This is a genomic window from Sporichthya brevicatena (genome assembly GCF_039525035.1).
In the GTDB taxonomy this organism is placed as follows: Bacteria; Actinomycetota; Actinomycetes; order Sporichthyales; family Sporichthyaceae; genus Sporichthya; species Sporichthya brevicatena.
In genome coordinates, this window is the sequence record NZ_BAAAHE010000021.1 from 56,910 (window position 1) to 114,580 (window position 57,671).

Here is a 57,671-nt window from a genome sequence, read left to right on the forward strand (position 1 = left end):
GTCGGTGCGGGCGGGGNNNNGCCCCCCCCGACGACGGGAGAGGGGGAAATGATCTTGGTCCCCGCATTGCCTTTCCCAGCGGCAGGACGACCACTACGCCGTTGGGGTGTGGCCTCCGTCACGTCGCCCGGCCAGGATCTGCGTGACCGATCAACTACATCGCGTCATACGCCCAGCGTCTGCGCCTCGCACGAAACCTGACGGTGTGCCCGGGCTGTCCGGTACCGAAACCTCCGCGGGTCAATGCGTAGTTGACACCGTTTTGAGGCTCGGCTTAGGTGACGGCTCAGGTAAGGCTTTCCTTACCTGGTCGGGGACGCCCCCTCGACACGACTGTCGGAACGGCCCGGAGACACCCCTGTCTCTTCGGCCGGTGTCGTGTGAAGGGTTCGGATGCTCCCCGCTTCGCTGCGCCCTGCCCGCGTGCAGGTCGGCGCCCCGGTACGAGCCGCGGTGGCGGCCTCGGTCGCGGTCACGTGCCTCGGACTGGCCGCGTGCGGCGCGACCGAGCACCCCTCGACCGCGCTGACCGGCGCGCAGGTCGACCAGTCCGCCGGGGCGTCGGACGGCGGCGCGCGGGCGGGGGACCCGGAGACCACGGGGACGACGAGCGGGACGAGTGAGCGCCGCTGCGTCGGGCCGGCGACAGCGGTCGCGAACGGCACGGTCGCCCCGGTCGCGACGGGCACCACGCCGAATCTGCCCGTCACCTACACCGACAGCCGCGGCAAACAGCTCACGATCACCAGGGCCGAGCGGGTGCTCGCCCTCGACGTGGCCGGCACGATCGCCTCGACCGTCCACGCACTCGGGCTCGGCGACCGTCTCGTCGGCCGCGACGTCTCGACCGGCATCCCGGAACTCGCGGACCGACCGGTCGTCACGCACAACGGCCACGAGCTCAACGCCGAGGCGATCCTCGACCTGGCCCCCGACCTCGTCGTGACCGACTACAGCATCGGCCCGCTCGAGGTGCAGATGCAGATCGAGGAGTCGGGCGTCCCGGTCGTCATCCTGTCGAGCCTGCGCAACCGGTCGACGATCGCGCCGCAGATCCGCGAGGTCGCCGGCGTCTTCGGCCTCCCCGATCTCGGCGATCAGCTCGCGAACCGCGTCGAGGCCGACATCGCCGCCGCCGAGGCGCGCATCGCGGCGCTGGCGCCGGCCGACCCGGCCCAGCGACTGCGGATGGCGTTCCTCTACCTGCGCGGCACCGCCGGCGTGTACAGCTGGCTCGGCAAGGGCTCGGGCGCCGACGACCTGATCACGTCGCTGCGCGGCATCGACGTCGCGAGCGAGCTCGGCATCCCCGGCTCCCGGCCGATCAACGCCGAGGGTCTCGTGAAGTCCGACCCCGACCTGTTCCTGATGATGAGCCACGGTCTGGAGTCGGTCGGTGGAGTGACGGGGCTTCAGAAAGTCCCGGGCATCGCCGACACCGACGCGGGCCGCGCCGGCTGCGTGGTCGACATGGTCGACTACCAGATCCTGAGCTTCGGCCCGCAGTTCCCCGCCACGCTCGACGCCCTCGCCACCGCCGTGTACGAGCAGGCGGCGCCGCGATGACGACCCAGCACCACGTCGGCGCGCACCCCGTGCCCCCGCCGGTAGCCTGGCCGCCACGGCCGGCGACGGTCGAGTCGCACGACTGCCCGGACTGCCGGGCGCGCGCCGCGGTCGCTGCGCCGGCTCCCGCGGTCGCGCCCGAGCCGGCCGTCGCGCCGCGCGCCAAGTCCATCGACCGGGGACGCCCGGCCACCCCGCCGAAGGTCCCCGATCTGCCGCCGACGCACGGCCGTCGCGCCGTCGTCGTGCTCGCCGGCCTCGCCGTCGCGTTGTTCCTCGCCGGCCTGGTCTCGGCCGGGACCGGTCAGCTGCACGTCGCGCCGGACGAGGTCTTCGGCTCGCTCATGCACAAGATGAACATCTCCCTGGGTCCGATGCCCTCGCACCCCAACGGCGACGCGGTGCTGTGGAACATCCGCTTCCCGCGCCTGGTGATGTGCCTGCTCGTGGGGGCGGCGCTGGGGGCCAGCGGCGCGGTCATGCAGGGCGTGTTCAGCAACCCGCTCGCCGAGCCCGCAGTCATCGGCGTCTCGTCGGGCGCGGCCGTCGGCGCCTGCGCCGTCATCGTGTTCGGCTGGACCTTCGCGGGGTCCCTGACGATCGCGGCCGCGGCCTTCCTCACCGCGCTGTTCACGACGCTGCTCGTGTACACGCTCTCGCGCCGCGAGGGCCGCACCGAGGCGGTCACCCTCGTCCTCATGGGCATCGCCGTGCAGGCGGTGTGCAGCGGCCTGATCGCCTACCTGGTCTTCCTCGGCGACACCGCGTCCCGCGAGCAGATCGTGTTCTGGCAGCTCGGCAGCTTCAACGGCAGCCGCTGGCAGCACGTCTACATCGCTGCTCCCTGCATCGCAGTCGGCATCCTCGGCGTGCTGTTCCTGTCGAAGCAGCTCGACCTGCTCGCCCTCGGCGAGCGGCCGGCGCGCCACCTCGGCGTCAACGTCGAGCGGCTGCGCCTCACCTCGATCGTGCTCGTGACGCTCTGCGTCGCGGCGGCGGTCGCCTTCTCCGGAATCATCGCGTTCATCGGCCTCGTCGTCCCGCACCTCGTGCGGATGGCGGTCGGGCCCGGGCACACCGTGCTGGTACCGGCGTCGGCCCTCGGCGGCGCGCTGGTGCTGACGATCGCCGACCTGGTCGCGCGCACGGCGGTCGACTACGCCGACCTGCCCATCGGGATGCTGACGGCGCTCGTCGGCGGCCCGTTCTTCTTCTGGCTCCTCATGCGGGCCCGCGCGAAGGCGGGTGGCTGGGCGTGAAGACCACCACCCTCACCCAGCGCGAGCTCCGGCTCCCCGCCCCGAAGGCCCCCGGCGACATCGTCGCCGAGGCGCGCGACGTGTGCGTCACGCTCGGCGGCGCGGCGATCCTGCGCAACGTCGACCTGCAGATCCGCGCGGGCCGGGTCCTCGCCCTCGTCGGACCCAACGGCGCGGGCAAGTCGACGCTGCTCGGCGCGATCTCCGGCGACCTCGAGCCGACGTCCGGCACGGTCAGCATCGACGGCGCCTCCCCCTCGGCCTGGACGTGGCGCGAGCTGGCGATCCGCCGTGGGGTGCTCATGCAGCGCGTCGACGTCACGTTCCCGTTCGCCGTGACCGAGGTCGTGCGGATGGGCCGCTCCCCCTGGGCCGGCACGCCGGCCGAGGACTGGGACGACGAGGTCGTCGCCGACGCGATGGCCGAGGCCGACGTCACCAAGTTCACCGACCGCGTCTTCAACTCCCTCTCCGGTGGTGAGCGCGCCCGCGCGGCCATGGCCCGGGTGCTCGCCCAGGAGGCCGGCCTGCTGCTGCTCGACGAGCCGACGGCCGCGATGGACATCAAGCACCAGGAGCTCGTGCTCCACCTCGCCCGCGGTCGCGCCCGGCGCGGCGACGCGGTCGTGGTCGTCATGCACGACCTCGCGCTCGCGGCCGCCTACGCCGACGAGATCGCGGTCATGTCGCGCGGGCAGATCGCCGCCGTCGGCCACCCGGTCACCGTGCTCACCCCCGAGCTGCTGACCCGCGTCTACGAACACCCGATCGAGGTCCTGCGCCACCCCCGTACCGGCGCGGTCGTCGTCCTGCCCCGACGGGACTTCTCGGTCGTCCCCACTGCCCCATCGCAAAGGAGTTACTGATGCGCCGTCAGATTGCTGCCGCGCTGCTCGCCTGCGGTCTGGCCGGTGTGGCGCTCCCCGCCGCCGCCGTCCCGACCGGTCAGGGCACGGGCAACCCCACCCTCTCCGCGTCGCCGTCGACCGGGCTCGCCGCCTCGGGCAAGACGACGATCCAGGTCCGCGGCATCGACTACCTCGTCCCGCCGTCGGCCGAAGGTGTTCCCGTCGAGGGCGGTATCTACGTCTTCTTCGGCTGGGTCGACACCGCGAAGAAGTGGGGACCGAGCGGCCGCAACATCAACAACACCGACGGCAACTTCGGGACGACCTACCTCTACCCCGGTGCCGGCGGCAGTGCGGACAGCCGCGACAACGGCAACGGCACGGTCTTCGTCTCGTTCAGCGCCTCGGGCGAGTCCGGCGACGCCACCGGCTTCCACATGGACCGCAACGGCAACTGGTCGGTCCCGATCGAGGTGCCGGGTGCCGTCTTCACCACCGAACTGCCGGGCGGTGCCGGGACCAAGACCACCGACTGCCGGCAGGTCACCTGCGGCGTCTTCACCTTCGGCGCGCACGGCAAGGCCAGCGCCACCAACGAGAAGTTCACCCCGCTGAGCTTCGCGGGCGGCTCCACCGGCGGCTCGACCGGCGGCGTCACCGCGACGCCGAAGCCCAGCAGCACCCCGAACATCACCACCACCGTGGCCCCGACGCCGCCGAGCGCGACGCCGAAGGCCACCACCTCCGGGTACGACGCGAACGGCGCCCCGACGCGGCTTCCCCAAACCGGAATCGCCGAGGACTCCCCCGTCACGGTCGCCCCCGCCCCGCTCGACGGCAGCACCGTTGCCGTCGGCGTGAGCGCCGCGAGCGACTCGGGCGGCGGGGGCCTCGCCATGTTCGGCGTGGCCGCCCTGGTCGCGCTGGTCGTCGCACTCACGGCATCCCTGTTCTGGCGCTACGGCGTCCGGGACTAGCCCGTCGGTCGACGGCAGTACCACTTGTAACACGCAGCACCACAACCAAAGGAGGAGCTGACCACATGACGGTCACTCAGCTGAAAGAACGCGGGCGACCACGCCTGCGCGCGCTGGCGGCCGCCGCCGCGGGGGCCCTGGCCCTCACGGGCATCGGCGTCGTCAACGCGTCGACCGCGAACGCCGAGGTGCTCAACGCCACCGGTGGTTCCCTGCAGTGGGGTATCAAGACCAGCCTCCTGAGCTACCACTTCGCCCTGCACTCCGGCACCACGCAGGGCGTCGTCGCGGGCGACGGAGCGACCGCGAGCACGGAGACGCGCGGGTCGGGTGCGGAGACGTACCCGCTGTACTGGAACTTCCCGTTCGTCAGCGGCAGCTACGACTCGACCACCCAGAAGTACACCGCGCAGTACGGCGGGTCCGTGACGCTGACCGAGAGCAACCCGGCGGCGAGCACCGGCCCGGGGAGCGCCAGCCCCTTCAAGAACTTCAAGGTGGCCAACCCGAAGGTCGTCATCGACCTGGCGAACAACACCAAGTCGCTGGTCCTCGACGTGGACGGCGGTGACGACGGTGACCCGGCGACCCCGGTCGACCCGCTGCTGACCGGCGTCGACTTCGGCACGTTCCCGAACCTCACCACCGCGGTCGCCCCGACCGGTGGCGCCATCTCGTACACGAACGTGGCGGCGGCCCTGACCGCGGCCGGCTCCGACGCCTTCGGCGGGTTCTACGGTGCGGGCACCGAGATCGACCCGGTGTCGTTCTCGCTCACCGGCCTCGCCGGCGGTGGCGGCGAAACCCCCGAGCCGACCCCGACCCCGACCCCGGAGGCCCCGGGTGACGGCGAGCAGCGGATCACGTTCTCGGTGCCGGAGGCGGCCGAGGAGTGCGCCGGTGAGATCGCGTGGGCGATCAGCTCGGGCGAGGACGGCCTGGTCACCATGTCCGAGGCGGCCCTCAACGGCGACCACCTGGTCTCGACGGGCGCGATCGACCCGATCACGATCTCGGACAGCCGGACCGGCGACGGCCAGGAGTGCTACCCCTCCTTCGGAGTCTCGGGCCAGGTGACCGACTTCGCCGGTCCCAACGGGGCCTCGATCCCTGGTGCGAACCTGGGGTGGGCGCCGAACAGCTCCGCCGGCTTCATCGTCGCGGGCAGTTCGGTGGCCTCCGGCTACAACGGCGCGGGCCCCGGCCTGTCCCAGCCGTCGACCCTGGCGACCGTCGAGGGCGGCCAGCCCGGCACCGGTGACGCGGGTGCCGACCTGGAGCTCAAGGCACCGGTCGAGGCCGAGCCCGGCGAGTACGAGGCGACTCTGACCCTCACCGGCCTCACCTGATCGACCGATCCGACCGACTGGTCTGACGATCAGTCAGTTGCACCTCACATCGTGGGGCGGTGGGTCCGAATGGAGCGCGGACCCACTGCCCCCCGATCCCCCACCGACCGACCGGGCCGGCCTTTTGCGGCCCAGAAGGCAGCGTCAGACATGAAAACCCATCAGAAGCGTGAGGCCAGACACGGCCTGCGCCGGGTCACCGCGGTGACCGGCGCCGCCGCCCTGGCCGCCGCCACGCTCGTCGTCGGGGCCACCCAGGCCACGGCGGCGGAGCAGACGATCACCGGCGCCTCGTTCACCTGGGGCCTGACCGACTACATCCAGTACACCGGCACCGGTGCGCCCGGCACCTGCCACTACCTGTCCGCCGGTTCGCTCGACGGGACCAGCGGCGCCAACACCCAGAGCTCTTACAAGGCCGTCGACGGCAACGTCACGATCAAGCTGGGTGACGGCGACCCGACCTGGGCCACCAAGTGCAGCGGCTTCGGGAACTTCACCGGCGGCCAGACGGCCACCGGCAGCCCGGCCAACCAGCGGGTCGTCTGGAGCGGCGGCACCGGGACCCGGGACTCGTCCACGGGCGAGGCCACCATCACCTTCCCCGGCACGCTGTCGGTGAAGTTCAGCGGCGCGCCGTTCCGCATCGTCGACCCGGTCCTGACCATCGACAGCGCGGGCACCGGCACCCTGAAGGCAACCATCAAGGCCGGGGCCGACCCGCTGGCCACGGTCGACACGCCGGGCGTCACCGTCGCCGAGCTGACCGGGCTCAACACCGGGAGCACGGCGGAGTTCACCACGACGCCGACCTTCGCCGGCCGCACGATCACCGTGGGCGCCAACACGGTCCCGACCGAGGCGGTCCAGACCGCCTACGACGCACTCGGTGCCGACCGGTGGGGCGCCTGGCCGGAGTCGTTCGTCAACGCGGCGAACACCGGCAGCGTCAACGCGGGCGGCCGGTTCTACAACTCCGGCACGACGACGACCGGTGACGGCTTCAAGTACCCGCTGCCGATCACCGTCAACTACGGCACCGTGACCGGCGGCGAGACGCCGGGGGACGGCCAGACCATCACGGTCACGGTGCCGGAGGCTCCGGAGGAGTGCGCGGGTGAGGTCGTCTGGGCGCTGAAGAACGGCACCGACGGTGACGTCGCGCTGACCCCGGGCACCGCGGGTGCGGACCACCTGCCGTTCACGGGCGCGCTCGACCCGATCACCTTCACCGACGGTCGGACCGGCGACGGGGCGGCCTGCTACCCGTCCTTCGGGGTCTCCGGCCAGGTGAGCGACTTCACCGGGCCCGAGGGCGCCACGATCTCCGGCGCGAACCTCGGCTGGACGCCGAACGTCACCGGCGCGGGCCTGACGGCCGGCGCTCCGGTCGCGTCCGGAATCGGCGGCGGTTCCGGTCTCTCGCAGCCCGCGACGCTCGCGACCACGACGGCCGGCAGCACCGGTTCCGGTGACGCCGGGGCGGACCTGGAGCTCAAGGCTCCGCTCGATGCCGACGCCGGTGATTACGAGGGCACCTTGACCCTCACCGCTCTGACCTGACGTCAGGCACCGCCAGTCGCTGCCGCCAATTCCGACAGGGCGGCAGATGCAAAGAGGGCGGGGTCCGGATGGAGCCCGGACCCCGCCCCAGAGCACCACCGAGACCCCTTACGAGTTCCAGCAGCCCCACCAATGTAACCGGCCACCACGGCCAGATCCGGCCGTCTCGCAGTTGCGGCCGGTCGAGAGGAGCAACGTCGATGAGTCGCCAGGCCACTGTCAGTACCGCGGGCACAGCCGCTCGCCCCACCGGCCGACGCCGCCCATCCGGGCTTCTCGCCGCCGCGGTCGTCGCCACGCTCGGCGGCGCGCTGGCCCTCGGGCCGAGCGCCGTCGCCGCCGACAACCCCACGCCCGGCACGATCGGCGGGGCCCCGTCGGCCGAGTCCCAGGAGGAGAACACCCTCACCTGGTCGGTCCGCCCGACCCCGCGGGAGGAGGGCGACAACCGCCCGAACTACCTGCTGGACGTGAAGGCGGGCGACGTGGTGAAGGACGCCATCCGCGTCCGCAACTTCGGCAAGACCGAACTCCCGCTCACGATCTACGCCAGCGACGCCATCACCACGTCGACCGGCGCCATCGACCTGCTCCCGGCCGGCGAGACGCCGCGCGACGTCGGGGCCTGGATCGAGCTCGAGCGCTCCGAGCTCCGCATCGCCCCCGGCGAGCACGTGGACGTGCCGTTCACCATGACCGTGCCGAGCAACGCCGAGTCCGGGGACCACACCGGCGGCATCGTCACCTCCTACATCGCACCCGGTCAGGACGACGACGGGCAGCCGGTCAAGCTCGACCGCCGGCTCGGCAGCCGCGTCCAGGTCCGCGTCGACGGCGAGCTCCGGCCCGGCCTGAGCATCACCGACTTCCGGACCTCCTACGACGGCACCGCGAACCCGGCCGGCAAGGGCGACATGACCGTCACGTACACGGTCACCAACACCGGCAACGTGCGCATGTCCGCGCTGCAGACGTTCAAGGTCGCCGGCCCGTTCGGCCTGTCCGGCAAGACCGCGGACCTCAACCCGATGCCCGAGCTGCTCCCGGGCAACTCGCTGACGATGTCCAGCACGCTCTCGGGCGTCTGGCCGATCCTGCGCAACAGCGCCGACCTCGAGGTCCGGCCCGTGCCGACCCGCCCCGGTGACAACTTCCCGGCGCTGAAGTCGGCCAAGGCCTCGTCGGGTCAGTGGACCGTTCCGTGGACGCTCGTGTTCCTCCTCCTGCTCGGCGCCGCCGGCACCAGCGGCACGATCCTCGCCCGGCGTGAGCTCAAGCGCCGCGAGGCCGCCCGCGTCGACGAGGCCGTCCAGGCCACCCTGGCCGCGCACGGTGTGACGGAGGGTCAGTCGTGACCCCGAGATCGAGGGTCGCGCTCGCCATCGCGGTCGCGACCGGGACCCTGGGCAGCACCCTGATCACCGCGGGCGCGTTCGCGTACTCCACGACGCCCGCTCTCCCGGCCGCGGCCCAGTGCCCGGCGGGGACGGTGCTCTTCCGCACCGCTCCCCCGGCTCCGGCGCCCACCCCCAGCCCGAGCCCCACCCCGGTGCAGGTGCCGCAGTACCAGGCGCCGCAGTACCAGCCCACGCCGCAGTACCCGCAGTACCAACCGCAGCCGCAGTACCAGGTCCCCCAGTACCAGGCCCCGCAGTACCAGGGTCCGCAGTACCAGGCGCCGCAGCCGCAGTACTACTCGGCCCCGCAGCCGCAGGCCCCGCAGTCGTACGTCCCGCCGGCGAGCACGACGGGGGCGAGCGCGGCGTACATCGCGCAGTCGACGCTCTCGAACGTCGAGGGGTCGACGATGGCGGAGACGCCGGTGGACCCGGCGACCGCGGCGGCGACGACCGACGTCACCGACCCGTACGCGAGTGCCTCGATCGACCCGGACGCGTTCATCTGCGTCGTCCCGGGATACGGATCCGCACCCGCACCGACGGCGCCCAGCACCCCGACGACACCGGTGGACCCGGCCATGCCGGCGGACCCGGCGGCCGCGCCCACCGCGGAACCGACCCCGGCCGCGGAACCGACGCCCACCCCGACGCCGGCCGTGGTCGACCCGGGCATCACCGGGCCGGCGCCCGGCATGATCCCGACCAGCCCGGCCCAGCCCGAGACCCCGGTGGTCCCGGCCGACTCCGACCAGGAGCCGCCGGCCGCGGAGGAGCCCGCCGAGGACAAGCCCTCGACGGGCCAGGGTCCGAACGACGGCGGTGAGCGTCCGAGCACCCCGCAGAAGGGTGACAACGACTCCGGCAAGGGCAAGCGGATCACGCGCGACGAGGTGATCGGACGGGCCGTCAGCTGGGTGCTGCAGCAGGTGCCCTACAGCCAGACCTCGTGGTGGACCGACTCCAACGGCACCTACCGCCAGGACTGCTCGGGTTACGTCTCCATGGCGTGGAACCTGAACCAGCGCATCAACTACTGGACCGGCAACCTCGCCTCGGTCTCGCACCGGATCGCGACGAAGTCGCTCAAGCCCGGCGACATCCTGCTGCTGCCGCGCTCGCACGTCGTGATCTTCGCGGGCTGGGCGAACTCGGCGAAGACGAAGTTCCACCTCTACGAGGAGTACTCGCGCGGCAAGCCGGCGCGTTACCTCACCGGCGCCGACCTCAGCTACTACCTGAACCGGGGCTACGGCGCCTACCGCTACGACAAGATCGCCGACGTCCAGCGCGGCAAGCCCGGTCCGCAGTCGACGGTCTACAACAACGCGATGCACACGACGGGCACCGTCGTCGACCCGGTTCTCGACGCGGCGCTCGACCCCGCGCTCGACCCGACGGCCGACCTGAACGACGGCATGGTCGACATCGCGGCCCAGGTGCCCGGCCAGGAGTGGACGCCCGCGGCGGCCGCCGAGGCCGAGTCCGAGGCGGAGCGCACCGCTCCCCCGGCGCACGACGAACAGATCACGCCGGACCCGGTGCCGAACCTGCCGGTGACGACGCTGATCGACGTGCAGCTCGCGACCGACATGCGGGCGCTGGCGCCGGACGAGCTGCCGTCGGTGAAGAGCGCCTCCGGGATGGTGCTGCTCGCGGCGGGCGTGGCGCTGTTCTTCCTCGGCTTCCCGCTCGCGGCGGCCGCGAGAGCCGGCGTCTTCCTGCCCGGCGTGCCGATGCGGCGGGAGGACCTGGCATGAGTGAGCAACCGCTGCGCACCCGGCGGTCGCGGCTCGGCCGGGTGACGGCCGGCATCACGCTGGCGATCGCGGTCGTCACCGCCGGCGTCGTCGGGTTCTCGGCCAACCGCGCCGACGCCGACCCCAACGGTGAACTGAAGTACCCCGCCGGGGCAACCGCGACGCGGTTCACCGGGCAGGCGTTCGACACGTGCGCCGCGCCGTCGGTGTCGACGATGCGGGCCTGGCTCGACTCGCCGTACCGCGCGATCGGCATCTACATCAGCGGGAAGCTGCGCGCGTGCCGGCAACCCAACCTGACGGCCTCGTGGGTCCGCGAGGTCTCGGCGATGGGGTGGAAGCTCATCCCCATCGACGTCGGTCGGCAGGCGCCGTGCACGAAGTTCTCACTGCGCATCAGTTCGAACAGCAGCGAGGCCCGGCAGCAGGGCATCGCCGCCGGCCGCTCCGCCGTCAGTGCGGCGCGCGCGCTCGGGATCCTCCCCGGCAGCGCGCTGTACTCGGACATCGAGAACTACGACAGTCGCGACAAGATCTGCTCCGGCGACGTCCACGCCTACCTCAACGGGTGGACGCGCGCGCTGCACTCGGCCGGGTACCTGTCCGGCGTCTACGGGAACCTGCAGCCGCTGGTCGACGACCTCGTCGACGCCCAGCGGACGGCGAACTCCGGCAAGGGACGCGAGGGCACGATCCGACCGGACATGCTCTGGAACGCGGAATGGGACCGCACGCCCAAGCTGACCGGCTGGAGCGGCGTCGAGTCCCACCTGTGGGCGGCGCAGCAGCGGATAAAGCAGTACCGCGGCGACCACCGCGCCACCTACGGCGGCGTTCCGCTGACGATCGACAGCAACGTCGTCGACGCCGCCGTGGCCACGGTGGCCTACTCGGTGGCGACCCCCACAGGCGTCGACCTGGTTAGCAAGGTGGCGCCGTCGGAGGCCGCAGCGGGTCGCAGTCCCGGCGCGCGCCTCGACCTCGTCTGCGTCACGCACTCCGCGATCTCCAGCCTGGGGGCGTGGTACCAGACCGCCGACGCGACCTGGATCCCCAAGGCGGCGCTGGACGGCAATTCGACGGTGGCGCGCTTCGCGGACCGGATCCCGACCTGCGCGACGCCGTACCAGGTGGGGCCGGGCCTGAAGCCGCTGCGCAGCGCGCCGACGGAGACCGCCGACTCGCCGGGCACCCTGGCCGGCGGGACGGTCGCGTGGATCGTCTGCGAGCAGCCCGGCTCCGTCGGCGGCGCGCCCGGGTTCTGGCAGCGGCTGGAGACCGGGCAGTGGGTCAGCGGTGTCGACCTGCTCCGGTCCTCGGACCGGGCCGACTCCCCGGCGATCCCGGCGTGCCCCTTTTCGGCAGGCCTCACGTGAGCAGCCGGTACCGGCAGCAGCCCGGCCGGACGGCCGCGCTGCTTCTGCTCGCGGTGACGTTCTGCGTCACCGCGCTGTTCGCCGGCGGCGCGTTCGACTCCGAGGTCGATCTCTCCGAGGGCAGCACGGCGATCCTCAGCCCCGAGGAGGCGGCCGCCCAGGCCGCCGCCGACGACGACGGGGGTAACACCGCGCTGCTCGCGTTGCTCGGGTTGCTCCTGCTCGTCGGCGGCGTTCTCCTGCTCCAGTTCGCGCTGCCGAGCCGACGCGAACGCCGGCGCCTCGCCCGCGAGACCCGCACGGGAGCTCCGGAGCCACCTCCGGTGGTGGCCGGCCCGGAACCCGTCGGCGTCCGCCGCCGGATGCCGTACGCCGACTCCGACCCGACGCTCGTCCTCACCCCGATCGCACCTCCACCGGCGCCGGCACCGCCGCTGTGCCGGTGCGGCGCTCCCATCCACGAGCCCCTGGTGCTGATCGACCCGGCGTGTCCCCCGGCGCCCCCACCCGCCCCCACCCCGACTCCGGAGCCGGTGCCGGCTCCGGTGGCAGTTCCCGTTCCCGTCTCAGTTCCCGTTGCAGTTCCCGTCTCAGAGAACCCGGTCCCCGTTCCGACAACCCCACCAACACCCGCACCCGCCCTGCGGCGAGTCGGGGCGCGGATCGGGCACACGGCATCCGTCCGGATGAGTGCCGTTGCCCCAGTTTCGACCCCTCGTTAGCGTCACTGCCCAGTGCACGAATCGGGCCGCACCCGCGAGCCCAGGAAGGAACGTTCGATGGCAGAGCGATTCGGCGGCCACCAGGTCCCCAAGGACGCCAAGGACCAGACCGCAGCGACGCTGCGCGCCACCACCGGGATCCTCGGCATGCCGAGCGACGCGGAGCGCTCGCGGACGCTGATGATGATCGGCAGCGGTGGCTCCCTGGCCACGATGAGCACCGAGTGCCCCGGCTTCCCGTTCGGTTCGCTGGTCACCTACTCGGTCGACGAGCGCGGCAACCCGATCATGTGTCTGTCGAGCCTGGCCGAGCACAGCCACAACCTGGCCGCGGACCCGCGCGCCTCGCTGATGGTCACCGCGCCCGAGGACGGCGTGAACGACCGTCTCGCGCTCTCGCGGGTCACGCTCGTCGGCGAGATGAAGATCCTCTCCGGTGAGGACAAGGAGGCGATGATCGAGCTGTTCCTGGCCGGTCACCCCAACGCGTTCTACGTCCGCTTCGACGACTTCGCCACCTACCGGCTCGAGGTCTCCGCGATCCGCTACGTCGGCGGTTTCGGGCGCATGAGCTGGGTCACCGCCGAGGAGTACGCCACGGCGGAGCCCGACCCGCTGCTCGGCGGCTCCGCGAAGCGGATCATCGAGCACATGAACGACGACCACGGCGACGCGCTGATTGCGTACTGCCAGGTGTTCGCCCGGTTCGACGGCATCGAGTCGGCGCGCATGGTCGGCGTCGACCGTTACGGCATGGACGTGTTGGCGACGATCGAGGGCGGCGAGCAGCGCGCCGCTCGCATCTCCTTCACCGCGCCGGTCACCACGACCGACGAGGTCCGTCAGCAGACGATCGAACTGCTCAAGGAAGCGCGCAGCCAGCTGTCCGCCTCCTGACACCGACGGCCGCCGGGACCCCGGGCGGAGGGCAACCTCCGCCCGGGGTCCTTGCCGTTCGTGGCGCGGGCCGAGGGTGCGTCAGACCTGCTGCAGGCGACGACTGACGGCGGCGTGCCGGGCGAGGATCGCCTCGAGGCCGGGCTGGGTCGGACGTGCGTCCTCGACGAGCACCCGGCCGGCCACGACGGTCTCGCGGGCCGCGGACGGGCCGCAGCGCAGCCACGCCTCGACCGGGTCGGAGACGGCTCCCGCGAACGCCGGACCGGTCTGGTCCCAGATCACGACGTCTCCGGCGGCTCCGGGCGTCAACTGTCCGATCTCGCCCGTCCGGCCCAGGCAGGCCGCACCGCCACGGGTGGCGATCTCCAGGACCTGACGGGCCGTCATTCCCGTCGGGCCCGAGCGCTGGCGCGCGAGCAGCAGTGCGGTGCGCGCCTCCAGCCAGAGTGAGGCGATGTCGTTCGACGCCGAGCCGTCGCAGCCGAGCCCGACGGGGGCACCCGCGGCGCGGAGGTCACGGACGCGGCAGATCCCGCCACCGCCGAGGATCATGTTCGAGCTCGGGCAGTGCGCGACGCCGACGCCGGCGAGACCGAGGCGCTCGACCTCGGTGTCGGAGAAGTGGATCCCGTGCGCGACCCAGGCGCGCGGGCCGAGCCACCCGACCTCGGCGAACTGGTCGACCGGCCGGCGGCCGAACCGGGCGAGGCAGTACTCCTCGTCCTGCGGGTCCTCGGCGAGATGCGTGTGCAGCCGGACGTCGAGCCGTTCGGCAAGTTCAGCGGTCTCGCGCATCAGGCGCTCGGAGACGTTGAACGGCGCGCACGGTGCGAGGCCGACGCGCACCATCGACAGCGGCGCCGGGTCGTGGTGGCGCGCGACCAGCCGCTCGCAGTCGGCGAGGACGTCGTCGGTGTCCTCGACGAGGTTGTCCGGCGGCAGGCCGCCGTCCTTCTCCGACACCGTCATCGAACCGCGCGTCGGGGCGAAGCGCAGCCCGACCTCCGCCGCCGCGGTGATCTCGGCCGACCACAGGTCACCGCCGCCGCGTGGGCCGATGTAGAGGTGGTCGCTGCTCGTCGTGCAACCGCCGAGCGCGAGCTCGGTCAGCCCGACCCAGGCCGCGAGGTAGGAGGCCTCCTCGTCGACAGTGGTCCAGCGCGGGTAGAGACCGGTCAGCCAGGAGAACAGGTTCTCGTTCACGACCGGGGCCCAGGCCCGGGTGAGGTTCTGGAACAGGTGGTGATGAGTGTTCACCAGCCCGGGGGTGACGAGGCAGTCGGTCGCGTCGATCGTGCGCGTCGCCGCCGGCCGGGCGTCGGTCGAGGTGCCCACCGCGGCGATCGCCCCGCCCGCGATCGCGACCCAGCCGCCGGGCAGTTCGCGCCGTTCGTCGTCGCACGTCGCGACCAGCCGCGCGTTGGCGATCAGCAGGTCGACGGGACCGTTCGAGGCGTGCATCGCGACGAGCGTACGCGGATGGAGTGCGGCTCTTGATCACGTAGGCGCGGGATGCCTAGGTTTCGGCGACCGACACGAAAGGGGGGCCGGCCATGTCCGCACGCTCACTGGCGCTCGGCCTCACGAGCGCGATGTGCGTCTCGCTGGCCATGACACTCGCCGCACCGACTGCGCAGGCCGCGACTCCGGTGACACTCCACGTCAGCGCGACCGGCAACGACGCCGGGAACTGTACGACCGCTCCGGGGTGCCGCACGATCCAGCGCGCGGTCAACGTCGCCGCGTCGTTCCTGCCGACGCCGATCGACGCGACGATCCTCGTCGGGCCGGGCACGTTCGCCGAGAGCAGCGCCGACACCAGCGCGGGGCTGACGATCACGTCGTCCGCGTTCAGCGCGCTGAAGATCGCCGGCGCCGGAGCCAACCTCACGACGATCAGCCCGGCGCAGGCGCGGCGCGTGATCCGCATCGCCGGGGCGTACCCCGTGACGATCTCCGGGGTCACGATCACCGGCGGCAAGGCCCCGGCGGCCACCGCGCAGGCCCCCGTCAACGACGGTGGCGGCATCCTGCGGACGGGCGGCGGCAACCTCACCCTCGACGGCGTCGTCCTGACCAGGAACGGGGCCGGCCCGGGACTCGCCGGGACGGCCGGCGCCGACCGCGGCACCGGTTCGCCCGACGGCGCCGACGGCGGTACGTCCACCGCCGGCGGGCCGGGCGGCAGCGGCGGCGGCGTCGCGATGGCCGGCGGGGTGCTCACGGTCGTCAACAGCACGGTCGAGCGCAACGCCGCGGGAGCGGGCGGCGCCGGTGGCAAGGGCGGCAACGGTGGCGACGGGCGCAGCGGCGGCCTGCTCTCCTCCGCGGGCGCCGGCGGCGACGGGGCCGCGGGCAGCGCAGGCGGGATCGGCGGGTCCGGCGGGGGGATCGCCTTCGCCGGCAGCGTTCTGACGATCGCGAACTCGACGATCGTGTCGAACGCGTCCGGGCGGGGCGGCGCCGGCGGCGCGGGCGGTTCGGGCGGCGCAGGTCACGGATCGAAGGCCGGCGGCAACGCGGCGCGCGGTGGATCCGGCGGCGCGGGCGGCCAGGGCGGCGGCATCGCCCTGCTCTCCGGCGTCACTGGCGCGACGCTGACGCACGTCACCCTCGCGGCCAACGCGACCGACGCCGGTGGCGCGGCCGGGGCCAACGGCACTGTCGGCAAGGGCAAGACCAACGGCTCCCTGGTCGGCGCGGCCCCGACCAACGGTGGTCAGTTCCTCTCCGGTGGTCTCGCCGCGGCGGCGGGCACCGTCACCCTCGAGGCGTCCCTGCTCGCCAACGCACAGGCGAACTGCGTCCCCGCGGCGACGACCGCGGTCGCATCGGTCGCGAGCGACGCATCCTGCTTCACCGACGGCTCCGGCCCGGCCGAGGCGCCGAACAAGGTCAGCACGTCCGCGAGCGCACTCTCGGCGCTCGCCGCCAACGGCGCGCGGACTCCGACGGCCGCCGTCGCGAACACCAACGCCGCCTTCGGCGCGGTCCCCGTGTCGTCCGGCCTCTGCGGCGGCGACACGAACGGCCAGGACCAACGCGGCGAGGCCCGGCCCGGGATCTCCGGCCCGAATGCCTGCACCGCCGGTGCGTACGAGCCGCAGGTGCCGCCGGTCGCACCGACGATCACCGGCAAGATCGCCAGCGCCGCCGGCAAGACCAAGTACGGCTGGTACCGCGACACCGTCACGGTGACCTTCACGTGCACGCCGGGCAGTTCGCCGCTGACCGCCCCGTGCCCGAAGCCGATGGTGCTCTCGAGCTCGGGGGCCAACCGCGGCGGCACCGTCACGATCACCAACCAGCAGGGCCTGAGCGCCTCGATCAAGATCGCGCTGAACATCGACAAGAACAAGCCGACGATCGCGATCAAGGGCGTCCAGAAGGGCAAGACCTACACCGCGCCCCGCCAGGTCCGCTGCGTCGCCGGTGACAGCCTCTCCGGCCCGTACATGTGCCAGGTCACCGCGACCGCGAAGCTGGTCAGGAAGAACCGCGCCGTCCGCGTCGACTACACCGCCACCGCCCTCGACCGCGCCGGCAACGTCCGGACGAAGAAGGGCTACTACGTCTACACCCGATGACGGCCGACGACGGTCGATGACGGTCGATGACGGTCGCCGACTGCCGATGACGGTCGATGACGGCCGCGCCGTCGTCCGAATCCGTGGTGAAGAAAGGGTGACACCCCTTACTGCGCAGTAAGGGGTGTCACCCCTTCTTGACAATGGGCGACGTCAAAAGGGGTGTCACCCTTTCCTGACGAGCGACGACGTCAAGAAAGGGTGTCACCCTTTCTTGACAGCCAGGCGGTGCCAATCCCCCGTTCAACAAGGGGTGTCACCCCTTATTCGGTGAGGGTGCGGGCCATGCCGCGTTCGACGGCGGAGATCAGGTAGGGCCGGAGCTCCGCGGCGGAGATGATCGTGTGGACGGAGCCGACCTTCTGGGCGCGGCGGATGTCGTGGATCGACTCGAACTCCGCGGCGACCTCGCCCTGCTTCTCGATCTTGACGAGGTTGCGCAGGTCGGCGAGCTCGACGCGCAGTTGCGCCGCCTCGGCCCCGGACGCCGCGGCGAGGCGGGCCTCCAGGCTCTGGATCCGCTCGTCGTTGTTCGTCCGCGACCGGACCTCGGCGGTGAAGACGACGGCGGCCGCGGGGGCGCCGCCGAGCACCGAGGCGAACGAGCCCTCGACCGCGACGACCTCCATGTTGTCGTTGAGCGTCCCGGAGAACACGACGAAGGCACCGCCGTGGTACCGCGAGATCAGGCAGAACACGATCGGGCCGTCGAAGTTCACCATCGCGCGGCCGATCTCGGCCCCGTACTCGAGCTGCAGGTTCCGCAGCGACTCCGGTGAGCCGTCGAAGCCCGACAGGTTCGCGAGCACGACGAGCGGCCGCACACCGGACGCGGCGTTGATCGCCCGCGCGGTCTTCTTCGACGACTGCGGGAACAGCGTCCCGCCGGTCCAGACGTCGGGGCCGTCGCTCGGCAGGTACCCGCGGCGCGGCACCGGCCGCGACTCGATGCCGATGACGGTGACGGGCTGGCCGCCGAGGTGGGCGTCGAACACGACGGAGGTGTCGGCGTCGGCCATCCCGGCCCACCGCTCGAGCACCGCGTGGTCGGAGTCGACGATCGCGCGCATGACCGTCCGGATGTCGAACGGCTTCTTGCGCTCGGGGTTCTTCTCCGCGGAGAAGATGTCGCCGACGGTCTGGAAGTCCGGGCACCCGGGATGCACGTGCGGGTGCAGGCGCACGTCGCGGTCGAACGGGTCGGTGGTCTCGACCCGGCGCGGGAACCGCTCGCCGGCCGCGCGGTACGCGTGGTCGTAATGCGCGAACAGGATCTCCGACGCGGCCGCGAGGTTCGGGGCCCAGTACTGCGCCTGTCCGTTCGGGCCCATGACGCGGTCGTAACCACCGATGCCGAAGTTGTCCTCGGCCGAGACGCCGCCGGAGTAGTCGAGCGACTGCTTGCCCGTCAGGACCATGGCGGAGTCCGGCGTCATGATCAGCACGCCCTTGGTGTGCATGAGCATCGTCGCCTCGGCGTTCCAGTACGGCTGCGCTCCGACGTTGATGCCCGCGACGACGACGTTGATCTCGCCGCCGGCCTGGGTGAACTCGACGATCCGACGCAGCGCCCGGGCGATCCAGTCCATGTTCTCGACACCGGAGTCCATGGAGATCCGCGCACCGGCCGAGAGCGCGAACCACTCGACGGGGTAGCCCTCAGCCTCGGCGAGGTCGAGCGCCGCGATGATGCGGGCGCACTCCGGCTCCGCCAGCGAACCCAGGGACTTGGTCGGGTCCCCCATCAGCACGACGCGCGACAGACCCTCGGGGTAGCGCGGCGTCGACGACGTGACGAGGCCGACGATGATCCCGGCGCTGTTCTGCCCCGGCTCACGGTCGACCGGCACGAGCTCGCCGCTCTCGTCGAGGTCGAGCTCGAAGAACGTGCCGGCGGTGCCGATGAGCAGACCGACGAGCTCGTACGGGTAGACCGCACCGCGGGCACGCGACGCGCGGACCTTCTGCTCGTAGTCGTCCAGCGGCGGGATCGGCTCGGTCGGCCGGTTCGTGATCGAGATCTGTGCACCCACGCCATGGGTGTACGAGATCATCACGGCCGCCTCGCGCTCCTCGCCGTCGGGCCCGTCCTGGAAGCGCCCGACGACGAGCACCTCCTCGAGGCCGGCGCCGGCGGTCATCGGGACCAGGCCGCGGGTCACGGTGTCGAGCTCGTCCAGCGGTACGACCGCGGTCGGCGATACCGCGAGGACGATCCGGTTGCGGTCGAGACGTCGGCCCGCCGGGCGGCGCGCCTGCACGCTGCGGATGCCCTGCACGCAACTGGTGAGCACGCGCTCCACGGTCGGCACCGCGAGCACGCGACCGGAGGCGTCGCGCAGCGGGTGCACGTCCCGGATCTCGGCGAGAGCGATGACCCGCTCGTCGTCGGCGTTGGTCTTGCCGGTGGCGCGGTAGAGGTAGACGCCATCGTCGGCGGGCAGCCGGGTCAGGTCGAAGTTCACGAGCCGGCTGAAGCCGAGCCGCTGCGCGACCAGCGGGTGCAGACCGCGGATCAGGCGGTCCTCCTCGAGCTCGGCGGACGAACCCGGTGCCGACGGACGGAACGTCAGATAGAAGGTCCGCGCGGTGGTTCCGCCGGCGATGCCGATCGTGATCCGGCGCAGCGACGCCGGCCAGGACAGGCCGTCGAGCTCCGCACGCAGCGCCGAGGACACCTCGTCGTAGTCGCCGGGCAGGTCGTCCCACGACAGGAAGAAGTCGAGCACCAGCGTGCGTGGGTCGTCCGACGCGTGCTCGGCCGCCAACTCCCCGACCGCGGCCGCGAGCGCCGGTAGTTCGGTGAAGTCGCCGACGGTCGCGATCAGGTGCAGACGCTGGTCGCCGAGGTCGAACTCACTCGTCATCACCTGGCGGTTGTCGTGCACGAACAGCTGCGTGTTCTCCAGGTCGCGACTGCGGTAGTACCGCCGGGTCTGGACCTCCAGCAGCGGGCCGAGCGCGGCCACGCCGGTCCCGAGGTACTCGTTGAGCAGCCCGATGATCGTCTCCGGGCTGGTGACGAGCGCCTCGATGCGCTCGGCCCGGTCAGGTGCGTCGGGGTTCTCGACGAGGTGGTCGATCTGCGCGCGGATCGAGGCGAGCGCACGCTCCCGGGCCGCGCGGATCAGTGGCTGGTCGAAGTGACGGAACCTCACACTGCGAGCGAGGTCGCCGATCAGCGGGTACCGGATCCGGGTGGCGTTGACGAGCCGCTCCAGCACCTCGGCCAGCTCGTCGTTCACTTTCTGGTCGGCGAGGGCGAGGTCCTCGGCGTCCAGCCACCGCTCGAGCAGCGCGGTCACGACCGGCGTCTGGGCGTCACCACGGGCGAGTGCGAGGAACACGCGGTAGACCGCGTCCTTGAGGTGCTCCGTCGGCTCGAGGTCGGCCACCCCGTAGTGGACGAGGGCACGGGAGAGCTTGCTGCGGAAGGACTCCGGCAGGCCTTCGCGCTCGACGTCGAGCGAACGCAGGTAGGTGTGCAGGTACTCGCGCGGACTGTGCACGCGCGTCTCGGACTTCTCCTCCTCGGCCGACGGCCGGTTACGGGAGAGCTCGCAGATGTCGGCGAACATGCGCAGCACCGCGAGTTCGGCGGCCACCAGGCGCCCGTCCTGCGCGGGCAGCAGGCGCCGCACCGCGCCGTACTCGGCGACGAGCGCACGGCCCTCGGCCGCGCTGACGTCGTAACCGGTGACCAGGGCACGCAGCGCCTCGAGCAGGTCGAGGGCGCGCTGGGCGGGGTCGGTCGTGAGGTCGTTCGCACCGTCGACGGAGGGGGCGAACGTCACCTCGGGCAGGTCGCTGACGGTGGTTTCACCGCCCTCGGGGTCGAGCCGCAGCAGCGCCGCGCCCGCGGGCACCTGCGAGTTCGCGGTGGCCAGGATCTCGCGGACGCGGCCGGTGAACGGCGCCGCGACCGGGGTCTCCATCTTCATCGCCTCGAGCACGGCGACGGTCTGCCCGGCCTCGACGACGTCGCCGGGACCGACCGGCAGCGCGACGATGACGGCCGGCGCCGGGGCGCGCACGACACCGCCGGAGTCCCGGCCGACGCGGTGGCTCACGCCGTCGACCTCGACCAGGTGGTCGTTCGGTCCGGCCGCGAGCACGACGCGGTGCACCCCGCCCGACGGACCGCCGTGGACGGTGAGCCGCCACTCGTACTCCGAGAGCCGCTGGACGTCGACGTCGGCGCTCACCCCGCGCACGGTGACGCGGTAGCGGTCGGCGGCGAGCGCGGCGACGTCCATCGTGTAGGCGTGGCCGCCGTAGCGGGCCTCGATGGTCCGGCCGATGGCGTGGTCGGCCTGCGGCCGGCCGCCGCGGGCGAGGGCGAGGAACGCCTCGCGCTCGACGAACTCCTCACGCTCGTAGCTGTCGACCGCGACCGCGTACAACGCGACGTCGGCGTGCGGGGCGAGCCCGCGGTCGTCGAGCGAGCCGCGGTCCAGCCACGCGGTGTCCGCGCTGCCGTCCCGCACCTCGGGCCGCGAGAGCAGCTCGAGCACGAACGACTTGTTCGTCGTCCCACCCTCGATGACGACGGTGGTGTCGCGCAGCGCGCGGGTCAGGCGCGCCATCGCCTCATTGCGGTCCCGGCCGATCGCGATGATCTTCGCGACCATCGAGTCGAACTCCGGCGGGATCGTGTCGCCGGACGCGATGCCCGAGTCGACGCGGATGCCCGGCCCCTGCGGGAACTCCAGCAGCGCGACGCGGCCCGGCGCCGGGGCGAACCCGTTGTCGGGGTCCTCGGCGTTGAGGCGGATCTCGATCGCGTGGCCGATCTCCGGCGGGCACTCGCCCGGCAGCGGCTCCCCCGCCGCGACGAGGATCTGCAGCTTGACCAGGTCGAGACCGGTCGCCGCCTCGGTGATCGGGTGCTCGACCTGCAGTCGGGTGTTGACCTCGAGGAACGCGAACGCCTTGCGCACCGGGTCGTAGAGGTACTCCACGGTGCCGGCCCCGCGGTAGCCGACGGCCTTGACCAGGTCCATCGAGACGCGGCGCAGCTCGAGCGACTGCTCCGGGGTGAGGACCGGCGAGGCCGACTCCTCGATGATCTTCTGGTTGCGGCGCTGGATCGAGCAGTCGCGCACGCCGGGCGCCCAGACGTTGCCGTGGGCGTCGGCGATGATCTGCACCTCGACGTGGCGGGCGCCGGTCACGAGCGCCTCGAGGAAGACCCCGTCGTCCCCGAAGTAGCGCGCCGCGTCGGCGCGGGTGCCCTCGAAGGCCGCTTCGAGCTCCTCCTCGGCGAGGACCTTGCGGATGCCGCGGCCACCGCCGCCGGCCTTGGCCTTGATGATCAGCGGGTAGCCGATGCGGCTCGCGTGCCGCCGGGCGTCCTGGTACGAGCTGACCCCGCCGGCGCCGCTCCACGCGGCGACGGGAACGCCGACGCGCTCGGCGACGAGCTTGGCCTCGATCTTGTCGCCGAGCAGGCGCATGGCCTCCGCGGGCGGGCCGATGAACGTGATGCCGAGTCGGTCACACAGCTCGACGAAGGCGGGGTGCTCGGAGACGAAGCCCCAGCCGACCCACACGGCGTCGGCGCCGGAGGCGACCAGCGCACGCTCCAGCTCGGCGTAGTCCAGGTACGGGACCGACGCCGTGGTGGACGGCCGCAGCGCCACGGCCTCGTCCGCCTGGCGCACGAACATGGCCGCCGCCTCGCCCTGCGTGTGCAGGGCGACCGTGCGGATGGAGGTGCCGCGCTCGGCGTTGAGCTCGCGCACGGCGCGGATCAGACGGACCGCTGCCTCGCCCCGGTTGACCACCGCGATCCGTCGGAACACCGATGTCCTCTCGTCCGCCGCACCCTGCGCGGGGGTCTCCCGCTGTTCGGGGAAACCCTATGGCCAGGCCCGCCGACGTCCGCGGTGTCCTCCGCGACAACAATCGGCGGACGGTTTTGGATCCCCGCAGCAGGTTCCCGAGAAAAGGCTTCCCGTGCGTGACGACGGTGTGAACGTGTACGTGATCGGCATCGGTTCCGGCGACCCGGAACAGCTGACGCTGCAGGCGGTGCGGGTCCTGTCGGGCCTGGACGTGGTCCTGGTCCTGGACAAGGGCGAGGCGAAGTCCGAGCTCGTCGACCTGCGGCACGAGATCTGCTCCCGGCACATCGCCCGGCCCTACCGTGTGCTCACCGTCACGGACCCCGAGCGCGACCGCGCCGCCGCGGACTATCCCGGCGCGGTCCGGGACTGGTACGACGCCCGCGCGGACCTCATCGAGGCCGCGCTGCGGGACGAGGTCTCACCCGGCGAGAACGTCGGGATCCTCGTCTGGGGCGACCCGGCGCTCTACGACAGCACGCTGCGCGTACTGGACCGCGTCCAGCAGCGAGGGACCGTCGAACTCACTCACGAGGTGATTCCGGGGATCACGTCGCTGCAGACGCTGGCCGCGCGACACCGGGTGACGTTCACCGGCGTCGGCGCGCCGGTGCACGTCACGACCGGGCGCCGGCTCGCCGCCGAGGGCATGCCGGCCGAACTGGACGACGTTCTCGTCATGCTCGACGGCTCCGCGGCGTTCGCCGGTCTCGACGACCCGGACCTGGACATCTACTGGGGCGCCTACCTGGGCATGCCCGGTGAGGTCCTGGTGGCCGGAGACCTACAGGAACGCAAGGCGGAGATCGTCGCCCTCCGGGCGGAGCACCGGGAGCGGCACGGCTGGATCATGGACAGCTACCTGCTCCATCGCCGCCGCGCCTAGCGGGTCGGTGGGCCAGCTCGGCCCCGTGCGGTTGCTCATGCCGTGCGTGCGCTCTCGTCCGTCGCGGTGACCAGGCGGTGGGCGTCGAGGGGCCCGAGGCCGCCGGCCAGGACGCCGCAGACGCGGTGCAGCCCGAGGAGGCCGAGCTGGTTGCGCGCCTCGACCTCGGTGCCGGGGTCGCAGATCAGCGCGATCTCGGCGTTCCCGCAGAACGCGAGCGTGGCCTGCAGCGCGAACGGCCCGTCCAGCGCGATGTTGACCGACCCCGGCCAGTGCCCGGCGGCGAAGCGCTCGGCGTCCCGGGTGTCGAGGACCACCACGCCCCGCGCCTGCGCCTCCAGCAGCGCCGCCCGGCTCAGCGAGAGCACGGGCGCCTCGGGGTCGAAGCCGAGACAGGGGCGGGCGGCGGAGACGGTCATCGGGTCCTCCTGGTGCTCGTGCGGGCTCAATCAGAGTAACTCGACTTAGTTACTTTGCAATGGCGAGTTCGGGGCGTGTCGTAGGTTTCGACCCGTGGAGCGAGCTCGAGTACGGAAGGCCTCTCACGTGCTGGCCATCGACGACCGCGACCTCGTCGCGTTCTGGCAGGAGCGGCACCTGTGCACGCTCACGACCCTGCGCGCCGACGGCCGCCCGCACGTGGTGCCCGTGGGCGCGACGCTGGACCCCGAGGCCGGGCTCGCGCGGATCATCGCCGGCCGGACGTCGCTGAAGGTCCGCCACGTCGCCGCGGCCGGTCCGGCGGGCGCACCGGTCGCCGTCTGCCAGGTGGACGGCCGCCGCTGGTCGACCATCGAGGGCACGGCCACGATCGGCGAGTCCGCCGCCGAGGTGGACGAGGCGTGCCGCCGGTACGCCGAGCGCTACCGCGAGCCCCGGCCCAACCCCGAGCGCATCGTGATGCTGATCCGCGTCGACCGGATCGTCGGGAACGTATGAGCACCCGGCCGGTCACGGTCGTCGGCATCGGCGCCGACGGCTGGGACGGCCTGGCCGCGACCTCGCAGGCGGCCGTCCGCGCCGCGGAGGTCGTCGTCGGCGGCCGGCGCCACCTGACCTACCTGCCGCCGGACGTCACGGCCGAGCGCGTCCCGCTCCCCACTCCCCTACTCCCGGCGCTGTCGGGCCTGCTGGCCGCGCACGCCGGGCGGTCGCTGTGCCTGCTCGCCAGCGGCGACCCGATGTTCTACGGGATCGGGGCGACGCTGGTCCGCGAGGCACCCGACGTCCGCCTACGCGTGCTGCCCCACCCGTCCTCGGCGGCGCTGGCGTGCGCGAAGCTCGGCTGGCCGGCCGACGACGTCGAGGTCGTCAGCGCCGTCGGGCGCAACCTGGCCGCCGTCCGCGCCGTGCTGGCGCCGGGTCGGCGCCTGCTGGTGCTCTCCTCCGGCTCGCAGACCCCGGACGCGCTCGCGGCGCTGCTGGTCGACGCGGGCTATGGCGCGAGCCGCCTCGCCGTCCTGTCGCGCCTGGGCTCTCCGGACGGCACGGTCGTGACCGGGACTGCGGCAGGCTGGGACCCGCCGGCGGGCCGGATCGACGCACTGAACCTGGTCGCCGTCGCCTGCGGGGCCGACGCCGGCACCGCGCCGCTCGGCCGCGTCCCCGGCCTGCCCGACGACGCCTACGAGCACGACGGCCAGCTGACCAAGCGCGAGATCCGCGCGGTGACGCTGGCGCGCCTGGTCCCACTCCCCGGGCAGTTGCTCTGGGACGTCGGCGGCGGCGCGGGCAGCATCGGCATCGAGTGGCTGCGGGCCGAGCGGACCGCGGAGGCCGTCGCGATCGAGGAGCGCGCCGACCGGGCCGAGCGGATCGTCGCCAACGCCGCGGCCCTGGGCGTCCCGGACCTGCAGGTGGTCACCGGGGCCGCCCCGGACGCGCTCAAGGACCTCCCCGCCCCCGACGCCGTGTTCGTCGGCGGCGGCGCGAACGACCCCGGCGTCCTCGAGACGTGCTGGGAGGCGCTGCGGCCCGGCGGCCGGCTGGTCGTCAACGCGGTCACCCTGCAGACCGAGGCGCTCGTCGTCGCCCGGCAGGCCGAGCTCGGCGGGGACCTGGTCAAGCTCGCGATCTCGCGCACCGCGCCGGTCGGCGGGTTCACCGTCTGGCGGCCCGCGGCCCCCGTGACGCAGTGGACGGTCGTGAAGTGACCGTGCACTTCATCGGCGCCGGCCCCGGCGCCGCGGACCTGATGACGCTGCGGGGCCGTGATCTGATCGCCGCCTCCCCGGTGTGCCTGTACGCCGGGAGCCTGGTGCCGCCGGAGGTCCTGACCTGGTGCCCGGCCGAGGCGCGGCTGGTGGACACCGCGAACCTCGACCTCGACGCCATCACCGCGGAGCTCGTGGCCGCGCACGTCGCGGGCCAGGACGTGGCGCGCCTGCACTCCGGCGACCCGTCGCTGTACTCGGCGATGGCCGAGCAGATGCGCCGCCTCGACGAGGCCGGTGTGCCCTACGACGTGACGCCCGGCGTGCCCGCCTACGCCGCGGCCGCCGCGGCGCTGGCCCGGGAGCTGACCGTCCCGGGCGTCGGGCAGTCGGTGCTGCTCAGCCGGATCTCGGCCGCGTCGACGCCGATGCCGCCGGGCGAGGACCTCCCCTCGCTGGCCCGGACGCGGACGACGCTGGTGCTGCACCTCGCCGTGCAGCGCATCGAGCAGGTCGTGGCCGAGTTGGTGCCCGAGTACGGCCCGGACGCGCCGGTCGCCGTCGTGGCCCGGGCGAGCCGGCCGGACGAGCTCATCCTGCGCGGGACGCTGGCCGACATCGCGGAGACCGTCCGCGCCGCGGGCGTCGTGCGCACCGCGGTGATCATCGTGGGCAACGTCCTGACGGCGAATCAGTTCAGCGACAGCCACCTGTACTCGACCACGCGGTGCCGCTCCTGATGCGGACCGTCCTCATTTTGGGCGGCACGTCCGAGGCGCGGGCCCTGGCGGCGGGGCTGGCCGACGACGGCCGCTGGCGGGTCGTCAGTTCGCTGGCGGGGCGGGTCAGTTCGCCCGCGCTGCCGGTCGGGGAGGTCCGGGTCGGCGGGTTCGGCGGCCCGGAGAAGCTCGCCGCGTGGCTCACCGAGCACGACGTCGCCGCGGTCGTCGACGCCACGCACCCGTTCGCCGCGCGGATCTCGGCGTCCGCGGCGCAGGCGGCCCCGGCCGCGGGGGTCCCCTTGCTGTTGCTCCGCCGCCCGGGCTGGACCGCGGGCCCGGACGATGCGTGGACCCGCGTTCCGGACATGCCCGCCGCGGCCGCCGCCGTCGCAGCCGGCGAGGGGCCGGTTCTGCTGACGACGGGGCGCGGCGGTCTCGCCGTCTTCGCCGACCTGCCGCACCGGTTCGTGATCCGGACCGTCGACCCGCCGGAACCCCCGCTCCCCGCCGACGCGGTCGTCCTGCTCGCCCGCGGGCCGTACACGGTCGACGGCGAGCGTGCGCTGATGCGCGAGCACGGCGTCCGCACCCTCGTCACCAAGGACAGCGGCGGGGCCATGACCGCCGCCAAGCTCGCCGCGGCCCGCGAACTCGGCGTCGCGGTCGTGATGGTCGACCGGCCCCCGGCGCCCGCGGGGGTGCCCACGGTCGCCGACCCGGCCGACGTCCTCGCCTGGCTGGACGGGCTCAGCTAGGGGTCTTGTCGCCGGACTCGCTGGCCTCGGCCGAGGCGTCGTCGGCGGTCGCGGCGTCCTGGCCCCGGCGCCGCTTCTCCTTCGGCGGCTTGGGCTCCTTGGCCTTCTTCGCCTTCTCCTCCTTGGCCGCCGCCTTCGCGGCCGCCTTGGCCTCGGCCTTGTCCTCGGCCGGCTTGCCCTGAGCGGCCATCAGTTCGGTCATGAACTCGGCGAAGGTCTGATGCCCGACGAGGCGGTCCGGCGCGAGGTGCCAGCCCTCGCGGTAGCCGGCGTAGAGCTTGCCCCGCTTGCGGACGGGAATCAGCTTCCGCTTCTTGCCGACGACGTTCAGCCAGTAGGCGGTGAGGTCCTCGGCGTCGATGATCTCCGGCCCGCCGACGTCCGGGAGCTGGTGCGCCTGCATCGGGGTGCACAGGTCGACGAGCCGGTTCGCGACGTCCTCGGCCGCGATCGGCTGGTAGCTGGTGTCCGCCGGGACGAACATCCACGGCTTGCGGCTCGCACGGCGCAGCGCGGCGTCGATGTGCTCGTGCAGGTGCCCGACGCGGACGACCGTCCACGGCAGCTCACTGTCGGCGAGCAGGCGCTCGATCGCGCGGCGGTCGCGGTACGCGGCGTCCTCGATGCGGTCGGCGCCGATCATCGAGGGGTAGACGATGTGAGGCTTCTCCGCCCGGGTCGCCGCGATGAGCAGCTGTGCCGTCGCCTCGACGTCGTGACCCGGGACGCTCGCGCAGTGGACGACGATGCCCACACCCTCGAGCGCCTTGGCCAGGCCGTGGCCGGTGCGCAGGTCGCCGACGAACCAGTCCGGCCAGTCGGGAAGCTTCGGGGTGCCGGGCTCGACACCGGGCCGGTCCTTGCGGCTGAGCACCCGGACGTCCCGGCCCGCGGCGACCAGCTTCCGGACGAGCTTGCGTCCCACTGTCCCGGTCCCGCCGGTCACCAGGATCGCCGCGCTCATCGTCCGCCTTTCCGAGCCTTTGCCCGGGCCGCTGCGCACCGGGTCCACTGCGTAGTCTGCCTCCATGATCGTCGCTGGTGTCGCACGCCGCCCCTCGACCCTCGTAGCTGTCGGTCTCCTGGGAGGATTCGCAGCTGCCCAGCTCACCGGGATCCGGCCGCTGGGTGGGCTGATCTTCGCGGCCGCCGGCGCCGCCGCCGTGCCGGGATTCCTCCGCTCCGTCGGGCGGGCACGCACCGCCGCGCTGGGCGGGACCTACGTCGCCGCCCTCGTCGGGTCGCACCCGCTCGCCCACCTGATCGGCACCTGGCCCGCCGTCCTGACCGTCACCGCGGCGATGGCCGGGGTCTCCGAGGCCGCGCTCCGCTCCCGCAGCACGCCGGACGTCAGCGAGACCGAGCGTCATAGCGCTCGATCCCGCTGACGTTGCGGGTCGATCCGGGGGTCAGTTCCCGGGGTACCAGCGCGGGGTGAAGACGGCGGGACGGCCGTCGCCCCGGCGGGTGGCGGTGGTCGTGGAGCTGCCGACGATCAGCAGGCACCGCATGTCGACCGTCTCGGGGTCGAGCTCGCCGAGCGTGGTGACGACGACGTGCTCGGCGGCGCCGCCGACGTCCCGGCCGACGACGACGGGGGTCTCGGGGGCGCGGTGCTCCAGGAGGATCTCCTTCGCCCGGCCGAGCTGGTGCGGACGGGCCTTGGACCGGGGGTTGTAGACCGCGAGGACGAGATCGGCGGCTGCGATCGCGGCGAGGCGGGTCTCGATGACCTCCCACGGCTTGAGCCGGTCCGAGAGCGAGAGCACGCAGAAGTCGTGGCCGAGCGGGGCGCCGACGCGGCTCGCAACGGCCTGAGCCGCCGTCAGACCGGGCAGGACACGGACGGGGACGTCCTTGTAGCGGTCCTCCCCCGCGACCTCGAGCACCGCGGCGGCCATCGCGAAGACGCCGGGATCGCCCGAGGAGACGACCGCGACACGGCGGCCGCGACGGGCGAGGTCGAGGGCGAACTCGGCACGCTCGGACTCGACCTGGTTGTCGCTGGCGTGCCGGACCTGGCGCGGGTTGGCCGGGACGCGGTCGAGATAGGGCCCGTAGCCGACGAGGTCCTCGGCCGCGGTGAGCGCCGCCTGCGCCTGCGGGGTGAGCCACTCCCGGCCGGCGGGACCGAGGCCGACCACGACGACCTCGCCGCGGCTCTGGGGCTGGTCCTGCACCCGTTCCGGGGCGGCGAGCTCGGCGCGGGTCGCTTCGTGCACGCGGCTCGGCAGCAGCGCGACCGAGAAGTACGGCACGGTCGCCGGGTCGACCTCGGCGAGCGGGGCGATCCGCTGGCGGTCGGTGGTGGCGCGCTCGACGTACCAGGCCTCCTCCAGACGGCCGGCGATCGCCAGCGCGTCCCGGACCCCGGCGAACGTGCGACCGAGCTTCATCACGACCGCGGAGTCCGCCGCGGCGAGCTTGGTGGCGAGGACGTCGGGCGAGAGCGTTCCGGGCAGAACCGTCAGCGTCTCCTCACGCTCGACGAGCGGACGACCGAGCTCGGCCGCGGCACCGGCGACGCTGGTGACGCCGGGGACCACGACCGCGGGGTAGCGACCGGCCAGGCGCTTGTGCATGTGCATGTACGAGCCGTAGAAGAACGGGTCGCCCTCGCAGAGGACGACGACGTCGCGGCCCGCGTCGAGGTGGGCGGCGAGGCGCTCGGCGGCGCCGTCGTAGAACTCCTCGAGCGCACCGCGGTAGCCGCCGGGGTGGTCGGTGGTCTCGACGGTGACCGGGTAGAGCAGTGGCTCCTCGATCTGATCGCCCGTCATGTAACCCCGGGCGATGGACAGCGCGACGCTGTTGCCGTGCCGGGCGGCGTGATAGGCGATGACGTCCCCGGCGGCGATCAGGCGCGCGGCCTTGACCGTCACCAGTTCCGGGTCGCCCGGCCCGAGGCCGACGCCGTAGAGGGTTCCGGTCATTCCTGCTCACTCGCGATCGCGTTGACGGCGGCGACGGCCATCGCGGACCCGCCGCGCCGGCCGTGCACGACGAGGTACTCCAGGCCGAGCGTGTTCTCCGCGAGCGCGACCTTCGACTCGGCGGCGCCGATGAATCCGACGGGCAGGCCGAGGATCGCGGCCGGACGGGGCCCGCCGTCGGCGATCAGCTCCAGCAGCCGGAACAGCGCGGTCGGGGCGTTGCCGATCGCGACGACCGCGCCCTCGACGCGGTCCCAGAGGTCGAGCGCCGCGGCGGAGCGGGTGTTGCCGATCCGCTGCGCGAGCTCGGAAACACCCGGCGCGTTGAGCGTGCAGCGGATCTCGTTGCCGGCGGGCAGCCGCTTGCGAGTGATGCCGGAGGCGACCATCTCGGCGTCGCAGTAGATCGGGGCACCGGCGAGCAGCGCCTCGCGGGCCGCCTTGACCGCGTTCGGCGAGAACGCCAGGTCCTCGACCAGGTCGGTCATCCCGCAGGAGTGGATCATCCGCACCGCGACGCGGGCGACGTCCGTCGGCAGGTGCTCCAGCCGCGTCTCGGCCCGGATCGTCGCGAACGAGCGCCGGTAGATCTCGGCCCCGTCGCGGATGTAGTCGAGTTCGGTCATGCCTGCCTCTCGGTGTGCAGCCCGAAGGCCGCGAGTGCGGCGGTCACGGTACCCACCGCCTCCGGCGGCAGGTCCGGCAGCACCACACCCCGCCAGGGCGTGACACGGAGCCCGGCCGGCCCGTCGCGGTGCTGCTGGGCCTGGTGCTGCTGGGCCTGGTGCTGCTGGGCCTGGTCGGCGAGGGCCCGGAACGCAGCCGCGGTCAGCCGGCCGTCCCCGGCGTCGAGGACGAGGGCCGTCCGCCCGTCGGCCTGGCGGTACTCCCCCGGCTCCAGCGCCCGCGCCCCGCTCATGCATGAGCAGGGCGTCGATTTTCCGGCGTCCGGTGTCCGAATTTCGACCACCCGCTCATGCATGAGCGACGGGTCGAGGCGGGCGGCGACGCGGGCCGGGCCCTCGGCGAGCTCGGCGAGGCGCCAGGCGGGTGAGTGCTGGGCAGCCCGCTCGGCGAGGAAGGCCCGGGCGGCCGCGAGGGCGAGCGCGGCCGGGGCCGTCGTCAGGCCGATCTTGGCCCCACCGAGGCGCACGACGAACCCGTCGGGGACGGCGTGCAGCGTCACGTCGGCGTCGAGTCCGGAGACGTCGAGGCTGCCGTCGTCGATCGCGAACAGGAACCGGCCCGGCAGAGCGGCCAGGTGCGGGTCGTCGCAGAGCCCCTCGTCGAGGTCGGTGACGATCGGCCCGACGTCCGGGTGCTCGCGCAGGCCGCTCAGCGGCGAGGCGACGATGTTGCGGACCCGGTCGTGGGTGTCGCTCGGGAGCAAGCCGGCGGCCCGCAGCCGCGGCGCGAGGGCGTGCTCACCCGCCGGCTGCAACCCTCTGATCTGCACGTTCGCGCGCGAGGTCAGCTCCAGGACGCCACTGCCGAGCTCCTCCGCCGCGGTGGCGAGCACCCGCGCCTGCTCGACCGAGAGCCGGCCCCCGGGAATCCGGACCCGCGCCAGCCCCCCGTCGGCCGCCGACCACACCGACCGGACCCCGGGGCAGGCGTCGGGACCCTCCCGGCGGACGGACGACTTCGGTGACGGCACCCGGCGATCGTACGAGCGCACCGCAGCGGAGGACGGACGGCCGGTGGCCGTGTGCGAGAGTGGGCGGCAATCGCGACGACCAGCGGAGGAAGCCGGTGCAAGCCCGGCGCCGTCCCGCGACTGTGACCGGGAACGCTTCCGCGGAAGCGTTCCGGGGAGCCAGACACTCCCGTCGTCGCCGACGCCGGCCCGGGGCGCGGACCCCGAGGGAGGAAGTACGACCGTGGCGACCCACCTGCTGCTGTCCACCTCGGACACCGACCTGCTCTCGGCCCGGTCCTCCGGTGCGGAGTACCGGCTCGCGAACCCCTCCCGGATCGAGGTCGCCGACCTGCCCGGGCTGCTCGACGGCGTCGACCTCGTCGTCGTCCGTATCCTCGGCGGCTACCGCGACTGGCAGGACGGCATCGACGCCCTGCGCGCCGACGGGCGGCCGTTGGTCGTCCTCGGCGGCGAGTCGCTGCCGGACGCCGACCTGATGGCGCTCTCGACGGTCCCGGCCGGCGTCGCGGCCCAGGCCCACGCCTACCTCGCCCACGGCGGCCCGGTGAACCTCGCCGAGCTCCACGCCTTCCTCTCCGACACCGTCCTGCTGACCGGCGAGGGCTTCGCTCCCCCGGCCGAGCTCCCGGACTGGGGTCACCTCGAGCGCGAGGCCGCGACCAACGACGGGCCGCGAATCGGGATCCTCTACTACCGCGCGCACCACGTCGCCGGGAACACCGCGTTTGTCGACGCGCTCTCGAAGGCCGTCGAGGCCCACGGGGCGACGGCGATGCCGATGTACTGCTCGTCCCTGCGGGTGCCCGACCCCGGCCTGTTGGAGCAGCTCGCGGCCGCGGACGCGCTCGTCGTCACGGTCCTCGCCGCGGGCGGGCGCCGCCCGGCGGACGCGAGCGCCGGCGGCGACGACGAGGCGTGGGACGTGCAGGCCCTCGCCGCGCTCGACATCCCGATCCTGCAGGGGCTGTGCCTGACGTCCTCGCGCGAGACCTGGGCCGCCTCCGACGACGGCCTGTCCCCGCTCGACACCGCGACCCAGGTCGCCGTCCCCGAGTTCGACGGCCGCCTGATCACCGTCCCGTTCTCCTTCAAGGAGATCGACGCGGACGGGCTGCCCGTCTACGTCCCGGACCCCGAGCGGTGCGCCCGCGTCGCCGGCATCGCCGTCCGGCACGCGCGGTTGCGGCTCATTCCCGCCGCGGAGAAGAAGCTCGCGCTGATGCTCAGCGCCTACCCGACCAAGCACGCCCGCATCGGCAACGCCGTCGGTCTCGACACCCCGGCCAGCGTCCTCGAGCTGCTGCACGCCCTGCGCGGGGCCGGCTACCAGGTCGGCGACCTGCCCGGCCTGGAGGCGCGCGACGGCGATGCCCTCATGCATGCCCTGATCGCCGCCGGCGGGCAGGACCCCGACTGGCTGACGGACGCTCAGCTCGCGGCCAACCCCGTTCGCATCCCCGGTGCGGTGTACGCGGAGTGGTTCGCGACCCTGCCGGCCGAGCTCCGCGAGGCGGTCGAGGAGCACTGGGGTCCGGCACCGGGCTCGCTGTTCGTCGACGGCGGCGACATCGTCCTCGCGGCGATGGTCGCGGGCAACGTCGCGCTGATGGTCCAGCCCCCGCGCGGGTTCGGCGAGAACCCCGTCGCGATCTACCACGACCCGGACCTGCCGCCCAGCCACCACTACCTCGCGGCCTACCACTGGCTCGGCGGCAAGCACGGGGCCTGCTTCGGCGCGGACGCGATGGTCCACGTCGGCAAGCACGGCAACCTCGAGTGGCTGCCGGGCAAGACCGCCGCCATGTCGGCGGCCTGCGCGACCGACGCGGCGATCGGCGACCTGCCGCTGATCTACCCGTTCCTCGTCAACGACCCGGGCGAGGGCACGCAGGCCAAGCGCCGCGCCCACGCGACACTGGTCGACCACCTCGTCCCGCCGATGGCGCGCGCCGAGACCTACGGCGACATCACGCGCCTGGAGCAGCTGCTCGACGAGCACTCCAACATCGCGGCGATGGACCCGGCCAAGCTGCCCGCGATCCGCGCCCAGATCTGGACGCTGATCCAGGCCGCCAAGCTCGACCACGACCTCGGGCTCTCCGACCGGCCCCACGACGCCGAGTTCGACGACTTCCTGCTCCACGTCGACGGCTGGCTCTGCGAGATCAAGGACGTTCAGATCCGCGACGGCCTGCACGTCCTCGGCCAGGTCCCCAGCGGCGAGGCCCGCATCGACCTGATCCTGGCCATGCTGAGGGCACGTCAGATGTGGGGTGGCCAGGTCGCCGCCCTCCCCGGCCTCCGCGAGGCCCTCGGCCTCCCCGAGGACGGCTCGGCGACCCGCGAACAGACGGACGCGATCGAGGGCACCGCCCGCGCCCTCGTCGCCGCCATGGACGCCGCCGGCTGGGACCCGGCCGCCGCCGCGACCGTCACCGACGACAGCCGAGTGGCGGAGATCCTTCGGTTCGCGGCGACGGAGATCGTGCCCCGGCTGGACAGGACGACCGACGAGATCGCCCACGTCCTGCACGCGCTCGAGGGCGGGTACGTGCCGGCCGGGCCGAGCGGGTCGCCGCTGCGCGGGCTGATCAACGTCCTCCCGACCGGGCGGAACTTCTACTCGGTCGACCCCAAGGCCGTGCCGTCCCGCCTCGCGTACGCGACCGGCGCCTCGATGGCCGACTCCCTCCTCGAGCGGTACCGCCGCGAGAACGGCGAGTGGCCGCGCTCGGTCGGGCTCTCGGTCTGGGGCACGTCGGCGATGCGGACCTCCGGCGACGACATCGGCGAGGTCCTCGCGCTCCTCGGCGTCCGGCCGGTCTGGGACGAGGCCTCGAGGCGGGTCACCGGCCTGGAGGCGATCCCGCTCGACGAACTGACGCTGAACGGCGAGCGGCGGCCCCGCGTCGACGTGACGGTCCGTATCTCGGGGTTCTTCCGCGACGCCTTCCCCCACGTGGTCGCGATGTTGGACGACGCCGTCGCCCTCGTCGCCGGTCTCGACGAGAGTCCCGAGCACAACTTCGTCCGCGCCCATGTCGACGACGACCTCGCGACCCACGGCGACCGCCGGCGCGCGACGCTGCGCGTCTTCGGCTCGAAGCCCGGTGCCTACGGCGCGGGCCTGCTCCCCCTCATCGACTCCCGCAACTGGCGCGACGACGCGGACCTCGCGGAGGTCTACGCGGTGTGGGGCGGTTACGCCTACGGCCGCGACCTGGACGGCCTGCCCGCACGCCCGGACATGGAGACGGCCTACAAGCGCATCGCGGTCGCGGCGAAGAACGTCGACACCCGCGAGCACGACATCGCCGACTCCGACGACTACTTCCAGTACCACGGCGGGATGGTCGCGACCGTCCGTGCGCTGACGGGCAAGGCGCCCGCGGCGTACATCGGCGACTCCACCAACCCGGACGCGGTGCGCACCCGGACCCTCTCCGAGGAGACGGCCCGCATCTTCCGGGCCCGCGTGGTGAATCCGCGCTGGATCGCGGCCATGCGCCGGCACGGCTACAAGGGCGCGTTCGAGCTCGCGGCGACCGTCGACTACCTCTTCGGGTACGACGCCACCGCCGGCGTGGTCGAGGACTGGATGTACGAGAAGCTGACGGAGTCTTACGTTCTCGACCCCGAGCAGCGGAAGTTCTTCGCCGAGTCGAACCCGTGGGCCCTGCACGGCATCACCGAGCGCCTGCTCGAGGCGGCCGACCGGGGGCTCTGGGAGAACCCCGACCCCGAGACGATGGCGGGCCTGCGGCAGGCCTACCTCGAGACCGAGGGCGACCTCGAAGCGGGAACCTGAACGCCCGCTGAAAGTTTTCGTCCTCCCGGCCAAACGGTCGCTACATTGAGCCGATGGCTGAGCGCCCCACGGCGAGCGACCACCCCACCCGCTCGCGACGGAAGTTCGCGGGTCTGACGCAGTGTGCGTTGGTCGCCGCGTGCGCCGCGCTGTACTTCCTCACCCGGAACTTCACCGAGGGCTCGCAGGAGCGCGCGACCGAGAACGCCTACTCGATCCTCAGCTTCGAGGACCGGCTCGACATCGCGTGGGAGAACAGCATCCACTCGGCCGTCGTGGCCCATCAGAGCATGATCACGTTCTTCAACTGGGTCTACATCTGGGGCCACTGGCCCGTCATCATCACCACGCTGGTGCTGCTCCACCGCTACGCCCGGCCGGCGTACACCCAGCTCCGGAACGCGATGATCGTCTCCGGCGGCATCGGCCTGCTGATCTTCGCCCGGTACCCGGTCAGCCCGCCACGGCTGCTGCCCGAGGCGGAGTTCGTCGACACCGTGACGGTCTGGTCGCACTCCTACCGGGTCCTGCAGCCGCCGGCGTTCGTCAACCAGTACGCCGCGATGCCGAGCCTGCACGTCGGCTGGAACCTGCTCGTCGGGATCGTGGTCTGGCGGGCCGCGCGGCACTGGGTGCTGCGTGCCCTGGCCGTGGCGTCCCCTGTCCTGATGGCGACGGCGGTCGTGGCCACCGCCAACCACTACGTCCTCGACGTGGTCTGCGGGTCGGTCGTGGCGCTCACCGGGTACAGCGCCGTCCTCGCCTACGAGCGCTTCCGCGGCCGCTCACCGAAGTCTCCCGGTCAACGTCGTCAGCCGAACCTGCACTGGCGTCCCGGAGCAGTCCCCCATCGTGCCTGACGGCACGTCAGATCCCGCTCAGGCCGGGACGAGGGTGGCGGCCTGAAGGATCGCGGACGGGTCGGCGCCGAGCGAGAGGGCGTCCGGCGCGGCACCGGAGACGACGAGCATGTGACCGACCGAGGCGATCATCGGGCCGTTGTCGGTGCAGTACTTCAGCGCCGGGATCCGCAGGCGCACCCCGGCGGCCGCGGCGCGCTCGGCGGCGACCTCCCGCAGGCGGCTGTTGGCCGCGACTCCGCCGACGATGAGCAGGTCGCCGCACTGCCGCTCCCCGCAGGCGGCGAGCGACTTGTCGACGAGCACGTCGACCACGGCGTCCTGGAACGAGGCCGCGACGTCCGCGACCGGGATCGGCTCGCCGGCGCGCTCGCGGGCCTCCACCCAGCGGGCGACGGCGGTCTTGAGGCCGGAGAACGAGAACTCGAACGGCGGGTCCTGCGGACGCGAGAGCCCACGCGGGAACGCGATCGCGGTCGGGTTCCCCTCCTTGGCGATCCGGTCGATGGCCGGGCCGCCGGGGAACGGCAGCCCGAGCACCCGGCCGACCTTGTCGAACGCCTCACCGGCGGCGTCGTCGAGCGTGTCGCCGAGGTGCTCGATGGGGTCGTTCACGAGGTCGCGGCAGTACAGCAGCGACGTGTGCCCGCCGGAGACGATCAGGACGACGCAGGGGTTCGGCAGCGCGCCGTGCGCCAGCGCGTCGGCGGCGACGTGCCCGGCGAGGTGGTGGACGCCGTAGAGCGGGACGCCCCACGCGATCGAGTACGCCTTGGCGGCGGCGAGGCCGACCTGCAACGCGGTCGCGAGGCCCGGTCCGGCGGTGACGGCGATCGCGTCGACGTCGGCCGAGGTGATGCCCGCCCGCTCCAGCGCCAGCTCCATGGCCGGCACCAGCGCCTCCAGGTGGGCCCGCGCCGCGACCTCGGGGACGACGCCGCCGAAGCGGGCGTGCTCGTCCATGCTCGACGCCAGCGCCTCGCCGATCAGCTCACCGTCACGAACGACGCCGACACCGGTCTCGTCGCACGAGGTCTCGATCCCCACCACCACAGGCATGGGGCCCATTGTGACTCAGGGGTGCGCGCGGGCGAACTCGGCGAGGCGCTCGGCGGCCCGGGCGCAGTCGAAGGCGGCCTGGCGGAAGGCCACGGCGGCGGCCAGCAGCTCGGGCTTCCCCACGTTCTCCCCGACCGGGTGGTGGTCCTGCGTCTGCAGATAGCGCCGGGCGGCGGCCTCGGTGTCCGCGTCCAGCTCGGACCACCCCGCCGGGGCGGTCGCGGGGTCGGTGAAGCGGGCGCGCAGCTCGCGCTGGGCGGAGTCCATGCGCGCGAACGCCTCGGCGGCCGCCTCCTGCGCCGCCCGGGCCTCCCACGCCCGGCGCTTCTTCCCGCGCAACCGGCGCGGGGGCTCGGCCCCGAGACCCGTGGTACTCACGACGCGCTCACCTCCGTGCGGCGCGAGGCCGGTCCGCCCATCCGCTTGTTGTGCGCGACCGAGCTGGCGATGCCGCCCAGGACGAAGAGCAGACCGATGCCGCCGGTGATGAGTTCGTCGACGTGGATCGAGATCGTCAGCAGCAGGATCACCGCGAGCGCCCCGATCGCCCACATCGCGCCGTGCTCCAGATAGATGTAGTCGCCGAGAGTCCCGCGCCGCACGAGGAAGACCGTGAACGAGCGGATGTAGAGCGCTCCGATGCCGAGGCCGAGCGCGATGATGATCGGGTCCTGGGTGATGGCGAACGCGCCGAGCACGCCGTCGAACGAGAACGACGCGTCGAGGATGTTCACGTAGAGGAACAGGAAGAACCCGGCCTTGCCCGTGGCCGCCGCGGTCGCCGACGGACCGCTACGTGTCACCGGGACGGTCGGCAGCGCGTCGTCGGAGTCCTCGGACAGGACGTCCTCCCCCACACCCTGGCTCTCGAACAACCGGCCGAGGCCGTCGACCAGCAGGTACGTGATCAGGCCGAGGACGCCGGAGATGAGGACCTCGCCCGGGTCGTCGGCGAGGTACTCCGCGGCCAGCGCCAGCGAGGTCAGGGCCAGGATGATCGAGGCCGTCGGCAGGACGCCGGCCCGGGCCAGCGGTCGTTCGATGAGGGTCAGCCAGTGGTGCGGGCGCTCGGTGTCGAACAGGAAGTCCAGGAAGAGCATCAGCAGGAACATGCCGCCGAAGGACGCGACCAGCGGGTGTGCCTCGTCGAGCAGGTACGCGTAGGACCCCGGTTCGTGGATGTCGCCCTTCTCCAGGGCGAGGTCGATCGCCTCGATCGGCCCGAGGTGGGCGGTCACACCGACGATGAGCAGCGGGAACACCAGGCGCATGCCGAAGACCGCGATGAGCACGCCGACGGTGAGGAACATCCGCTGCCAGAAGTGGCTCATCCGTTCGAGGATCTTCGCGTTGACGACCGCGTTGTCGAACGAGAGCGAGATCTCCAGGATCGACAGGATCGCGACCAGCAGGAGGCCCTCGATCCCGCCGTACAGCAGGCCGGCGGCCAGGCCGAGAGCAGTGATCCCGAAGGACCACCCGAAGGTCTTGAGGATCAACGAACCGCCTTGCCGTCGCGTCCGATCTCGGGACGCGGCGAGCCTAGTCGGACACCGAGCGCCACTTTGCGCGGGCGCACATCGCGGCGAACCGGACGAATCGCTCCGCGCGGACCCGGACGTGTTCTCACCCACAGTGATTGTTCGTGTACAGATCTGGTAACGAACAGGTCTCGCGCCTACCCTTCCAGAGTGCTGTTCACGTCCCGCCCTGCGATCGCCGGCGCTCTCGCGCTCGGTGCGGTCGCCGCGCTCGCGGTCCCCGCGGCCGCGGCGCCGACGGTCCGCGAGGCCGACGACCGGAGCGGGGTCCTGGTCTCGATCAGCGCCCCGGCGACCGTCGACCGCGGCCAAGACGCGACGCTCGGCGTCACCGTCCGGGACGTCGGCTCCGGGCAGCCGATGGCCGAAACGCTGGTCGTCGTCCTCCGCCGGGCCGCCGGTGAGGGCGGCTGGGCCGAGGCCGAGCGGACCGTCACCGACGCCCGCGGGCGCGCGGTCGTCTCGGCGGCCGTCAAACCGCCGTCGACGGACTTCAAGGCCAAGGTTCCGCGCAGCGACACCCACCGGTGGGGCCGCAGCGCCAAGGTGACCGTCACCGTCAACTGACTCCCGTCCCCGGCCGAGGACAGGGGTCGGCGGACTCAGACCGCCGTGATCGGCAACTGCCGGCCGAGGCGGCGGGACGCGGCGATCCGGTCCGGGTCCACGACGCCGTAGGTGGTCGTGCGTTGCCGGGTGGGGCGGCCGATGCCGGTGGCGATGGCTTCGAGCTCGAGCGGGGTCTTCTGCGACCCGTGCTCGGAGCCGGCCATCCGGGAGATCGTCTCCTCCATCAACGTGCCGCCGAGGTCGTTGACCCCGGCGCGGAGCATCGCGCGGGTGCCCTCGACCCCGAGCTTGACCCAGGAGGTCTGGATGTTGTCGATCCGGCCGTGCAGCAGCAGACGGGCCATCGCGTGGACGGCGAGGTTGTCCCGCTGCGTCGGGCCCGGACGGGCGACGCCGGCGAGGTAGAGCGGCGCGCTCTGGTGCACGAACGGGAGCGGGACGAACTCGGTGAACCCGCCGGTCTCGCCCTGCAGGCGCGCGAGCAGTTTGAGGTGCGCGACCCAGTGGGCCGGGGTGTCGACGTGGCCGTACATCATCGTCGAGCTCGACCGGATCCCGACGGCGTGCGCGGTCGTGACGACCTCGATCCACGCCGCGGTCGGAAGCTTGCCCTTGGTCAGGATCCAGCGGACCTCGTCGTCGAGGATCTCCGCCGCCGTGCCCGGGATGGTGTCGAGCCCGGCCTCACGGGCGGCGCTCAGCCACTCGCGGATCGACAGGCCGGCGCGGGTCGCGCCGTTGACGACCTCCATCGGGCTGAAGGCGTGCACGTGCATGCCCGGGACCCGGCGCTTGACCTCACGGACGAGATCGAAGTACGCCGTGCCGGGCAGGTCGGGGTCGATCCCGCCCTGCATGCAGACCTCGGTCGCGCCGACCTCCCACGCCTCGGCGGCGCGGTCGCCGACCTGTTCGACCGACAGGGAGTACGCGTCGGCGTCGGTGCGCCGTTGGGCGAACGCGCAGAACCGGCATCCGGTGTAGCAGACGTTGGTGAAGTTGATGTTCCGGTTGACGACGTAGGTGACCTCGTCGCCGACGACGTCCCGGCGGACCGCGTCGGCGAGGTCCAGCAGCGCCGTCAGCGCCGGCCCGTCGGCGGTCATCAGCGCGAGGGCCTGATCGTGCGTCAGATCGGCCGGGGACCGCTCCGCCGCCCGCAGCGCCGCAGCGACGTCGGCATCCAGCCGCTCGGGCGCAACAGCGATCCGACGGGCGTCCTCGCGGACCGCGTCCCAGTCCCCGTAGGCGGCGTCGATGTCCGACCGGGTCTCGGTGCGCCGGCCCTCGGTGTCGATCGCGGTGTGCAGGTCCACCCGGCCCGCTCCACCGGCGCCCCACTCCGGGTCCGGCTCCTGCCACGGCAGCCCCGTCGGGATCACGCCCGGCTTCGCGAGACCGGTCTCGGCGTCCGCGAGAGCCTCGACGTGCGGGCGCACCCGCGGATCGATCCACGGCTCGGGGTTGCGCACGTACTCGGGATGCACCGTCAGCCGCGGCATCAGCGTGAACCCGGCCGCCTCGGTCGCCGCGCCGAGCACGTCCAGCGCCGGCCACGGCCGCTCCGGGTTGACGTGATCCGGCGTCAGGGGCGAGACCCCACCCCAGTCGTCCACGCCCGCGGCCAGCAGGTCAGCCAATTCCGCGGTGTCGGACAGGTTCGGCGGCGCCTGCACCCGCACCTTCGCCCCGAGCACCACCCGCGCGGTCGCGACCGCGGCGAGGTACTCCTCGCGGTCGGCGTCCGGGACCGACCGCATCGCGGTGTCGGGCTTGGCGCGGAAGTTCTGGATGATCACTTCCTGCACGCCGCCGTAGGCCCGAGCGACCCGGCGCAGCGCGAACAGCGACTCCGCCCGCTCCGCGACGGTCTCCCCGATGCCGATCAGCAGCCCGGTCGTGAACGGCACGTTCAACCGGCCCGCGTCCTCCAGCACGCGCAGCCGCACCGCGGGGTCCTTGTCCGGCGAGCCGTAGTGCGCGCCCCCGGGTTCGGTGAACAACCGAGTCGCGGTCGTCTCCAGCATCATCCCCATCGACGGCGCGACCGGCTTGCACCGCGCGATCTCCTGCCACGACATCACGCCCGGATTCAGGTGCGGCAGCAGGCCGGTCTCCTCCAGGACCCGCACCGCGAGCGAGCGGACGTAGTCCAGCGTCGAGTCGTACCCCTTCGAGTCCAGCCACTCCCGCGCCACCGGCCAGCGGTCCTCGGGCCGGTCCCCCAGCGTGAACAACGCCTCCAGGCACCCGAGCTCGGCGCCCTCCTTGCACAACGCCACCACCTCGTCCGGGGACAGGTAGGGCTCGCGCTCCTCACGCCGCAGTGCGCCCGGCGTCGTCACGAACGTGCAGTAGTGACACCGGTCCCGACACAACCGGGTCACCGGGACGAACACCTTCGGCGAGAACGTCACGACGCCCGGACGGCCCGCGGCCACCAGCCCGGCATCCCGCACCCGGCCCGCGGTGGCCATCAGATCGGCCAGGTCCTCACCCCGGCACGCCAGCAGGACGGCCACCTCGTCGAGGTTGAGCGTCGACCCGTCGCGGGCTCGGCGCAGGGCACGTCGCACTTCGGCCGCGGTCGGTGTCACACGACCATCCTCGGTACCGGGCCCGCGGGACCGGAAACCGGGGGTGCACGTCAGGCGGCGAACCGCTCCACCAGCATCGCGCAGAACGCCTTCAGGTCGTCGGGTTTGCGGGAGCTGATCAGCACGCCCGGGCCGGACTCGTCGACCACGACCTCCTCGTCGACCCAGGTCGCCCCGGCGTTGCGCAGATCGGTCGCGAGGCTCGGCCAGCTCGTCAGGGTGCGGCCGCGGACGACGTCCGCCTCGACGAGCGTCCAGGGCCCGTGACAGATCACCGCGACCGGCTTACCGGAGTTCACCATCGCCGCGATGAAGCCGACCGCCGCCGCCTCGGACCGCAGCTGATCCGGGTTCGCGACGCCGCCGGGCAGGACGAGCGCGTCGAACTGTTCCGCGGACACCTCGGCGACGACCTCGTCGACGGGGAAGGTGTCGGCCTTGTCCAGGTGGTCGAAGGCCTGCACGGTGCCCTCGTTCGGCGCGAGCAGGCGCGGGGTGCCGCCGGCGGCCTTCACGGCCTCCCACGGCTCGGTGAGCTCCACCTGTTCGGCGCCCTCGTTGGCGACCAGGAACGCGACCGTCCGGCCGCGCAGTCCGTCCGTCAGTTGTTCCGTCATCGTCAGCCCCTCTCGTCCGGGTCTCCTGAAGGCGGCTACCCGGACCGGGGCGGGACATGTCGGAGGCTCAGGCCCCCGCGAGCTTCGTCCGGAGGAACTTCGCGACGCCGTCGATCGCGTCGAGCGCCTCGGGGATCTGCGCCATCGAGCGGGCGAACCCGTGCATCTGGCCGTCGAAGCTGACCCGCTCCACGGGCACGCCGGCCTTCTCGATGGCGTCGGCGAGCGCGAGACCCTCGTCGCGCAGTGGGTCGAAACCGGCCGTGAGGACCTGCGTCGGCGGGAGCTTCGACAGGTCGAGCTCGAGCAGGTCGGCGGGCAGCGCGGTCCGCGGCTCCGGGTTGAGGTACTGCTCCCAGTACCAGCGCATCGACTCGCGCGTCAGGCCGTAGCCGCTACCCAGCGTCTCCCAGGACGGGGTGTCGAGCTTCGGCGAGACGACGGGGTAGATCAGGCCGAGGCCGGAGATCGGGATGCCCGCCGTGCCGGCGACGCTCGCGACCAGCGTGACCAGGTGCGCGCCGGCGCTGTCGCCGCAGAGGGCGATCGGGTTGCCCTCGGTCATGGACGCCTGGACGACCTTCATCACCTGGCCGGCCGCGACGGGGTGCTGCGCCTCGGGCGCCAGCGTGTACCCGACGGAGACGACCGTGACGCCGGACCGGTTCGCCAGCGCCCGGCAGACGGTGTCGTAGGTGTCGAGCGTCCCGGTGACCCAGCCGCCGCCGTGGGCGTAGACGATCCCGGCCGGGGCGGCGTCCACCGGGCGGTACACCCGGACGAGGACCTCGTCGATCTGCCCGTCGACGACCGTCTCCACCGGCTCGCCCGGACCGGACAGGAACTCGGCGCGCGCGGCGTGCGCGGCCTGCGCCTCTTCCGGGGTCCCGGCCTCGACCGGGGTACCCGGCAGGGCCTGGAGTGCTTCGAGCAGGGCGGCAGCGGAGGCGTCGAGCGAGGTCATGGGCTCACGTTAGCCGGATCACGCCGACGCGCTGCGGCGCCGTCCGCTCCGGAGATCACCGCGTCGGCACGTGCAGCCCGCGCGTTCCGACCGGCCCCACGAGGTGGAAGTGCTCGAGCGCGGGCTGGTCGGGGAATTCCAGCCGGCCCCGGGCCACGGCGACCGCGCAGACCCCCGCCATGACGATCCCGCACCCGCCGAGGATCGCCGCGGCGAGGAGCACGACGGTCGTCACCAGCCAGCCCGGCACGTCGGCGACGGCGAGGATCGGGACGCAGAGGAGGAACACGGCCGGCGAGTAGAACGAGACCCACGCGTCGACCTGCATGACGCGGCGCAGCATGCGGTCCTCGGGCCGGGCCGTCGCGTTCGGAGTCATGCTCCCAGCCTGGCCGCCGCCGTGCGGAGAGTCGATTACCTGTCAGGTAGTCAGGTCAGGACCGCCGGCGGTGCACCGAGACGGCGTACCCGCCCTCCGGCGTCCAGTCCTCGCCGTCCCAGGTGCCGCGGCGGTCGACGGAGCTCAGACCGGCGGCCGCGCACCAGGCGTCGTAGTCCTCGATCGGGACGATCGCGGCGGGCTCGGGCAGGTGAGCGCGGTCCAGGCCGAACCCGGAGACCAGCAGCCCGTCCGGGCGCAGGTGTGCGGCCAGTCGCTGCAGGACCCGTTCCCCGGTGCCGGGCGCGAGGAACGGGAACACGTTGCCGGCGGCCACCACGAGATCGAACGGGGCCGCGTCGGGGGTGGTGCTCAGGTCGAGCTCGGCGAGGTCGGCCAGGTACCAGCGCACGCCGGGGATGCGCCGGGCGACCGCGAGCATCGAGACGTCGACGTCGGCGCCCGCGACGTCGAACCCGAGCTCGGCCAACCGGGCACCGACGCGTCCGGTCCCGCACCCGGCATCGAGGATCCGCGCGCCGGGCTCCACCAGCGCCGCGACGAAATTCGCCTCGCCGTGCATGTCCTTGCCGGTCGCGGCGAGGGCCGCGATCCGGGCGGCGTAGGCCTCCCCGTCGAACGGGGTGCTCACGGGGTGCCCGCCGCCGGCAGCGCGGTACCGACGACGGTGTTCCAGGTCCGGATCCGCCAGTCGGTGACCAGACCGTTCGCGACGTACGGGTCGGCGGCGACGAAGGCCGCGATCGCGTCCTCGCTGCCCTCGGCCCAGACCAGCAGCGCCCGGTCGTAGGGGTCGGCCAGGGCGCCGGCGAGCACCAGTTCGCCGCGCTCGACCGCGGCCTCCAGCAGACCGAGGTGCGCGGCGCGGAACTCGCCCCGGCGTTCGAGGTAGGTGTCGGCGAGCGAGTACTCCAGAACCACGTGCGTCATGGCGGCAACCTACTCACCCGCCACACTGGAGCCCATGTCTCCGGCTTCCTCCCCGGTTCACCCGAGCCTGTCGCTCCGCCAGCTCTTCCCTGGTCTCGTGCAGGGGGCGGGGCGCGGCGACGACCGGCCCGACGCCCTCGCGGTGGACGGCGTCAGCTGCTCGCGGGCGGACCTGCTCGCCGCGGCGCTGTCCCTCGCCGGTCGGCTGACCGGGGCGCGCACGGTGGTCGTCGAGGCCACGCCGACGCTCGACACCGTCACCGCCGTCGTCGGGGCGCTGGCGGCCGGGGTCGCGGTGGTCCCGCTCGCGCCGGACGCCGGACCGCTCGAACGCGGCCACGTGCTGCGGGACTCCGGTGCCGACGCCGTCCTCGGCGACCCCGCGTGGGCCGGCGAGGCCGAGTCGCCGCTCGAGCGCATCCCGGTGCCGGCGCCCGGCACCGACGAGGCCTGCCGCCTCGACGCGGACACCCGCGCAGGGTCGTTCGTCATGTACACCTCCGGCACCACCGGACCGCCCAAGGGCGTCGTGCTCTCCGCCGGCGCCGTGGCCGCCGACCTCGACTCCCTCGCCGAGGCGTGGGCCTGGACGGCGGAGGACGTCCTCGTCCACGGCCTGCCGCTGTTCCACGTGCACGGGCTCGTGCTCGGCGTGCTCGGGTCGCTCCGGACCGGCAATGCGCTCGTGCACACCGGCCGGCCCCTGCCCGAGCGCTACGCCGCCGCCGGCGGCTCGCTCTACTTCGGCGTGCCGACGGTGTGGTCGCGCATGGTGGCCGAGCCCGCGACCGCCGCCGCGCTGCGCCCCGCGCGTCTGCTGGTCTCGGGCAGCGCCGGGCTCCCGGCGCCGGTCTTCGACGCCCTCACGGGGCTGACGGGCCATCAGCCCGTCGAGCGGTACGGCATGACGGAGACCCTGATCACCATCGGCGCCCGCGCCGACGGCGAGCGCCGGCCCGGCCAGGTCGGGCTGCCGCTGTCGGGGGTACGCACGCGGATCCTCGGCGAGGACGGGGATCCGGTGCCCCACGACGGCGAGACCGTCGGCGACCTGCAGGTGCAGGCCCCGACGATGTTCGACGGCTACCTGAACCGGCCCGAGGCCACCGCCGCCTGCTGGACCGAGGACGGCTGGTTCGTCACCGGCGACGTCGCGACGATCGGGCCCGACGGCTGGCACCGCATCGTCGGCCGGGCGTCGGTGGACCTGATCAAGAGCGGCGGCTACCGCATCGGCGCCGGCGAGGTGGAGGCCGCGCTGCTCGCGCACCCCGGTGTTCGCGAGGCCGCCGTCGTCGGCGAACCCGACCCCGACCTGGGTCAGCGCATCGTCGCGTTCGTCGTCGCCGACGAGGGGACGGACCCCGCGGTCCTCACGCAATTCGTGGCGGACGGACTCTCCGTGCACAAGCGGCCACGGCGCGTGGAGTTCGTCGAGAGCCTGCCACGTAACGCTCTGGGCAAGGTGCAGAAGTCGCTGTTGATCCCGGGAGCCTGACCGGGGCTAAGGTGAGGCTCACCTTAACGAGATCGGCCAGGAAAGAGTTCCCCATGCGCCTGCCCCGCGCTCCCCGCCGCCTCGCGGCCGCCACCGCCGTCGCCGCGCTCGTGCTCACCGTCGCCGCCTGTGGCGACGACGACGAGGCGACCTCGCGCAACATCACGCCGACCTCCGGCCAGATCGGGGCCTCCGGCTCCGGTTCGGGTTCCGGCTCCGGATCGGGGTCGGGCTCCGGGTCCGCGTCGGGCGCCTTCCAGGACCAGGAGTCGGCCGGCCCGCTCACGCCCGAGGAGCAGAAGGCGGTCGACGACTACCGCGCCTACGTCACGGCGCAGGTCGCCGACAGCATCGCCAAGTCCGAGGACCTGCTCCAGGCGATCAAGGACGGCAACGTCGCGAAGGCGAAGGAGCTCTACCCGCAGTCACGCGTCGGCTGGGAGAGCATCGAGCCCGTCGCGGCCGCGTTCGGCGACCTCGACCCGCGTCTGGACCTGCGTGAGGCCGACGTCGAGAGCGGGGACACCTGGACCGGGTGGCACGTCATCGAGAAGGCGCTCTGGGAGGACAAGACCACCGACGGCATGCAGCAGGTCGCCGAGACCCTCCTGAAGGACCTCGACGAACTTCGACAGTCGGTGCGGACCGTGGTCATCACCCCCACGCTGATGGCGAACGGTGCGAAGGAACTCCTCGACGAGGTCGCCTCCGGGAAGATCACCGGCGAGGAGGAGGCCTTCAGCCACACCGACCTCTGGGACTTCGACGCCAACGTCGCCGGCGCCAAGAAGGTCTTCGACCTCCTCAAGCCGATCGCGGAGAAGAACGACGCCGACCTCGTGAAGAAGATCGAGGAGGAGTTCGGTGACGTCGCGAACGAGCTCAAGAAGTACCGGAGCGGCGACGGCTTCGTCTCCTACGACACCGTCAAGGACGCGCAGCGCAAGGACCTGTCCGACGCCGTGAACGCCCTCGGCGAGCCGCTGTCCAAACTGGCCGGCGCGGTCCAGCCCAGCTCCAGCTCGAGCGGCAGCGGAAGTGGCAGTGGCAGTTCGAGCGGGAGCAGCAGCACCAGCTGAGGCTCCGTCACCACCGCACGGAGGTGAGCGAGATGAGTTCCGAGCCCACGAACGACGAGAGCACCGAACTGACCCCGGAGGTCAGTCGCCGGCGGGCGCTCGGGATCGCCGGGCTCGGGGCCGCCGCGATCGGTGGACTGGCGTACGTCGGCCGGGAGGCCGTCGCGAGCGCGGACTCGGAGAAGGCGTCCGCGCTCGCCGCCGGTGGGCTCGCCCCCCGCGGCCTCCCGATCGCGTTCCACGGTCCGCACCAGGCCGGGATCGCCACCCCGGTGCAGGACCGCCTGCACTTCACGACCTTCGACGTGAAGACCGAGAACCGGGGCGAGCTGATCTCGCTGCTGCAGGCGTGGACGCGCGCCGCGGAGCGGATGTGCAGCGGTCTCGACGCGGTCGAGGGCGGCGCCTTCCCGCGCATCCCCGAGTACCCGCCCGGTGACACCGGCGAGGCGGTGGGGCTGCCGGCGTCCCGGCTCACGCTGACGATCGGCTTCGGCCCGACGCTGTTCCGCAAGGGCGGCAAGGACCGCTTCGGCCTGACGGGGCGTAAGCCCGAAGCGCTGGAGGACCTGCCGAAGTTCCGCGGCGACACCCTCGACCCGCTCCGCAGCGGCGGCGACATCGCCGTCCAGGCGTGCTCCGACGACCCGCAGGTGGCGGTCCACGCGATCCGCAACCTCGCCCGCATCGGTTTCGGCACCGTGTCGGTGCGCTGGTCCCAGCTCGGCTTCGGCAAGACGTCCTCCACGACGCCGGAGGAGCAGACCCCACGCAACCTGTTCGGGTTCAAGGACGGCACGAACAACCCCGCGGTCGACGACACCGCGACGCTCGACCAACACATCTGGGTCGGAGCCGAGGACGAACCCGAGTGGCTCCGCGGCGGGTCGTACCTGGTCGCCCGGCGCATCCGGATGCTCATCGAGATCTGGGACCGCACCTCGCTGGTCGAGCAGGAAAGGATCATCGGCCGCGACAAGGCCGAAGGGGCCCCGGCCGGTCTCCGGTTCGAGCGCGACCCCGTCGACCCGGCCAAACAACCGCCGGACTCGCACGTTCTGCTCGCGATGCCGGAGACCAACGACGGCGCGACGATCCTGCGCCGCGGTTACTCGTTCGTCGACGGCTCGGACGGCCTCGGCCGCCTCGACGCCGGTCTGTTCTTTCTCGCCTACCAGCGCGACCCGCGGACCGGCTTCATCCCCGTCCAGCAGAAGCTCGCGCGCGCCGACGTCCTCAACGAGTACATCCGGCACACCGGCTCCGGCGTCTACGCCTGTCCGCCCGGCGTGACCGGGCCCGACCGCTGGTGGGGCGACACGCTGTTCGCCTGATACCTGAGCGTTTCCCAAGAACCCGGGCCGCTTGGGGCATTCGGGACATCTCGCACCGCCCCCTTCCCTAGGCTCCGCGACAAGCGAACTGGGGAGGGCGCTTTGGACGAGTTCGTCGCGATCCCGGCACAGGGGGCGACCGGGGGAATTCGGGTACGGGGCGCACGGCGCACGTTCGGTGCGCTGGCGGCCGTGGACTCCATCGATCTCGACGCGCGGCCCGGGGCGGTCACCGCACTGGTGGGCCCGTCGGGGTCCGGCAAGACGACGATGTTGATGATGCTGGCGACGTTGGTCGCCCCGGACGGCGGCGAGATCCGCGTGGCCGGCTTCGACCCGGCACGGAGTCCGGGTCAGGTCCGCGCGCGCGTGGGCTGGATGCCGGATTCCTTCGGCACCTACGGCAATCTGACGGCCCGTGAGGTTCTTGAGGTGGTCGGCGCGGCCCACCGCTTCCCCCGGCCGGAACGGTCGACGCGAGCCGCGGAACTGCTCCGCCGCGTCGGCCTCGGCAACGTCGCCGAGCGGCCGGTCCAGGCGCTGAACCGCGGCGAACAGCAACGCCTCGGCCTGGCTCGCGCGATGGTGCACCGCCCGCGCGTCCTCCTGCTGGACGAGCCCACCGCGGGTCTGGACCTGGTCAGCCGCGGCGAACTCACGCGCCTGCTCCGGGAGCTCGCCGGCGAGGGGCACACGATCCTGCTGACCGCCCGTACGCCGGCCGAGGTGGCCGGCATCGCCGACCACGTCGTCCTGGTCGCGGCCGGCCGTACGGTCTCCCGGCCCGACGCGGCACCGGGGGGACGCGCGCGGCCGGCGACGGAATCCCGGCCGTGGCGCATCCGCGCCCTGGACGACGACGTTCTGCTGACCGCCCTGCGCGCCTACGGCTTCCACCACGCCGCGTCGGCGACCATCGGGGTGCATGTGCTGCTGCGCGGGGACCAGGAAGCGGCCGATCTGCTCACCGCCCTCGTACGCGACGGAGTGCGCGTCGTCACACTCCAACCCGCCGAGATGACGGCGGGTGACGTCCGTCCTGGGGTCATTGCCGGATTTGGTGCTCATGACGGACCAGTTGCCGTGACGCAGCATCACGGGAACTCCACCGCGTGACGCCCGTGCCGGATACGTCCGATCCCGGGTAACCCGTTCGGCAGCATTCGCTGCGCGCGACTCCGCTAGTAGCTTTTCCCCCCTGCGGATAACGCCGCTCGGGGGTTTGAAGCCTCCGCGGGATGGGGAGTGGACGTGGTCGCGCATTTGGTTGTCTCACGGCCGGGGGGCCCTGAGTTCGTTGTGCTGTCGGCGTCCGGCATGAGCATGGGCCGGGCACCCGACAACGACGTGATCATCGCGGACGAGAGCGTCTCGCGCCTGCACGCGATCCTGGAGGCCCGCTCCGGCGGGTGGTCGATCCGGGACCTCGGCTCGCGCAACGGCACCTTCGTCAACGGGGAGCGGATCCTGGGCGAACGCGCGTTGCGCGATCGCGACGAGATCCGCGTCGGTGGGGCGCGGCTGGCGTTCCGGCCGGACCCGGAGGCCGAGCGGTACGCCGAGACGCTCGCCGCCGACCCGCCGCCGGAGCTGACGCGCCGCGAACGCGACGTGCTGCTCGCGCTCTTCCAGCCGGCCGGCACGGCCGACGTCTTCATGGAGCCGGCGTCGACCCGGCGCATCGCCGAGGTGCTCTTCGTCAGCGAGGCGGCGGTGAAGCAGCACCTGCTCAAGCTGTACGAGAAGTTCGGCATCCGCGCCGGCGGCGACCGCCGGCGCGTGCAGCTCGCCAACGAGGCATTGCGCCGCGGCGCGGTGTCCTTCAGTGAGGTGCGCGACATTATGCGCTGACACCTTTTCCGGCGGAGCCATTTCCCGGTAATGCATAACCGCCGGAAAAGCACTGATCGGCCGTTCGAGCGTTACCGGCCGGTACGTCGAACACCGCGAAACACCAGGTCAGGGGCCCTTCGGGGCCCCTTTTCCGTTTTGCTGCAGGTCATTTCCACCCCCCTGACCATGCGGTCAGATCGGCCTTACCCGACGGTGCGGAACCGCTGTCGCTCGCGGCCATTACCGCTGCGGGTCCCGCAGCGAAGGATTCGACTGCCGAGGAAATGTGCTCGGCACTGTTCGAGGGGGGTCGAACGTTTGATGAATCGACGCAGAACCGCGCCGGGACGGGTCCTGGTCGTCGCGTTCCTCGCCGCCACCGGCCTGGTTGCCTACGCCGCACCCGGTCTCGCCGCCGAGGCCGGGCCCACGCCACCGCTGACCGCCGTCGCGGCCACACCGGCGGAACCGGCTCAGCCGGCCGCGCGGACCGGGGACGACCCGGACGACGAGCCGTCGGGGGGCGGCTGGCGCGGGACCCGTGAGGACGAGGACAGCGACGGCGACTCCCGTGAGGAGGAGTACGACTCCGCCGGGTCGTCCGACGCCGACGAGCGGTACGTCGTCGACGGGGAGAAGAAGTCGAGCAAGGCCAAGAGCACGAGGATCACGACCAAGAAGAAGAAGGACAGCAAGAAGTCCGCCAAGGCCAAGCAGGCGGCGAAGAAGAAGGCCGCCAAGAAGGCCGCCGCCAAGAAGGCGAAGCAGAAGGCCGCCGCCAAGAAGAAGCGCGAGCAGGCGCTCAAGGCCGCGCGGGCCGCGCAGCAGCGCGAGCAGCAGCGCCGGGCTCGGGCCGACGACGGCGACTCGGGCGGGTCGATCGACTCGATGCGGCAGGCGATCCTCGACCTGACCAACCGCGCGCGGGCCTCCGCCGGTTGCGGGCGGCTGCGGTACAGCACGCAGCTCGAGCGGTCCGCCCAGGCCCACGCCAACGACATGGCCAAGCACAACTACATGTCGCACACCTCGCGCAGCGGGAAGAACTCCGACCAGCGCATCCGGGCGACGGGCTTCAACGGCGACAAGACCGGGGAGAACCTCGCGAACGGGTTCTCCTCCCCCGAGTCCGTCTTCAAGGCGTGGATGAACTCACCCAGCCACCGACGGAACATCCTCGACTGCAAGTTCAAGATCCTGGGCGTGGGCTACGTCGGCTCCGGCGGCTACTGGGTCCAGCACTTCGGGGGCTGACCCCACCACGGATCACCACTCTGGATCACCACTCTGTTGCGTCCGGCCAACGGGGGCCTAGGGCCCACCGTTGGCCGGACGTAGCGGTCAGGACGAGAAGGAGCGACGGTCGCGGGCGGCCGGGAGGCGGACACCGCGCCAGCGGGCCGCGAGTTCGGACAGGTCGGCGGTCTCGGCGTTCGGGTCGGGTGTCACTGCTCGGCGGGCGCCGGTCCTCCCCTCCAGGCCGGCGCCCGCCGAGAGAGCGCGTACCGCAGCGGGCCGCGGTACGACGACCAGGTCCGCGGCGCTGCGGCGCGCCGCGGAGAGAACATCGGTGAGACCGATCGCGAACGACAACGCACCGCCGGGGCGGTGGGCCGGGTCCTTCGCCAGCGCCGCGTCGAGCAGACGCACGAGGCCGTCCGGCGACGACGGGGCCACGGGCGGGAGATCCCGCGCGATTCGCAGGTAGAGACCCGCCAGGGTCTCGTCCGGCGCGGCGACGAACGGCGGGACGCCCGCGACCAGGAAGAAGATCGTGGCCGCCAGTGAGTACACGTCAGAAAGCGCTGTCGCCGGGGATCCGTCGAGCACCTCGGGCGCGCAGTACGGCACCGACCCGACGACGCGGACCGGCTCGACCGGTGCATCACCCTCGCCGTCGTCCGTGTTCGACAGCGCGTCCGGAAGCGCGTCCGGCAGCGCATCGGCCAGCGCCGAACCGAAGTCGGCGAGCAACGGTGCTCCCGTGTCGGAGAGCAGGACGTTCTGCGGTTTGACGTCGCGATGCAGCACTCCGCGGCGGTGGGCGGACTCGAGCGCACCGGCGAGCTGGATGCCCATCCGCGCCGCCTGGTGCCACGGCAGCGGGCCGTAGCGCAGGATGTGATCGTGCAGCGTGCCGCGCAGCGCGTAGTCCAGGACGAGATAGGGACGACCGTCGTCCAGCGTCCCGGTCGCGTGCACCGCCAGCACGTGCGGATGCCCGGAAAGCCTTCCCAGCGCGACGGATTCGTGTACGAACCGGCGCGATCCCGCGGCCCGCTCGGCGGCGCTCGGACCCACGTCGACGGTGGAGACCTTCACCGCGACGTCGCGGTCCAGCGCCTCCTGACGCGCGCGGTAGACGACCGCGAACGCGCCGCGCCCGATCACGGTGAAGTCGCGCAGTCCAGGGATGCCCGGAACCTCAGGAAGGTTCGGCACCGCGCCGTCCAACGCCACTGTTCCACCTCGTGATCGGATACGTCCGACTTGCTCGACGAGGCGGATACTGACACGGTTCGACGCCCCCTACCCTGGTCTGACCGGGTAGCAAACTCGTGTCGTCACGCAGTTCACCCGAGTGGCCCAATGTGACGTCACAGCGGCACGATTCCCGTCCAGCACCGCGACCGGACCGGTCCGGACATTCCCGGAGATGTCGCCTGGTCGCAGGGCCGAACGCGACCACGGGCGCCCTCGCCCACACGGCCCAACGGCACCGATCGGCCCAACGCCGGTCAAAGGAGAAAGTGCTATCGCGTCGCGTAGAACGCGACCGCCGCGGCCGCTGCGACGTTGAGGGAGTCGATGCCGCCGGCCATGGGGATCGTCACCTCGACCGCCGCCGCGGCGATCGTCGAGGCCCGCAGACCGTCGCCCTCGGAGCCCAGGACGAGGGCCACCGCGGCGGGACGCCGCGCGACGAACTCGTCAAGAGGGACGGCCCGCTCCCCCAGGGTCAGCGCGGCCGTGACGAACCCGGCGTCGTGGAGCAGGGCGATGTCCTCGGGCCACCGCTCCAGTCGGGTCCACGGCACGGTGAAGCAGGCGCCCATCGAGGTGCGGATCGCACGGCGGTACAGCGGATCGGCACAGCTCGGCGTGACCAGCACCGCGTCGACCCCGAAGGCGGCGGCACTGCGCATCGCCGCCCCGACGTTCGTGTGGTCGGTGATGTCCTCCAGCACGGCGACCCGACGCGCGCCGGCCAGCACCTCGGCGATGGTCGGGAGCGGGCGGCGGTCCATGGCCGCGAGCAGGCCCCGATGGACGTGATACCCCGTCAGACGTTCGAGCACATCGGGCCCGGCGACGAAGACCGGTGCGCCGGCCGCGGCGACCCGTGCGGCCAACGCCGCCGCCGGCTCTACCCGGTTGGGCGCCAGCAGCAGCGATCGCGGTGTGAACCCGGCGTCGAGGGCCCGCTCGAGCACCGTGGCGCCCTCCGCGATGAAGACGCCCGCGGCGGGCTCACGTCGGACCCGGTGCCCGACGTCGGTGAGTCGGGCGTAGTCGGCGAGGCGCGGGTCCGTCGGGTCGCCGACCTCGACCGGGATCACGACGGGGGCAGGGTGTCGCCCAGCGCGACGACCGCACCGACGACCACGATCGCCGGCGGCCGGATGCCGTGCTCCGCGACAGCGGCAGCGATCCCGCTCAGCGGCGCACGCACGGTGCGCTGAGCGCTGGTGGTGCCCTCCTGGATCACCGCGGCCGGGGTGCCGGGGTCGCGGCCGTGCTGCACGAGAGCGGCCGCGATCGCGCCGAGCTTGTCGATGCCCATGAGGATGACGAGCGTTCCGCGCATGCGCCCGAGGGCGGCCCAGTCGGTCAGGGAGTCCGCGTGGTCGGGGCCGATGTGGCCGGAGATCACGGTGAACTCGTGGGCGACCCCGCGGTGCGTGACCGGGATGCCGGCGACCGCGGGCACGGAGATCGAACTGGTGATGCCGGGCACGACGGTGCAGGGGATCCCGGCCTCCGCGCAGGCCTGGACCTCCTCGAAGCCACGGCCGAAGACGTAGTTGTCGCCGCCCTTGAGGCGGACGACGAACTTGCCGGCCTTCGCGTGCTCGACGAGGGCGTCGTTGATCGCCTCCTGCGCCATCTGGCGGCCGTAGGGGATCTTCGAGGCGTCGATCACCTCCACGTGCGGCCCGAGCTCGGCGAGCAGAGCCGCCGGCGCGAGCCGGTCGGCCACGACGACGTCGGCCTGAGCCAGCAGCTGCCGGCCCCGGACCGTGATCAGGTCCGGATCACCGGGCCCGGCACCGACGAGGGCGACCCCGGCCACGCGCTCGCGAACCCCGGTCGTGTCGACGGAACCGTCGCGGAGGGCGTTCAGGACGTTGTCGCGCACCGCTGCGGCGCGGCGCGGATTGCGGCCGGCCAGCACCGCGAGGGTGAGGCCCTCGTAGCGACCGGAGGCGGCGGTCCACGCGGTGGCGGCGGTCGCGTCGTCCGCCCGGACGCAGAAGATGCGCCGCGCCTCCGCGTCGGTCGCGACGGCGGCATTGACGGTCGGATCCGCGGTGAGGGCGAGCGCGTACCAGGCCCCGTCGAGATCTGACGGCTCGTAAGGCCGACGCTCCCAGCGCAGGCGGCCGTGGTCGGCGAGGGCGTCGATCGCCGGCGTCGCCTCGGGCGAGACCACGACGACGTCGGCGTGCGCGTCGAGGAGGGCGGGCACCCGGCGGGCAGCGACCTGGCCGCCGCCGACGACCACGACGCGGCGGCCGGACAGGCGCAGGCCGACCGGATAGGGCAGGGACTCGTCGGTCACTTCTCGGTCACCCCGGCGGAGTCGAAGGTCGCGACCTCAGCGAGCGCCCGCGCCGCGGACTGCACCAGCGGCAGCGCGAGCAGCGCCCCGGTGCCCTCCCCCAGCCGCAGGTCGAGCGCGACCAGCGGCCGCAGGCCGAGCGCGTCGAGTGCGACGGCGTGACCCGGTTCGGCGGAACGGTGGCCCGCGAGCCACGCGACCGACGCGTCCGGATGCAGTGCCGCAGCCACCAGCGCGGCGGCACCGGCGATGACACCGTCGAGGATCACCGGCACGCGCAGCGCCGACGCCGCGAGCAGGAACCCGGCGAGAGCGGCGTGCTCGAGCCCACCGACGGCGGCGAGCACGGCCACGGGGTCGGCCGGGTCCGGGCGGTGCCGCTCCAGCGCCGTGCGGACGATCTCGACCTTGTGCGCGTGCATCGCGTCGTCGATCCCGGTGCCCCGGCCGGTGACCACTGCCGGGTCGACGCCGGTGAACGCCGCGATCAACGCGGCGGAGGCGGTGGTGTTGGCGATGCCCATGTCGCCGGTGATCAGGCAGCGGTTGCCGGCCGCCACCAGGTCGCGCGCGACCTCGATGCCGATCTCGACGGCCGCGACCGCCTCCGCGCGGGTCATGGCCTGACCCTGCGTCAGATCAGCGGTACCCGGACGAACCTTGCGTGGCAGCAGGCCCGGCACGGTCGGCAGCTCCGCGGCGACACCGACGTCCACGACGGCGACCTCGGCCCCCACCTGCGCCGCGAAGGCGTTGACGACCGCCCCGCCGGCGAGGAAGTTGGCGACCATCTGCGCCGTGACCTCCTGCGGCCACGGCGTGACGCCCTGGGCGTGCACGCCGTGGTCGGCGGCGAACACCGCGACGGCCGCCGGCTCCGGCAACGGGGGCGGGCACTCCCCCGCCAGGCCCGCGAGCTGGACCGAGACGTCCTCCAGGACGCCGAGTGCGCCCTGCGGCTTGGTCATCCGGTCCTGGCGGTCCCGGGCCGCGTCGACCGCGGCGCCGTGCGGCGGCGCGAGTTGCGCCAGCGTCTGCGCCAGCAGGTCCATCGGTTCCTCCCCGGGTAGGCCTCGCCGGCCGAATTCTTCCGAATGGACCGCCCAGCCCAGCGGGCGGCGGTGCGCCCAGCCCGCCGCGGCCAGTTCGGGCTCGTCCGCGAAGGCGTCCACGTGCCCCAGGCAGAGGTACGCGACGAGCTCCAGGTGGGCGGGCAGGCGCAGCTCGGCGGCGAGCGCCGCCGCGTCGAAGAAGCTGACCCAGCCCACCCCCAGGCCCTCGGCTCGCGCGGCCAGCCAGAGGTTCTGCACGGCCCCCGCGACCGAGTGCGCCGCGGTCTGCGGCTGGCTGTGGCGGCCGAGGGTGTGGCGGCCGCCCCGCGTCGGGTCGCAGGTGACGACGATCCCGACCGGCGCCTCGCGGATCGCCTCCACGCGGAGCTTCGCGAAGGCGCGGGCGCGCGCGGTCGGCAGCGAGGCCGCGTAGGCGTCCCGGGCCGCCGTCGCCAACGCGTGCAGCCGTTCGCGCGTCTGCGGCGAG

At 72.9% G+C, this 57,671-nt stretch carries 47 protein-coding genes and 1 riboswitch (1 of these 48 only partly in view); of the genes, 27 read left to right on the top strand and 20 right to left on the bottom strand.

Annotated features, from left to right (window positions below):
- Window positions 1–393 precede the first annotated feature (393 nt).
- The 11 genes from ABD401_RS13820 to ABD401_RS13870 all read left to right on the top strand — a co-directional run bounded on the left by ABD401_RS13820 (window position 394) and on the right by ABD401_RS13870 (window position 13,714).
- Window positions 394–1,566: a heme/hemin ABC transporter substrate-binding protein gene (locus ABD401_RS13820; protein WP_344605643.1), complete on the top strand. Its 1,173-nt coding sequence runs from the start codon at window positions 394–396 to the stop codon at window positions 1,564–1,566.
- Entirely contained in the window at window positions 1,563–2,825 is a 1,263-nt protein-coding gene (locus ABD401_RS13825) for a FecCD family ABC transporter permease (RefSeq protein ID WP_344605645.1), read from the top strand. The genes ABD401_RS13820 and ABD401_RS13825 overlap by 4 nt, the downstream gene beginning before the upstream one ends.
- A complete protein-coding gene (locus tag ABD401_RS13830) occupies window positions 2,822–3,691 on the top strand; it encodes a heme ABC transporter ATP-binding protein (RefSeq protein WP_344605647.1) in 870 nt (289 codons plus the stop codon). The genes ABD401_RS13825 and ABD401_RS13830 overlap by 4 nt, the downstream gene beginning before the upstream one ends.
- Window positions 3,691–4,650, top strand: a complete 960-nt coding sequence (locus tag ABD401_RS13835) for a hypothetical protein (RefSeq protein WP_344605649.1) — start codon at window positions 3,691–3,693, stop codon at window positions 4,648–4,650. Before ABD401_RS13830 ends, ABD401_RS13835 begins: the two co-directional genes overlap by 1 nt.
- 65 nt (window positions 4,651–4,715) lie before the next feature.
- Window positions 4,716–5,999, top strand: a complete 1,284-nt coding sequence (locus ABD401_RS13840; RefSeq protein ID WP_344605651.1) for an HtaA domain-containing protein — start codon at window positions 4,716–4,718, stop codon at window positions 5,997–5,999.
- 150 nt (window positions 6,000–6,149) lie between these two features.
- Window positions 6,150–7,562: a hypothetical protein gene (locus ABD401_RS13845; protein ID WP_344605653.1), complete on the top strand. Its 1,413-nt coding sequence runs from the start codon at window positions 6,150–6,152 to the stop codon at window positions 7,560–7,562.
- A gap of 200 nt (window positions 7,563–7,762) precedes the next feature.
- On the top strand, window positions 7,763–8,917 hold the full coding sequence (locus ABD401_RS13850) for a WxL protein peptidoglycan domain-containing protein (RefSeq protein ID WP_344605655.1): 1,155 nt from the start codon (window positions 7,763–7,765) through the stop codon (window positions 8,915–8,917).
- Window positions 8,914–10,719, top strand: a complete 1,806-nt coding sequence (locus ABD401_RS13855) for a hypothetical protein (protein ID WP_344605657.1) — start codon at window positions 8,914–8,916, stop codon at window positions 10,717–10,719. The genes ABD401_RS13850 and ABD401_RS13855 overlap by 4 nt, the downstream gene beginning before the upstream one ends.
- Window positions 10,716–12,095, top strand: a complete 1,380-nt coding sequence (locus tag ABD401_RS13860; RefSeq protein ID WP_344605659.1) for a DUF1906 domain-containing protein — start codon at window positions 10,716–10,718, stop codon at window positions 12,093–12,095. Before ABD401_RS13855 ends, ABD401_RS13860 begins: the two co-directional genes overlap by 4 nt.
- Window positions 12,092–12,817, top strand: a complete 726-nt coding sequence (locus tag ABD401_RS13865; protein WP_344605661.1) for a hypothetical protein — start codon at window positions 12,092–12,094, stop codon at window positions 12,815–12,817. The genes ABD401_RS13860 and ABD401_RS13865 overlap by 4 nt, the downstream gene beginning before the upstream one ends.
- A gap of 57 nt (window positions 12,818–12,874) precedes the next feature.
- The gene (locus ABD401_RS13870; protein WP_344605663.1) at window positions 12,875–13,714 is read left to right on the top strand and encodes a HugZ family pyridoxamine 5'-phosphate oxidase; all 840 of its coding nucleotides are present in this window, start codon (window positions 12,875–12,877) and stop codon (window positions 13,712–13,714) included.
- An 81-nt stretch (window positions 13,715–13,795) separates the two neighbouring features.
- Here the strand turns inward: ABD401_RS13870 and ABD401_RS13875 are convergent, their stop codons facing one another.
- Entirely contained in the window at window positions 13,796–15,178 is a 1,383-nt protein-coding gene (locus ABD401_RS13875) for an 8-oxoguanine deaminase (protein WP_344605664.1), read from the bottom strand.
- Window positions 15,179–15,270: 92 nt separating this feature from the next.
- On the opposite strand from ABD401_RS13875, the gene ABD401_RS13880 reads away from it, so the two are divergent.
- Window positions 15,271–17,304, top strand: coding sequence for a right-handed parallel beta-helix repeat-containing protein (locus tag ABD401_RS13880; RefSeq protein ID WP_344605665.1), 2,034 nt, complete (start codon window positions 15,271–15,273; stop codon window positions 17,302–17,304).
- A gap of 263 nt (window positions 17,305–17,567) precedes the next feature.
- On the opposite strand, the gene ABD401_RS13885 is transcribed toward ABD401_RS13880, so the two are convergent.
- Entirely contained in the window at window positions 17,568–23,108 is a 5,541-nt protein-coding gene (locus ABD401_RS13885) for an ATP-binding protein (protein WP_344605667.1), read from the bottom strand.
- 154 nt (window positions 23,109–23,262) lie between these two features.
- Between ABD401_RS13885 and cobF the strand changes: the two genes are divergently transcribed.
- Entirely contained in the window at window positions 23,263–24,036 is a 774-nt protein-coding gene (gene cobF / locus ABD401_RS13890) for a precorrin-6A synthase (deacetylating) (RefSeq protein ID WP_344605669.1), read from the top strand.
- A gap of 35 nt (window positions 24,037–24,071) precedes the next feature.
- On the opposite strand, the gene ABD401_RS13895 is transcribed toward cobF, so the two are convergent.
- Complete coding sequence (locus ABD401_RS13895; protein ID WP_344605671.1) at window positions 24,072–24,455, bottom strand: rhodanese-like domain-containing protein; 384 nt, start codon at window positions 24,453–24,455, stop codon at window positions 24,072–24,074.
- Between the two features lie 94 nt (window positions 24,456–24,549).
- Here ABD401_RS13895 and ABD401_RS13900 point away from each other — a divergent pair, with 94 nt between their 5' ends.
- From ABD401_RS13900 to ABD401_RS13915, 4 genes are read left to right on the top strand one after another with little or no spacing between them, the layout of a single operon-like run.
- Window positions 24,550–24,975: a TIGR03618 family F420-dependent PPOX class oxidoreductase gene (locus tag ABD401_RS13900; RefSeq protein WP_344605672.1), complete on the top strand. Its 426-nt coding sequence runs from the start codon at window positions 24,550–24,552 to the stop codon at window positions 24,973–24,975.
- Window positions 24,972–26,189, top strand: coding sequence for a precorrin-6y C5,15-methyltransferase (decarboxylating) subunit CbiE (gene cbiE, locus ABD401_RS13905; protein WP_344605674.1), 1,218 nt, complete (start codon window positions 24,972–24,974; stop codon window positions 26,187–26,189). The genes ABD401_RS13900 and cbiE overlap by 4 nt, the downstream gene beginning before the upstream one ends.
- A complete protein-coding gene (gene cobM, locus ABD401_RS13910) occupies window positions 26,186–26,929 on the top strand; it encodes a precorrin-4 C(11)-methyltransferase (RefSeq protein ID WP_344605676.1) in 744 nt (247 codons plus the stop codon). The genes cbiE and cobM overlap by 4 nt, the downstream gene beginning before the upstream one ends.
- Window positions 26,929–27,666, top strand: coding sequence for a cobalt-precorrin-6A reductase (locus tag ABD401_RS13915; protein WP_344605678.1), 738 nt, complete (start codon window positions 26,929–26,931; stop codon window positions 27,664–27,666). Before cobM ends, ABD401_RS13915 begins: the two co-directional genes overlap by 1 nt.
- Here ABD401_RS13915 and ABD401_RS13920 read toward each other — a convergent pair.
- The gene (locus ABD401_RS13920) at window positions 27,659–28,630 is read right to left on the bottom strand and encodes an SDR family oxidoreductase (RefSeq protein WP_344605680.1); all 972 of its coding nucleotides are present in this window, start codon (window positions 28,628–28,630) and stop codon (window positions 27,659–27,661) included. The genes ABD401_RS13915 and ABD401_RS13920 overlap by 8 nt on opposite strands.
- 64 nt (window positions 28,631–28,694) lie before the next feature.
- On the opposite strand from ABD401_RS13920, the gene ABD401_RS13925 reads away from it, so the two are divergent.
- Window positions 28,695–29,054, top strand: a complete 360-nt coding sequence (locus tag ABD401_RS13925; protein WP_344605682.1) for a hypothetical protein — start codon at window positions 28,695–28,697, stop codon at window positions 29,052–29,054.
- A gap of 21 nt (window positions 29,055–29,075) precedes the next feature.
- Here the strand turns inward: ABD401_RS13925 and ABD401_RS13930 are convergent, their stop codons facing one another.
- The 3 genes from ABD401_RS13930 to ABD401_RS13940 are packed head-to-tail and all read right to left on the bottom strand — an operon-like array spanning window position 29,076 to window position 32,256.
- Window positions 29,076–30,599 (bottom strand): precorrin-2 C(20)-methyltransferase, encoded by a 1,524-nt coding sequence (locus ABD401_RS13930; RefSeq protein ID WP_344605684.1) that lies wholly within the window; start codon window positions 30,597–30,599, stop codon window positions 29,076–29,078.
- A complete protein-coding gene (locus tag ABD401_RS13935) occupies window positions 30,596–31,225 on the bottom strand; it encodes a precorrin-8X methylmutase (protein ID WP_344605686.1) in 630 nt (209 codons plus the stop codon). The genes ABD401_RS13930 and ABD401_RS13935 overlap by 4 nt, the downstream gene beginning before the upstream one ends.
- Window positions 31,222–32,256 carry a precorrin-3B synthase gene (locus ABD401_RS13940; RefSeq protein ID WP_344605688.1) on the bottom strand — a complete coding sequence of 345 codons (1,035 nt, stop codon included), beginning with the start codon at window positions 32,254–32,256 and terminating at the stop codon, window positions 31,222–31,224. The genes ABD401_RS13935 and ABD401_RS13940 overlap by 4 nt, the downstream gene beginning before the upstream one ends.
- Window positions 32,257–32,341: 85 nt before the next feature.
- A riboswitch (cobalamin riboswitch) is annotated at window positions 32,342–32,425 on the top strand.
- Between the two features lie 54 nt (window positions 32,426–32,479).
- Between ABD401_RS13940 and cobN the strand changes: the two genes are divergently transcribed.
- Together cobN and ABD401_RS13950 are read left to right on the top strand one after the other, a co-directional pair.
- Window positions 32,480–36,067 carry a cobaltochelatase subunit CobN gene (gene cobN, locus ABD401_RS13945; protein ID WP_344605690.1) on the top strand — a complete coding sequence of 1,196 codons (3,588 nt, stop codon included), beginning with the start codon at window positions 32,480–32,482 and terminating at the stop codon, window positions 36,065–36,067.
- 53 nt (window positions 36,068–36,120) lie between these two features.
- Window positions 36,121–36,927, top strand: a complete 807-nt coding sequence (locus tag ABD401_RS13950; RefSeq protein ID WP_344605692.1) for a phosphatase PAP2 family protein — start codon at window positions 36,121–36,123, stop codon at window positions 36,925–36,927.
- Window positions 36,928–36,945: 18 nt separating this feature from the next.
- On the opposite strand, the gene tsaD is transcribed toward ABD401_RS13950, so the two are convergent.
- From tsaD to ABD401_RS13965, 3 genes are read right to left on the bottom strand one after another with little or no spacing between them, the layout of a single operon-like run.
- Entirely contained in the window at window positions 36,946–37,986 is a 1,041-nt protein-coding gene (gene tsaD / locus ABD401_RS13955) for a tRNA (adenosine(37)-N6)-threonylcarbamoyltransferase complex transferase subunit TsaD (RefSeq protein ID WP_344605694.1), read from the bottom strand.
- 15 nt (window positions 37,987–38,001) lie between these two features.
- Complete coding sequence (locus ABD401_RS13960; protein ID WP_344605696.1) at window positions 38,002–38,364, bottom strand: hypothetical protein; 363 nt, start codon at window positions 38,362–38,364, stop codon at window positions 38,002–38,004.
- Complete coding sequence (locus ABD401_RS13965) at window positions 38,361–39,485, bottom strand: DUF475 domain-containing protein (RefSeq protein WP_344605698.1); 1,125 nt, start codon at window positions 39,483–39,485, stop codon at window positions 38,361–38,363. Before ABD401_RS13965 ends, ABD401_RS13960 begins: the two co-directional genes overlap by 4 nt.
- A 192-nt stretch (window positions 39,486–39,677) precedes the next feature.
- Between ABD401_RS13965 and ABD401_RS13970 the strand changes: the two genes are divergently transcribed.
- Window positions 39,678–40,094 carry a hypothetical protein gene (locus tag ABD401_RS13970; protein ID WP_344605700.1) on the top strand — a complete coding sequence of 139 codons (417 nt, stop codon included), beginning with the start codon at window positions 39,678–39,680 and terminating at the stop codon, window positions 40,092–40,094.
- 35 nt (window positions 40,095–40,129) lie between these two features.
- On the opposite strand, the gene ABD401_RS13975 is transcribed toward ABD401_RS13970, so the two are convergent.
- From ABD401_RS13975 to ABD401_RS14000, 6 genes are all read right to left on the bottom strand, one after another.
- Window positions 40,130–42,694, bottom strand: a complete 2,565-nt coding sequence (locus ABD401_RS13975; protein ID WP_344605702.1) for a bifunctional FO biosynthesis protein CofGH — start codon at window positions 42,692–42,694, stop codon at window positions 40,130–40,132.
- 50 nt (window positions 42,695–42,744) lie between these two features.
- A complete protein-coding gene (locus ABD401_RS13980) occupies window positions 42,745–43,299 on the bottom strand; it encodes a type 1 glutamine amidotransferase domain-containing protein (RefSeq protein WP_344605786.1) in 555 nt (184 codons plus the stop codon).
- Between the two features lie 79 nt (window positions 43,300–43,378).
- Window positions 43,379–44,275, bottom strand: coding sequence for an alpha/beta hydrolase (locus ABD401_RS13985; protein WP_344605704.1), 897 nt, complete (start codon window positions 44,273–44,275; stop codon window positions 43,379–43,381).
- A gap of 55 nt (window positions 44,276–44,330) precedes the next feature.
- Window positions 44,331–44,654 (bottom strand): hypothetical protein, encoded by a 324-nt coding sequence (locus ABD401_RS13990; RefSeq protein ID WP_344605706.1) that lies wholly within the window; start codon window positions 44,652–44,654, stop codon window positions 44,331–44,333.
- A gap of 55 nt (window positions 44,655–44,709) precedes the next feature.
- Entirely contained in the window at window positions 44,710–45,306 is a 597-nt protein-coding gene (locus ABD401_RS13995) for a class I SAM-dependent methyltransferase (RefSeq protein WP_344605708.1), read from the bottom strand.
- Window positions 45,303–45,605 (bottom strand): YciI-like protein, encoded by a 303-nt coding sequence (locus tag ABD401_RS14000; RefSeq protein ID WP_344605710.1) that lies wholly within the window; start codon window positions 45,603–45,605, stop codon window positions 45,303–45,305. The genes ABD401_RS13995 and ABD401_RS14000 overlap by 4 nt, the downstream gene beginning before the upstream one ends.
- A 34-nt stretch (window positions 45,606–45,639) precedes the next feature.
- Here ABD401_RS14000 and ABD401_RS14005 point away from each other — a divergent pair, with 34 nt between their 5' ends.
- From ABD401_RS14005 to ABD401_RS14030, 6 genes are all read left to right on the top strand, one after another.
- A complete protein-coding gene (locus tag ABD401_RS14005) occupies window positions 45,640–47,103 on the top strand; it encodes an acyl-CoA synthetase (RefSeq protein ID WP_344605712.1) in 1,464 nt (487 codons plus the stop codon).
- A 53-nt stretch (window positions 47,104–47,156) separates the two neighbouring features.
- On the top strand, window positions 47,157–48,182 hold the full coding sequence (gene efeO, locus ABD401_RS14010; RefSeq protein WP_344605714.1) for an iron uptake system protein EfeO: 1,026 nt from the start codon (window positions 47,157–47,159) through the stop codon (window positions 48,180–48,182).
- Window positions 48,183–48,214: 32 nt separating this feature from the next.
- The gene (gene efeB / locus ABD401_RS14015) at window positions 48,215–49,516 is read left to right on the top strand and encodes an iron uptake transporter deferrochelatase/peroxidase subunit (RefSeq protein ID WP_344605716.1); all 1,302 of its coding nucleotides are present in this window, start codon (window positions 48,215–48,217) and stop codon (window positions 49,514–49,516) included.
- 102 nt (window positions 49,517–49,618) lie between these two features.
- Complete coding sequence (locus ABD401_RS14020) at window positions 49,619–50,632, top strand: ABC transporter ATP-binding protein (protein WP_344605718.1); 1,014 nt, start codon at window positions 49,619–49,621, stop codon at window positions 50,630–50,632.
- Between the two features lie 183 nt (window positions 50,633–50,815).
- Entirely contained in the window at window positions 50,816–51,367 is a 552-nt protein-coding gene (locus ABD401_RS14025; protein ID WP_344605720.1) for an FHA domain-containing protein, read from the top strand.
- A 303-nt stretch (window positions 51,368–51,670) separates the two neighbouring features.
- Window positions 51,671–52,603: a CAP domain-containing protein gene (locus tag ABD401_RS14030; RefSeq protein ID WP_344605722.1), complete on the top strand. Its 933-nt coding sequence runs from the start codon at window positions 51,671–51,673 to the stop codon at window positions 52,601–52,603.
- Between the two features lie 87 nt (window positions 52,604–52,690).
- Here the strand turns inward: ABD401_RS14030 and ABD401_RS14035 are convergent, their stop codons facing one another.
- The 4 genes from ABD401_RS14035 to cobT all read right to left on the bottom strand — a co-directional run.
- Window positions 52,691–53,809, bottom strand: a complete 1,119-nt coding sequence (locus ABD401_RS14035) for a serine/threonine-protein kinase (RefSeq protein WP_344605724.1) — start codon at window positions 53,807–53,809, stop codon at window positions 52,691–52,693.
- A 293-nt stretch (window positions 53,810–54,102) separates the two neighbouring features.
- A complete protein-coding gene (locus ABD401_RS14040) occupies window positions 54,103–54,906 on the bottom strand; it encodes a TrmH family RNA methyltransferase (protein ID WP_344605788.1) in 804 nt (267 codons plus the stop codon).
- Window positions 54,906–56,132 carry a uroporphyrinogen-III C-methyltransferase gene (gene cobA, locus ABD401_RS14045; protein ID WP_344605726.1) on the bottom strand — a complete coding sequence of 409 codons (1,227 nt, stop codon included), beginning with the start codon at window positions 56,130–56,132 and terminating at the stop codon, window positions 54,906–54,908. The genes ABD401_RS14040 and cobA overlap by 1 nt, the downstream gene beginning before the upstream one ends.
- A protein-coding gene (gene cobT / locus ABD401_RS14050) for a nicotinate-nucleotide--dimethylbenzimidazole phosphoribosyltransferase (protein WP_425566147.1) crosses the window boundary here: on the bottom strand, window positions 56,129–57,671 show its 3' portion. 197 nt of this gene lie beyond the right edge of the window; 1,543 of the gene's 1,740 nt are visible here — the last part of the coding sequence; the start codon falls outside the window, past its right edge; the stop codon is at window positions 56,129–56,131. Before cobT ends, cobA begins: the two co-directional genes overlap by 4 nt.

Coding starts and splice junctions, on each gene's coding strand:
- ABD401_RS13820 (WP_344605643.1), top strand. CDS start 394: ATGCTCCCCGCTTCGCTGCGCCCTGCCCGCGTGCAGGTCGGCGCCCCG.
- ABD401_RS13825 (WP_344605645.1), top strand. CDS start 1,563: ATGACGACCCAGCACCACGTCGGCGCGCACCCCGTGCCCCCGCCGGTA.
- ABD401_RS13835 (WP_344605649.1), top strand. CDS start 3,691: ATGCGCCGTCAGATTGCTGCCGCGCTGCTCGCCTGCGGTCTGGCCGGT.
- ABD401_RS13840 (WP_344605651.1), top strand. CDS start 4,716: ATGACGGTCACTCAGCTGAAAGAACGCGGGCGACCACGCCTGCGCGCG.
- ABD401_RS13845 (WP_344605653.1), top strand. CDS start 6,150: ATGAAAACCCATCAGAAGCGTGAGGCCAGACACGGCCTGCGCCGGGTC.
- ABD401_RS13850 (WP_344605655.1), top strand. CDS start 7,763: ATGAGTCGCCAGGCCACTGTCAGTACCGCGGGCACAGCCGCTCGCCCC.
- ABD401_RS13860 (WP_344605659.1), top strand. CDS start 10,716: ATGAGTGAGCAACCGCTGCGCACCCGGCGGTCGCGGCTCGGCCGGGTG.
- ABD401_RS13870 (WP_344605663.1), top strand. CDS start 12,875: ATGGCAGAGCGATTCGGCGGCCACCAGGTCCCCAAGGACGCCAAGGAC.
- ABD401_RS13875 (WP_344605664.1), bottom strand. CDS start 15,178: ATGCACGCCTCGAACGGTCCCGTCGACCTGCTGATCGCCAACGCGCGG.
- ABD401_RS13880 (WP_344605665.1), top strand. CDS start 15,271: ATGTCCGCACGCTCACTGGCGCTCGGCCTCACGAGCGCGATGTGCGTC.
- ABD401_RS13895 (WP_344605671.1), bottom strand. CDS start 24,455: ATGACCGTCTCCGCCGCCCGCCCCTGTCTCGGCTTCGACCCCGAGGCG.
- cbiE (WP_344605674.1), top strand. CDS start 24,972: ATGAGCACCCGGCCGGTCACGGTCGTCGGCATCGGCGCCGACGGCTGG.
- ABD401_RS13915 (WP_344605678.1), top strand. CDS start 26,929: ATGCGGACCGTCCTCATTTTGGGCGGCACGTCCGAGGCGCGGGCCCTG.
- ABD401_RS13920 (WP_344605680.1), bottom strand. CDS start 28,630: ATGAGCGCGGCGATCCTGGTGACCGGCGGGACCGGGACAGTGGGACGC.
- ABD401_RS13925 (WP_344605682.1), top strand. CDS start 28,695: ATGATCGTCGCTGGTGTCGCACGCCGCCCCTCGACCCTCGTAGCTGTC.
- ABD401_RS13930 (WP_344605684.1), bottom strand. CDS start 30,599: ATGACCGGAACCCTCTACGGCGTCGGCCTCGGGCCGGGCGACCCGGAA.
- ABD401_RS13935 (WP_344605686.1), bottom strand. CDS start 31,225: ATGACCGAACTCGACTACATCCGCGACGGGGCCGAGATCTACCGGCGC.
- ABD401_RS13950 (WP_344605692.1), top strand. CDS start 36,121: ATGGCTGAGCGCCCCACGGCGAGCGACCACCCCACCCGCTCGCGACGG.
- tsaD (WP_344605694.1), bottom strand. CDS start 37,986: ATGCCTGTGGTGGTGGGGATCGAGACCTCGTGCGACGAGACCGGTGTC.
- ABD401_RS13985 (WP_344605704.1), bottom strand. CDS start 44,275: ATGACCTCGCTCGACGCCTCCGCTGCCGCCCTGCTCGAAGCACTCCAG.
- ABD401_RS13990 (WP_344605706.1), bottom strand. CDS start 44,654: ATGACTCCGAACGCGACGGCCCGGCCCGAGGACCGCATGCTGCGCCGC.
- ABD401_RS14000 (WP_344605710.1), bottom strand. CDS start 45,605: ATGACGCACGTGGTTCTGGAGTACTCGCTCGCCGACACCTACCTCGAA.
- ABD401_RS14005 (WP_344605712.1), top strand. CDS start 45,640: ATGTCTCCGGCTTCCTCCCCGGTTCACCCGAGCCTGTCGCTCCGCCAG.
- efeO (WP_344605714.1), top strand. CDS start 47,157: ATGCGCCTGCCCCGCGCTCCCCGCCGCCTCGCGGCCGCCACCGCCGTC.
- efeB (WP_344605716.1), top strand. CDS start 48,215: ATGAGTTCCGAGCCCACGAACGACGAGAGCACCGAACTGACCCCGGAG.
- ABD401_RS14030 (WP_344605722.1), top strand. CDS start 51,671: ATGAATCGACGCAGAACCGCGCCGGGACGGGTCCTGGTCGTCGCGTTC.